The following is a 56,857-nucleotide window of genomic DNA, read 5'->3' as shown; positions in this document are numbered from 1 at the left end:
CGTGGTCAGCGACCAGGGCCCGGCCGTCGCCAAGTCCATCTCCAGCCTCACCACCGAGGGTCTGCTCGGCCTGCTCTTCGCGGTGATCGTGATCCTGGTCTTCCTGGCCTCGCTGCGCTCGACGCTGGTCACCGCGGTCTCCATCCCGCTGTCCGTCGTCCTCGCGCTCATCGTGCTGTGGACCCGCGACCTGTCGCTCAACATGCTGACCCTGGGCGCCCTCACCATCGCCATCGGCCGCGTGGTCGACGACTCGATCGTGGTCCTGGAGAACATCAAGCGCCACCTCGGCTACGGCGAGGAGCGCGAGACAGCCATCATCACCGCGGTCAAGGAGGTCTCCGGCGCGGTCACCGCCTCCACGCTCACCACCGTCGCCGTCTTCCTGCCGATCGGCCTCGTCGGCGGCATGATCGGCGAGCTCTTCGGCTCCTTCTCGCTCACCGTCACCGCGGCCCTGCTGGCCTCGCTGCTCGTCTCGCTGACGGTCGTACCGGTGCTCTCGTACTGGTTCCTGAGCGCGCCCAAGGGCGCCGCGGAGGATCCGGAGAAGGCACGCCGTGACGCCGAGGAGAAGGAGGCGGCATCCAGGCTCCAGCGGTTCTACGTACGCGTCCTCGGCTTCGCCACCCGGCGCCGGCTGACCAGTGTGGCCATCGCGGTGGTCGTGCTCGTCGGCACCTTCGGCATGACGCCGCTGCTGAAGACGAACTTCTTCGACCAGGGCGAGCAGGAGGTCCTGACGGTCAAGCAGGAGCTGGCGCCCGGCACCTCGCTGGCCGCATCCGACGAGGCGAGCCGCAAGATCGAGAAGGTGCTGGCCTCCGTAGAGGGGGTCAAGAGCTACCAGGTCACCGTCGGTTCCTCCGGCTTCCTCGCGGCCTTCGGCGGTGGTACCGGCTCCCATCAGGCCTCCTACCAGGTCTCCCTGAAGGACGCGGGCGACGGCGAGGCCGTGAAGAAGCGGATCGAGGAACAGCTGGCCGGGCTCGACGGCATCGGCGACACCCGGATCTCGGCGGGCGACGCCTTCGGCAGCCAGAACCTCAGCGTGGTCGTCAAGGCCGGCGACGCCGCGATCCTCGCCCGGGCCGCCGAGCAGGTCCGCGCCGAGGTGGCCGAGCTCGACAACGTCACCGACGTGCAGAGCGACCTCTCCCAGTCCGTACCCCGGATCTCGGTGACCGCCACCCCCAAGGCGGCGGAAGCCGGCCTGAACCAGGCCGCGCTCGGCGCGATCGTCGCGCAGGCCGTACGGGGCAACCCGGCGGGCAAGGCCGTACTGGACGACACCGAGCGGGACATCGTCATCAGGTCCGCGCGGCCGGCCACCACCCTGGCCGAACTGCAGGCGCTCCCGGTCGGCCCGCTGAAGCTCGGCGACATCGCCGAGGTCAAGGAGGTCCCCGGCCCGGTCGCGATGACCCGGATCGACGGCGCCCGCGCCGCGACCATCACCGCGAGGCCGCTGGGCGACAACACGGGCGCGGTCAGCGCCGAGCTCCAGACGAAGCTCAAGGGACTGGACCTGCCGGAGGGCGCCACCGCCTCCATCGGCGGTGTCTCCGAGGACCAGGACGAGGCGTTCGGCTCGCTCGCCCTGGCCATGCTCGCGGCCATCGCGATCGTGTTCATGCTGCTGGTCGCGACCTTCCGCTCGCTGATCCAGCCGCTGATCCTGCTGGTCTCCATCCCGTTCGCGGCCACCGGCGCACTCGGCCTGCTCCTGGTCACCGGCACCCCGATGGGCGTCCCGGCGATGATCGGCATGCTGATGCTCATCGGCATCGTCGTGACCAACGCGATCGTCCTGATCGACCTGATCAACCAGTACCGCGCCCAGGGCCTGGGCGTCGTCGAAGCGGTCCTCGAGGGCGGCCGGCACCGTCTGCGCCCGATCCTGATGACGGCCCTGGCGACGATCTTCGCGCTGCTCCCGATGGCGCTGGGCGTCACCGGCGAGGGCGGCTTCATCTCACAGCCGCTCGCGGTCGTGGTGATCGGCGGCCTGGTCAGCTCCACCCTGCTGACCCTGCTTCTGGTGCCGACCCTCTACACGATGGTGGAGCTCCGCAAGGAACGCCGCCGCGCGAAGAAGGTCGCCCGGCTGAGGGTCGTTCCGGCCCCGTCGCAGGACGAGTCCCCGGTGAACGTCTGACGAACGTCTGACCCGTTCAAGGCCACAGGGGGCGTCCGGAATCTCCGGGCGCCCCCTGCGCGTGTGCCCGGACGCCTGCGCCGGGACGCCTGCGCTCAGATGACCGACAGGTAGCGGAGTACGGCGGCTTCGACCGCGTGCAGCATCGCCCAGGACGTCGTGGTGGGCTCCCAGACCCCCGCCGTCCCGCTGGGGTGGAACCCGCCACGCGCCGCGTCGTAGCCGAACCCCGGCCACTCGTCCCGCACGCGCCGCAGCACGGCCTCCGGGTCGGGCTCGCCGCGGTTCCTCGCGAGCGCCAGCAGCGGTTCGGCCAGGGCCTTGCGCAGGGCCCCGGCCAAATCCGGCGCCGCCCCGTCGGCCATGGGGGCAAGGCCGTGACCGGTCTTCGCCAGGGCCGCGGCCCCTCCCGGCACCAGACCGTGGAGCAGCCCGGCCCGGCCGGCGTGCACGGCTCGCCGGGCCAGCGCCATGCGCCTGCGGACCTCGTCATCGGTCGTGCCGCCCACCGAGATCTCCCCGACCTTGGCCCTCAGCTCGGTGCCGGCGCCCCCGTCGGCGCCGCCGCCACCGATCAGGACCGTTCTCCTGCGTGTGGAGACCACCTGACGTGCCTGGCCGAAGTATTCCTTCTTGGGGTTCCGGATGCCCGGGAGGTCCCGGTAGAGGCCGCCGCCCGTGAAGACCGCGAGATCTCCCAGCAGGGCGGGGGACAGGGCGACGGCGATCGAAGCGAAGGTCTTCTGCTGGGCGTTGACCGCGAGGGTGGCCAGCGCCTCCCCCGCGACCGCCGGGGCCACGACGAGCAGCGGCCGGCCGATGGCCAGCTCCAGCGCGGGCAGCACGTCCTCCACCCGGGTCAGCGGCTCGGCGCAGAGCAGCACCTGGGCGTTGTGCAGAACCGCCTCTCCGTTCACCTCGTCCGTGGTGAACTGCGGCGACAGGTAGCCGGCCGCCATCGAGCAGCCGTAGGAGACCTCCAGGCCGATTCCGAAGCCTGCGGACTCCGTGACGATGACGGCTCCGGCCGGGCCGGTCCGGTACACCGCTCTGCCCACCGTCACGCCGATCTCCTCGTCGTCGCACGCGGCCGTGACGGCCTGGACGAGCCGCGTGACCGGGTCGAGCTCCATGGGCATGGTGAACCGCATGAGGATGCCTCGCGCCTGTTCGAAGACGAGGGGCACGGCGCGGGCCAGCACCACCGGGTGCGTCCCCGCGGCCAGGGACGGCTGGAGGCCCCGTACGACCGCCTCGAAGAGCACGGCGGCGGTCGCGGCGCCGTCCTTGCCCCGGCGGTACTGGTCGGCCACGAGGTCGCGCACCAGCCCGGTGCCCATCGCCGCGTAGCCCGGCTCGGTGGGCAGGGCGGCGACGATCTCCTTCGTGTCCGTGCTGACGTACGGCATCCCGTCCTCCCCGGTGAGCAGCACCGGCCGGGGGTGCGGCCCCAGCGTCCGGCGCAGCACCGAGGCGGCCGGAGCGATGCCGGCCAGCAGCTCGGTGGCCAGGCCGCCCAGGGCGGGGAGGCTGCGGGGCAGTGGGAGAGGCAGGAGGGGGAGCGGCGAGCCGGTGGCGGCCCGGCGGGCGATCTTCAGGGTGCCCTGGCCGCCCAGGATCCAGCGCAGCGGGTTCTGGCGGGCGTCGCGGGCCAGCATCTCCTCCCGCACGTGGGCGTACAGGTCCTCCACCGAGATCCAGCCGTCACCGTCGCGGTCCGCGCGGCCCGAGCGCAGCCCCTCCACCGCCGCCGAGGTGAAGACGGAGAGCTGGCCCTCGCCGGTCTCGGTGACCGTGCCGTCGCCCTCCCAGGCCTGCTGGAGCGCGTCCGTGGCGGTGATCACGGCCACGCCGGTGTCCTTGAACTCCTCCAGCAGGTGCACGGCCGTGTCCGCCGCCTTCGTGCCGCCCGGCCGGAACGCCCCGCTGTAGCAGCAGTCCAGCAGCACCAGGATCCTGCGCGAGGCACAGCGGGTCAGCTGATTGTTGACGAAGGCCGCCGGGACGGAGGTCGAATCCAGCAGGTCGCGGTCGGTGTCGGAGGCGGCGAAGTACAGCTGGAGCCTGGAGTCCTTGATGCCGTGGCAGGACAGGTACAGCAGGAGCTGGTCGTCCGGCTTGCGGCGCACGAAGAAGCGCTCGATCTCGCGCTGGACGACATGCGCGCTCTGGTCGATGACCGGCCGCACCGCGTAGCCGCCGATGCCCGGGTCGCTGAGCACCTCGGACAGCTCCATCGCGTCCAGCCCCGGCGAGCGGAGCCGGTTCAGCCGGGTGTCCTCGTACGTGGAAGTGCCGATGACCAGCGCCTCACGCAGCGCCATCGGACGGCTCCCGGGCGGGAGAGGTGTGCGCGATGAAGTGGTCGACCAGCCGCTGCCGCTCCTCCGCGCTCAGCCGCCCGGCCTCGAACTCGTTCTCCCCGAGGCGTACGCGCACCTGCCGCGAGGAGGCCCACTGCACCCAGGACTCGAAGGCCGCGACCACGGCCGCGAACAGCGGCGGTCCCACGGCCACCAGGATCTCGGCGGTGGTCAGGCCGCCGGACTTGGCGCCCGGCTCGGCCGGCAGCTCCCGTACGCGGACCTCGTCCACGCCCAGTTCCTCCAGCGCCGCGACCAGCTCGGCGCGGGCCTCCTCCTGCTGCTGCCCGTCGGTGTCCGCGCCCGTGTCGGTCAGCACCTCGATGTACCGCGTCATCGCGATCAACTCCCCTCCGTACCGGGGAGATTAAACGAAAGGGACACCCCGCAGGGTGTCCCTTTCGGCAAACGCGTCCCACCGGCCGCTACGGGAGCGCCAGCATCCGCTCCAGCGCGAGCTTCGCGAAGCTCTCCGTCTCCTTGTCGACCTGGATCTGGTTGACGAGGGTGCCCTCTGCCAGGGACTCCAGGGTCCACACCAGGTGCGGGAGGTCGATGCGGTTCATCGTCGAGCAGAAGCAGACCGTCTTGTCGAGGAAGACGACTTCCTTGTCCTCGGCGGCGAATCGATTCGCCAGGCGGCGGACCAGATTCAGCTCGGTGCCGATGGCCCACTTGGAACCGGCCGGGGCCGCCTCCAGCGTCTTGATGATGTACTCCGTCGAGCCGACGTAGTCCGCGGCCGCCACGACCTCGTGCTTGCACTCGGGGTGGACCAGGACGTTCACGCCGGGGATGCGGGCGCGCACGTCGTTCACGGAGTCGACCGAGAACCGGCCGTGGACCGAGCAGTGCCCGCGCCAGAGGATCATCTTGGCGTTGTGCAGCTGCTCGGCGGTCAGGCCGCCGTTCGGCTTGTGCGGGTTGTAGAGGACGCAGTCGTCCAGGGACATGCCCATGTCGCGGACGGCGGTGTTGCGGCCCAGGTGCTGGTCCGGGAGGAAGAGCACCTTCTCCCCCTGCTCGAACGCCCACTCCAGGGCCTTCTTCGCGTTGGACGAGGTGCAGATCGTGCCGCCGTGCTTGCCGGTGAAGGCCTTGATGTCAGCGGAGGAGTTCATGTACGAGACGGGCACCGTGTCGGCCGCCACACCGGCCTCGGTCAGTACGTCCCAGCACTCCGCGACCTGCTCGGCGGTGGCCATGTCGGCCATCGAGCAGCCGGCGGCCAGGTCCGGCAGGACCACCTTCTGGTCGTCCGAGGTCAGGATGTCCGCGGACTCCGCCATGAAGTGCACGCCGCAGAAGACGATGTACTCGGCCTCCGGCTTCGCGGCCGCGTCCTTGGCCAGCTTGAAGGAGTCACCGGTGACGTCCGCGAACTCGATGACCTCGTCACGCTGGTAGTGGTGGCCGAGGATGAAGACCTTGTCCCCGAGCTTCTCCTTGGCCGCCCGGGCGCGCTCCACGAGGTTGGGGTCCGACGGCGAGGGCAGGTCGCCGGGGCACTCCACCCCGCGCTCGCTCTTGGGGTCGGCCTCACGGCCGAGCAGCAGCAGGGCGAGGGGCGTCGGCTGGACGTCCAAAGGCTGGGCGGTGGTCACGACACGCACCCTTTCTGTTCTGCGACAAGGGACTTCTGAATCATCGCTTCGACTTCTCGTCTACTTGACGCTATCTATCATAACTGCTTCATGTCAGTTTGACGATGCCCGATAGTGTCAATGTGACGCATCAGCCTTCGATTCCTCGGATCCGCCCCCGCGCACGGTGTGCGAGCATGGAATATCTGAAACAAGCGTCGGGTCCCGGAATGAATCCGCGGTCCCGCTCGTTGCCACCGACGGCAAGAGTCCGACGTTTCCCCGCCCCCGGCGGGGAGCCGCCCACTTCGGGAGTGAATGCAGATGTCCGTACAGGACGACAAGACCACTGTGAGCGACGGCATCCTCCTGTCCGACGCCGCCGCCGAGAAGGTCAGGACCCTGCTGGAGCAGGAAGGCCGCGATGACCTGGCGCTCCGCGTCGCCGTCCAGCCCGGTGGCTGCTCCGGCCTGCGCTACCAGCTCTTCTTCGACGAGCGGTCCCTCGACGGCGACGTCGTGAAGGACTTCGACGGTGTGAAGGTCGTCACGGACCGGATGAGCTCCCCGTACCTCCACGGTGCCTCCATCGACTTCGTCGACACCATCGAGAAGCAGGGCTTCACGATCGACAACCCGAACGCCACGGGTTCCTGCGCCTGCGGCGACTCGTTCAGCTGAGCCTGGACCGCCCGCACGACGAGGGCCCGCCTCCGGTCGAATCCGACCGGAGGCGGGCCCTCGCCGTATGCCCTCGACCGCGTGCCGGCTACTGCCGGGGGAGCGGCTTGCCCGTGGTCGCGTCGATCACCTTCCGGTCGCCCAGCGGCTGCTGCAGCGTCACCGTCAGGGACATCTCCTGCGCGAGCATGATGCAGGCCTGGCCGGGCTGGTTCGGGGTGTCCGTGATCTTCACCATGACGGACTCCGCCTGCTCCCGCGCCTCCACGGCGTAGGTGCTGCACACGCTGCCCCAGAAGTTCACGGTCAGCTTCCGGTCGGACTCCGCGTACGAGAATCCGGGCACGGTCCGACCGTCCTTCGGGCCGGGGGTGCTCTCCTGGGCTGCCGCCGGCTGGGCCACCGTGTGGCCGGGCGCGCCGCCCCGGCCCGCCACCTCGAAGAGCCAGGCCGGGACCAGACCCCGTGACCCGTCCACCGACCCGGCGACCAGGCCGAGCGCGGCGCCCTTGACCGTCTCCGTGCGCGGAGGCTTCATGGGCCGCGGCTCCGGGTTGCACGGCGGCGTGTCCGTGGGACCCAACGGCTTGTCCGGATCCACCGGGACCGAGCTCGCACAGCCGCTGGGGCCGGGGCCGGTGCCGTCCGATCCGCTCGACTTCTCGTTCAGCCGGGCCAGCGCCTCCACGGCTCCGACCACCGGCTGCTCCGCCGCCCGTACGGGGGCCTTCAGCTCGCCGCTGCCCCCGATCACCGAGCCGTCGGAAGCCACGCTCACCTTGGTGGACCAGCCCTGCGTGGGCAGCCCGCCGACCACCGGGTCGGCGCTCACCACCCGTACCGAACCCTGGACGAGCCGGGCGTCCAGCTTCGCCCCGCCCTGCCCCGCGGCCGCCAGCACGGGAGCGGCGGCGGCTTTGGCGGCCTCCTCGGAGACCGGCTTGCCCGGGCCCGCGTCGGCGCCGGCGCCGCCCAGGTCCCGCGGGAGGGTGGCGGGGCCACACGTGTCCTTGCCGCGCACGCAGTCGTCCCCGGTGCCGTTGCCCCCCGACGCCTGGAAGCGGGAGAAGTTCCAGGTTCCCGGAGCCGTACGGGTCACCGTGAGCCGGGGACCGGAGCCGTCGGCGGCCTCCCCGGCCAGCCAGACGTCCCCGTTCAGCCGCGGGGCGCCCGGAATGCCGAGGGCCGCGGCGAGCCGGGCCACCTCCGCCGAGGTGACCTCTCCCGAGGCGATGAAGGCGGGCGCGGTGGCCGGGGCCTCGGGGAGCTTCACGTCGGCGCGGTAGACCACCCCGCCGCCGGACGGATCCGGCTCCCCGGGCGCGATGCCGGGCCCCGAGGGGTCGCCCGCGTCGCGGGGCGCCGAGGCCGCGCTCTCGCCCGTACGGTGGCCCGACGCGCCGTCGCCGTGGGCGGTGGACGCCCAGTAGGCGGTGCCGCCGCCCGTGAGCAGGACGGCGGCCGCGATCGAACCGACGGCCCAGGCCGGCCGCCGTCGTGTGCCGCGTGATGTGTCGGGTTGTTCGCTGGTCACCGCATCGCTCCTTCACCGGTCCCGCCGTAACTGATGCGGGTGTGACGGAACAGGCGCCCAACCGGTTCCCTGCCTACTACTGGTGCCTACTGGTGCCTACTGGTCCCCGTACGCGGCGGTGGAGGCGATCAGCCGCGCCGAGGCCGGCGGGACGCTGATCCCGTGGATCTGCGAGGGCGCCACGCGGGCCGGCCGGGGGTCCGCCGTGACCGTCCAGTGGGGAGCCATACGGGCACAGTCTCCCAGCAGCCGGGCGAAGCCGGGCTGCCGTGGACCTTCCACGCCGCGCATGTCGGGGGACTCCGAGTAGCCGAAACCGTCGGTATAGGTCATGGAGGCACCGTAGACATCGGAGCTCGCGCGAAGAAAGAGCTACTAAGGGGTAGTTTCTGGGGTTCGGCCTGGGGTCGCTCACCGGGTAGTTTTGACTGTCCCTCGCCGTCCTCAGCAGGAGCGTCCACGCCGTGCGCATCGCAGTCACCGGCTCCATCGCCACCGACCACCTCATGACCTTCCCCGGCCGTTTCGCCGACCAGCTGGTCGCCGACCAGCTGCACACGGTCTCCCTCTCCTTCCTGGTCGACAACCTCGACGTCCGGCGGGGCGGTGTCGGCCCGAACATCTGCTTCGGCATGGGGCAGCTGGGCAGCCGCCCGATCCTGGTCGGAGCCGCCGGCTACGACTTCGACGAGTACCGCGCCTGGCTGGACCGGCACGGCGTCGACACCGAGTCCGTCCGGATCTCCGAGGTGCTGCACACCGCGCGCTTCGTGTGCACCACGGACTCCGACCACAACCAGATCGGCTCCTTCTACACGGGCGCGATGAGCGAAGCCCGTCTGATCGAGCTGAAGGCGGTCGCGGACCGGGTGGGCGGGCTCGACCTCGTCCTCATCGGGGCCGACGACCCCGAGGCGATGCTGCGCCACACGGAGGAGTGCCGGACGCGGGGGATCCCCTTCGCCGCCGACTTCTCGCAGCAGATCGCCCGGATGGACGGCGACGACATCCGCACCCTGATGGAGGGTGCGACGTACCTCTTCTCGAACGAGTACGAGAAGGGCCTCATCGAGTCGAAGTCGGGCTGGACGGACTCGGAGATCCTGGCGAAGGTGGGCACCCGCGTGACCACGCTGGGCTCCAGCGGCGTCAGGATCGAGCGGGTCGGTGCGGAGTCGATCGTCGTCGGCTGCCCGGAGGAGACCGCGAAGATCGACCCGACGGGTGTCGGCGACGCGTTCCGCGCCGGGTTCCTGACCGGGCTGGGCTGGGGGGTCGGCCTGGAGCGCGCGGCGCAGGTGGGCTGCATGCTCGCGACGCTGGTCATCGAGACGCTCGGCACCCAGGAGTACACCCTGGCCCGGGCCCACTTCATGGAGCGCTTCACGAAGGCCTACGGCGACGAGGCGGCCTCCGAGGTCCAGGCGCACCTGGCCTAACCGCTGCCGCTGCCCCTGCCAGTGCCGCTGAGCCCGGCCGGGCCCGGGCCTGCCCCGGCCCCGCAGGGGCTGGCCCAGCCCCTCCGGCGTTTGAGGAGCGGGTCCGGGCGGAGCCCGGTGCCCGGCGGAGCCGGGTTTCCTGGGGCGCCGCCCTAGACCCCGCGCCTCAAACGCCGGCGAGGCTGGATGTGGACCCCGCGCCTCAAACGCCGGCGGGGCTGGGTTGTGCCCGGCGCCAGCCTGCAACGTTGCGGTGTTTGAGGGCTGGGGGCACCGCCCGGCGGTAGCTGGGAAGGGTCCGGGCGGAGCCCGGGGGTGGGCCCGTCAGACCAGGCGGCGGACCGTGTAGGCGGAGCCGACCTCGCGCGGGGCTTCGCCCACGTACTCGTGCCCCCGCATCGCGCACCACGCCGGGATGTCCAGCCGCGCCACCTCGTCGTCCGACAGGACGGTCACGGTGCCGCCCACCGACACCCGGCCGATGGCCCGGGCCAGTTCGATGACCGGCTGGGGGCACCGCAGCCCGAGCGCGTCCAGCTCCAGCGAGTCCGCCACCGGCGCCACCGCCGGGGCTTCCGAGACGCCGAGCCGTTCCCGTACGTCCGCCACCGCACCCGGCAGCACCTCCAGGAACGCGTTGACCTCCTCCGCCGTGGTCCCCGGCGGGAGGGACACCCGTACGTTTCCCTCCGACAGCACGCCCATCGCCCGCAGCACGTGACTGGGGGTCAGCGTGGAGCTCGTGCAGGACGAGCCCGAATTGACCGAGAAGCCCGCCCGGTCCAGTTCGTGCAGCAGGGCCTCCCCGTCGACGTACAGGCAGGAGAAGGTGACCAGGTGCGGCAGCCGCCGCTCCGGATCGCCGACCACCTCCACGTCGGGGACCAGCCGCACCACCCGCCGCCGGATCCGGTCCACCAGGATCCGCAGCCGGTCCGCCTCCGCGTCGGCCTCGGCCCGTACGGCCCGCAGGGACGCCGCCGCCGCCACGATCGCCGGGAGGTTCGCGAAACCGGGGGAGCGCCCCGACTCCCTCTCGTCCACCGGGCCTTGAGGCGAGAAGCGGACTCCCTTGCGGACCACCAGCAGGCCGACCCCGGGCGGGCCGCCCCACTTGTGCGCGCTGGCGGCCAGGACGGACCAGGCACCTTCGACCGGACCCCAGCCCAGCGACTGCGCCGCGTCCACCAGCAGCGGCACCCCGGCCGCCCGGCAGACCTCGGCCACTTCCGCCACCGGCTGGACGGTGCCCACCTCGTGATTGGCCGACTGGAGGCAGGCGAGGGCGGTCGTCGGGGCCAGCGCGTCCGCGTATCCGGCGGGGCTCACCGTGCCCGAGCGGTCCACCGGGACCTCGGTCACCGTCCCTCCGCGCGCCTCGTGCGCCGCCGCCGCATGGAAGACAGAACTGTGTTCGACCGCTGATACGACGAGATGCTCTCCGACGCGCCGGCGCCCCGCGAGGACCCCCGCGACCCCCGTGTGAACCGCGTGCGTCCCCGAAGGAGTGAACACGAGCTCGTCGGCGCGGCATCCCACCGCCTCCGCGGCGGCTTCCCGCGCCGCGTCCAGTAGCAGCCGGGCGCGCCTGCCCTCCCGGTACAGGCGGGCCGGATCGGCCCAGCCCTCGTCGAGGGAGGCCTGCAACGCCTGCCGGGCCACGGGGTGCAGGGGGGCGGCGGACGCGCTGTCGAAGTACGGCATCCGGTCACGGTAAAGCAGGTGCCGTGCGAAGCGCGTCCTTGAGGGGTGGTGGCCGGGCGACGGGTGGGACACGGCCCCCGCGTTCGAGGTCAGGGGGCGTCAGATGGGGGCCGGAACCCGCCATTCAGGGCCATTCGCACTGTCCCCCGTACGGCGGATCCATCCCTTCGGGGGCAGTAGCGGCGCGTTGGGCACCCTCCCCGCGCGACCCCAAATAGCGTCCAGTAGGGTTTGGTCCGCATAAACATCCAAACCCCTGCCTGCGTCAGGGCCGGCGACCGACCCGAACACGGCCGCGGCCGGCCGCGCGGGCCGAGACTCTCGGGAAGGCGCTACGTGAGTCCCTACGGCTCCGACCGCTCGCCGCGGCGCCCGATGCGGCGGAAGCTGCTGCAGGCGCTGACTGCGGGCGTGGTCCTGGCGACCGCCACTGGTTGCTCGTATACATGGAAAGACTTCCCCCGCCTCGGAATGCCGTCTCCGGTAACCGAGGAGGCGCCGCGCATCCTCTCCCTGTGGCAGGGATCCTGGGCGGCCGCGCTCATCACGGGCATCCTGGTGTGGGGCCTGATCATGTGGAGCGTCATCTTCCACCGGCGCAGCCGGACGAAGGTGGAGGTCCCCCCGCAGACCCGGTACAACATGCCCATCGAGGCGCTCTACACCGTGGTCCCGCTCATCATCGTCTCGGTGCTCTTCTACTTCACCGCGCGTGACGAGTCGAAGCTGCTCTCCCTCTCCGCCAAGCCGGCGCACACGATCAACGTGATCGGCTTCCAGTGGAGCTGGGGCTTCAACTACATCGAGAACGTCGACGGCGACGCGGCGACCCCGAAGGCGGGCGAGGTTCCGAAGGAGCTCGCCTCCATCCCGGACCGCTTCACCAAGGACTTCCCCGCGGGCGCCGAGGGCGTCTACCAGAAGGGTGTCCCCGGCGACCGGAACCCGGACACCAACGACCCCGGGCCGACCCTCTACCTCCCCAAGGGTGAGAAGGTCCGCTTCATCCTGTCGTCGAACGACGTCATCCACTCCTTCTGGGTGGTCCCCTTCCTGTTCAAGCAGGACGTCATCCCGGGCCACACCAACGTCTTCGAGGTCACCCCGACCGAGACGGGCACCTACAGGGGCAAGTGCGCCGAGCTCTGCGGCGTCGACCACTCCCGGATGCTGTTCAACGTCAAGGTGGTCTCGCCCGAGGAGTACCGGGCGCACCTGAAGGAGCTGGCGGAGAAGGGGCAGACCGGCTACCTCCCGGCCGGCATCAAGCAGACCGACCCGGCCCGGAATGCGGAGACGAACACACTGTGAGCATCCTCAACGAATCCCACGGTGCCGCCGCGGCCGACTCGTACGAGAACGAGCTGCCGGTGCGGCGCAAGCAGCCGGGCAACGTGGTCGTGAAGTGGCTCACCACCACCGACCACAAGACCATCGGCACGATGTATCTGGTCACGTCGTTCGTGTTCTTCATCATCGGCGGCCTCCTGGCGCTCTTCATGCGCGCCGAGCTGGCCCGTCCGGGCACGCAGATCATGTCGAACGAGCAGTTCAACCAGGCGTTCACGATGCACGGCACGATCATGCTGCTGATGTTCGCGACGCCGCTGTTCGCCGGATTCGCGAACTGGATCATGCCGCTGCAGATCGGCGCGCCCGACGTGGCGTTCCCGCGGCTAAACATGTTCGCGTACTGGCTGTACCTCTTCGGCTCGACCATCGCGGTGGCCGGCTTCGTCACCCCGCAGGGTGCCGCCGACTTCGGCTGGTTCGCCTACTCCCCGCTGTCCGACGCGGTCCGCTCGCCGGGCATCGGCGCCGACATGTGGATCATGGGCCTGGCCTTCTCCGGCTTCGGTACGATCCTCGGCTCGGTCAACTTCATCACCACGATCATCTGCATGCGCGCGCCCGGCATGACGATGTTCCGCATGCCGATCTTCACCTGGAACGTGCTGCTGACCGGTGTTCTGGTCCTGCTCGCCTTCCCGGTGCTGGCCGCCGCGCTCTTCGCGCTGGAGGCCGACCGCAAGTTCGGTTCGCACATCTTCGATGCCGCGAACGGCGGAGCGTTGCTCTGGCAGCACCTCTTCTGGTTCTTCGGACACCCAGAGGTCTACATCATCGCGCTGCCGTTCTTCGGCATCGTCTCCGAGGTCATCCCGGTCTTCTCCCGCAAGCCGATGTTCGGTTACATCGGCCTGATCGCGGCGACGATCGCGATCGCCGGCCTGTCGGTGACCGTGTGGGCCCACCACATGTACGTCACCGGTGGTGTGTTGCTGCCGTTCTTCTCCTTCATGACCTTCCTGATCGCGGTACCGACCGGTGTGAAGTTCTTCAACTGGATCGGCACCATGTGGAAGGGCTCGCTGTCCTTCGAGACTCCGATGCTGTGGACGATCGGCTTCCTGGTCACCTTCACCTTCGGTGGTCTGACCGGCGTCATCCTGGCCTCGCCCCCGATGGACTTCCACGTCTCCGACTCGTACTTCGTCGTCGCGCACTTCCACTACGTCGTCTTCGGCACCGTGGTCTTCGCGATGTTCGCGGGCTTCCACTTCTGGTGGCCGAAGTTCACGGGCAAGATGCTGGACGAGCGTCTCGGCAAGATCACCTTCTGGACGCTGTTCATCGGCTTCCACGGCACCTTCCTGGTGCAGCACTGGCTGGGCGCCGAGGGCATGCCGCGTCGTTACGCGGACTACCTCGCCGCCGACGGCTTCACCGCGCTGAACACGGTCTCGACGATCAGCTCGTTCCTGCTCGGCCTGTCGATCCTGCCGTTCATGTACAACGTCTGGAAGACGGCCAAGTACGGCGAGAAGATCGAGGTCGACGACCCGTGGGGCTACGGCCGTTCGCTGGAGTGGGCGACTTCCTGCCCGCCGCCGCGGCACAACTTCCTCACGCTGCCGCGGATCCGCTCCGAGTCCCCGGCCTTCGACCTGCACCACCCCGAGATCGCGGCCCTCGACCACCTCGAGGACCACATCGCCGGCGGCACCACGGCGCTCACCGGTGACAAGGAGGCCGGCAAGTGAAGATCCAGGGCAAGATGTTCCTCTGGCTCTCCTTCTTCATCCTGATCATGGCCGTCGTGTACGGCGTGTGGTCGAAGGAGCCCGTCGGTACCACCGCGCTCTTCCTGGCCTTCGGCCTGAGCGTCATGATCGGCTACTACCTGGCCTTCACGGCCAAGCGAGTCGACGAGATGGCCCAGGACAACCTGGAGGCCGACGTCGCCGACGAGGCGGGCGAGCTGGGGTTCTTCTCCCCGCACAGCTGGCAGCCGCTCTCCCTGGGCATCGGTGGCGCGCTCGCGTTCATGGGCGTCATCTTCGGCTGGTGGCTCATGTACTTCTCGGCCCCGATCATCCTGATCGGCCTGTGGGGCTGGGTGTACGAGTACTACCGCGGTGAGAACCAGAACCAGTAGCGGCACCCGCGCGGCCCTGCCGCGCTGCACTTGGGCCCGGGCACCTCTTTCGGAGGAGCCCGGGCCCCTCGTTTGCAGTCGCCCCGCGCGCCGTAATTGTCATATCTTCATAGCGTTGGATCCATGAAGCACTCACCGCGTCTTTGGACGGTACTCAGCTGCTCCCTGCTGGTCGCGTCCCTCGGGGCCGGCGCCACCGCATGCGGGTCCGGCGACAACCCGCTGTCCGCCCGCCCGTACGACGCGGGCGATCAGGTCGCCTTCAACCAGACCGCCGGCAGCCGTCCCGTGGACCCCAGCCGGCCCCTCGAGGTCACCGTCAAGAGCGGCGACAGCCGGATCACCGACGTGATGGCCGTGGACACCCACGGCCGCCGCCTGGCGGGCGAGCTGAGCGCCAAGGGCGACCGCTGGCACAGCACCGTCCCGCTGGCCGCGGGCGTCCGCTACACGGTCACCGTGAGCACCGAGGACGAGCGCGGCGCCCCGGGGCAGCGCACACTGACCTTCGACACCACCCCGGCCAAGAAGGGGGTCCTGGAGGTCAAATTCGGCCCGGAGGAGGGCAAGTACGGCGTGGGGCAGCCCCTCACCGCCGAACTCAACGAGCCCGTCAAGGACAAGGCCGCCCGCGCGATCGTGGAACGGGGCCTGATCGTCGACGCCGCGCCCGGCGTCGAGGGCGCCTGGCACTGGGTGGACGACAAGAGGCTGCACTTCCGCCCGAAGGAGTACTGGCCCGCCCACTCCTCCGTCTCCGTACGGAGCAACCTGGAGGGCATCAAGATCACCGACGAGCTCCACGGAGGGGCCGCGAAGCCGCTGAAGCTGGAGATCGGCGACCGCGTGGAGGTCACCACCGACGCCTCCTCGCACTGGTTGACGTTCCGGCGCAACGGAGAAGTGATCAATTCCATCCCGGTGACCACCGGGAAGCCCGGCTTCTCCACCCGCAACGGGGTCAAGGTGGTGCTCGGCAAGCAGTACTACGTCCAGATGCGCGGCGACACCGTCGGCATCGGCGGCAGCGAGTACTACAACCTGCCCGTCTACTACGCCACTCGCGTCACCTGGAGTGGTGAATACGTCCACGCCGCGCCGTGGTCGATCGGTTCGCACGGATATGCGAACGTCAGCCACGGCTGCACCGGCATGAGCACCGGCAACGCCGCCTGGTTCTACGAGAACATCACCGAGGGCGACATCGTCAAGGTGATCAACAGCATCGGCGACGACATGGACGTCTTCGGCAACGGCTTCGGCGACTGGAACATGGACTGGAAGGACTGGCGCCAGGGCAGCGCCCTCCTCAAGGGCACCCAGGAAGGCCGCAGCCCGATCGACCAGGCCCGCCTGCGACCCACTGTCTAGTCCTTCGCCTCCAGGGCGCCCGTTGCCGGCTCGGCTCACTCGCCCGTGCGGCCTTCGGCCGGGCCAAGGCCGAGGCTTCGCGCGGGCGGTGGGGTCAGGCGGCCGAGGAGGACAGGCGGGAGCGCAGGAGGCCCGCCAGGGCGTCCGGGAACTCCACCGGGTCCACCGGAAGGGTCACCGCGGCGTCCGCGCGGCTCCACGTGGCCAGCCAGGCATCCTGGGGGCGCCCCATCAGCAGCAGCACCGGCGGACACCGGAAGATCTCGTCCTTGATCTGCCGGCACACCCCCATGCCCCCGGCCGGAACCGCCTCGCCGTCCAGCACGCACACGTCGATGCCGCCCGCCTCCAGCTCCGACAGGACGGCCGGCAGCGTCGCGCACTCCACGAACTCCACCGGCGGCAGGTCCGCGGCCGGCCTGCGTCCCGCCGCCAGCCGCACCTGCTCCCGGGTACCGGCGTCGTCGCTGTAGACCAGAACCCGCGCAGTCGCCCGCATTTCGTTCCTCCACGTGTCCCGTGAATCACGTTGATGTTGCGCGGGATGCTACTCCTCCCCGTGCCCTGTCAACATCGGTTCGCACATGTCACATGCGGCATCGCACAGCGGTCATCTGATGGGCCGTTCGGGCCTTGCACACGCCCCTGACACTCCGAACGGCACCCCCCGGGGTGAGGGCGGGATAAGCGACCGACATAATGTCGGTCGTGGCGACAGCAACGACAGTAGATACCGGGCACGCGCACCCGACGGTCAACCGGCCGAACCTCGTCAGCGTCGGAACCATCATCTGGTTGAGTTCCGAGCTGATGTTCTTCGCGGCCCTCTTCGCGATGTACTTCACCCTGCGATCCGTGACAGGACCCGAGTTCTGGGCAGAGAAGGCTTCGACCTTGAATCTGCCCTTCTCGGCGACGAACACCACGATCCTGGTGCTCTCCTCGCTCACCTGCCAGCTCGGCGTATTCGCCGCCGAGCGCGGTGACGTGAAGAAGCTCCGGACGTGGTTCATCATCACGTTCGTCATGGGTGCGATCTTCATTGGCGGCCAGGTGTTCGAGTACACCGAGCTGGTCAAGCACGAGGGTCTGAGCCTCTCGTCCGACCCGTACGGCTCGGTGTTCTACCTGACCACCGGCTTCCACGGTCTGCACGTGACGGGCGGTCTCATCGCCTTCCTGCTGGTCCTCGGCCGGACGTACGCGGCCAAGAGGTTCACCCACGAACAGGCCACGTCGGCCATCGTCGTGTCCTACTACTGGCACTTCGTCGATGTCGTCTGGATCGGCCTCTTCGCCACGATCTACCTGATCAAGTAGCGAACACGTCACCGGGCCCGACCCGGCACTCCATCCAGACACACCGACGCAGAAGATCCTGACACCGGGGTAATCCGTGAAAAAGCTCTCCGCACGACGACGCCATCCGCTGGCGGCGGTCGTCGTTCTACTCCTCGCGCTGGCGGCCACTGGGGGGCTTTACGCCGCCTTTGCCCCCGCGGGCAAGGCGCAGGCCGATGTAACCGCCCAGTCCCTCGCCATCGAGGAGGGCAAGAAGCTCTACGCCGTGGGTTGCGCAAGCTGCCACGGAACCGGCGGTCAGGGTTCCTCTGACGGCCCGAGCCTGGTCGGCGTCGGCTCCGCGGCCGTCGACTTCCAGGTGAGCACGGGCCGCATGCCCGCCCAGCAGCCCGGCGCCCAGGTGCCGAAGAAGCCCGTCATCTACACCCAGGCGCAGATCGACCAGCTGGCCGCGTACATCGCGTCCCTCGGTGCCGGTCCGATCACGCCGACCGAGAAGCAGTACGACCCGGCAGGTGCCGACATCGCCAAGGGTGGTGAGCTGTTCCGCAACAACTGCGCGCAGTGCCACAACTTCACCGGTGAGGGCGGCGCGCTGACGAACGGCAAGTACGCCCCCAACCTTGAGGACGTCTCGCCGAAGCACATCTACGAGGCCATGCAGACCGGCCCGCAGAACATGCCCTCCTTCCCCGACAGCACCATGCCGGAGAAGCAGAAGAAGGACATCATCGCGTACCTCCAGAACGTGAACGGCGAGAAGTCGTCCAGCCCCGGCGGTCTGAAGCTCGGTGGCCTCGGCCCCGTCGCCGAGGGTCTGTTCGGCTGGATCTTCGCCCTGGGTGCGCTGATCGCTGTCGCCGTCTGGGTCGCGGCCCACACCGCTAAGGCCAAGAAGTCATGAGTAGCCAAGAGATTCCCGAAGACAAGCACCTGCCGAGCGAGCAGGGCGACGTCCACCACGGTGGCGTAGCGGTCGCGGACGACCCGTTCGCCGACCCGGGCCTGCCGGTCCACAAGCCGCGCATCCAGGACATCGACGAGCGTGCGGCGAAGCGCTCCGAGCGCACCGTCGCGATGCTGTTCACGCTGTCGATGCTGGCCACGGTGGCCTTCATCGCCTCCTACGTGGCCATCCCGGTCGAAAAGATCGTCTACATCTTCCCCCTCGGGAAGATCAGCGCGCTCAACTTCGCCCTGGGCATGACGCTGGGCACGGCCCTCTTCTGCATCGGCGCGGGCGCGGTCCACTGGGCCCGCACCCTGATGTCCGACGTCGAGGTCGCCGCCGAGCGGCACGAGATCGCCGCTCCGCCGGAGGTCAAGGCGCAGGTCCTGCAGGACTTCCGCGACGGTGCCGCGGAGTCGGGCATCGCCCGCCGCCCGCTGATCCGCAACACGCTGCTGGGCGCGCTGGCCATGCTGCCGCTCTCCGCCGTCGTGATCATGCGCGACCTGGGCCCGCTGCCCGAGGACAAGCTGCGCAAGACCCTGTGGGCCAAGGGCAAGCTGCTCATCAACCAGAACACGATGGAGCCGCTGCGTCCCGAGGACGTCCTCGTCGGTTCGCTGACCTTCGCCATGCCGGAAGGCCTGGACGAGCACCAGCACGACTTCCAGGTCCAGATCGCCAAGGCCGCCCTGATGATCGTCCGTATCCAGCCGGAGGACATCAAGGACAAGCAGGAGCTGGAGTGGTCCCACGACGGGATCGTGGCCTACTCCAAGATCTGCACCCACGTCGGCTGCCCGATCAGCCTGTACGAGCAGCAGACGCATCACGTGCTCTGCCCGTGCCACCAGTCCACCTTCGACCTCTCCGACGGCGCCCGTGTCATCTTCGGCCCGGCCGGTCACGCGCTTCCGCAGCTGCGGATCGGCGTGAATGACGAAGGCTTCCTCGAAGCGCTCGGCGACTTCGAAGAGCCCGTCGGTCCTGCATTCTGGGAGCGCGGATGAGCACTGCGACCACTGACACCACGGCGCGCAAAGCGCCGGCCGGCGAGCGCGTAGCCGACTGGGCGGACGGCCGCCTGGGCATCTACGCCCTGGCCAAGGCCAACATGCGCAAGATCTTCCCGGACCACTGGTCCTTCATGCTGGGTGAGATCGCGCTCTACAGCTTCATCATCATCATCCTCACGGGTGTGTACCTGACGCTGTTCTTCCACCCGAGCATGAACGAGGTCGTGTACCACGGCTCGTACGTGCCGATGCAGGGCGTCCTGATGTCCGAGGCCTTCGCCTCGACCCTGGACATCAGCTTCGACGTCCGCGGTGGCCTGCTGATCCGTCAGATCCACCACTGGGCGGCGCTGATCTTCGTCGCGGCCATGATGGTGCACATGATGCGCGTCTTCTTCACCGGCGCGTTCCGCAAGCCGCGTGAGGTCAACTGGATCTTCGGCTTCCTGCTGCTGGTCCTCGGCATGTTCACCGGCTTCACCGGTTACTCGCTGCCGGACGACCTGCTCTCGGGTACCGGTGTCCGCTTCATGCAGGGCGCCATCCTGTCCGTCCCGGTCGTCGGCACGTACCTGTCGATGTTCCTGTTCGGCGGGGAATTCCCGGGCGGCGACTTCGTCGCGCGGTTCTACTCGGTGCACATCCTGCTGCTGCCCGGCATCATGATGGGCCTGCTGGTGGCCCACCTGATCCTGGTCTTCTACCACAAGCACACCCAGTTCGCGGGCCCCGGCAAGACGAACAAGAACGTCGTCGGCATGCCGCTGCTGCCGGTCTACATGGCCAAGGCCGGAGGCTTCTTCTTCCTGGTCTTCGGTGTCATCGCGGCCATCTCGGCGATCGCCTCGATCAACCCGATCTGGGCGCTCGGCCCGTACCGCCCGGACCACGTGTCCACCGGTGCGCAGCCCGACTGGTACATGGGTATGCCGGAAGGCCTGATCCGGGCCATGCCCGGCTGGGAGATCAACCTGTGGGGCCACACGCTCGTCCTGGGCGTGTTCATCCCGCTGCTGATCTTCCCGCTGGTACTGGGTGCGATCGCCGTATGGCCCTTCATCGAGTCCTGGGTCACCGGGGACAAGCGCGAGCACCACATCCTGGACCGCCCGCGCAACGTCCCGACCCGTACGGCCTTCGGTGTCGCCTGGATCGCGGAGTACATCGTGCTCCTGATCGGCGGTGGAAACGACATGTTCGCGCAGTACTTCCACCTGTCGCTGAACGGGCTCACCTGGTTCGTCCGGATCGGCTTCTTCGTCGTCCCGGTCCTCGCCTTCATCGCCACCAAGCGGATCTGCCTCGGCCTCCAGCGCCGGGACCGGGACAAGGTGCTGCACGGTCGCGAGACCGGCATCATCAAGCGCCTGCCGCACGGTGAGTTCGTCGAGGTCCACGAGCCGCTCCCGCAGGGCCAGCTGCACACGCTCACCTCGCACGAGCAGTACCGGCCGATCGAGATCGGCCCGACGGTCGACGAGAACGGTGTCGAGCGCAAGGTGAAGGCCACGGAGAAGCTGCGCGCGAAGCTCAGCAAGGGCTTCTACGCGGAGAACCACCAGATTCCGAAGCCCACGGTGGAGGAGTACAAGGAGATCCAGTCGGGCCACGGCCACCACTGATCCCCCGCACGACCGCATGAGGGACTGATTTCGGTCAGTCCTGGTGTCGCCACGGCGAGAGCCCCGTCCAGGGTCTGGACGGGGCTCTTTGCCGTCGCCGGGGCTGGATAGGCTGAAGGCCTTCCCATACGGCGTGGGCGGCGAGCGTGGCAGCGGGCCCACTAGCACAGGAGCGGACCATGAACGTTGTGACCCCGGCAGGCGGCGACAGCGTGGCGGCCCGTGGCTGGCCGGGCGTTCTCGACGCTCTGCTGACCGGCCGGGACCTGCGCGCCGACGACACCGCCTGGGCCATGGACCGGATCATGCGGGGGGAGGCCACCGACGCCCAGATCGCCGGCTTCACCGTCGCGCTGCGGGCCAAGGGGGAGACGGTCGCGGAGATCAACGGCCTCGTACGGGCCATGTACGAGCACGCCAACCTGATCGAGGTGCCGGGCCGGACGGTGGACATCGTCGGCACGGGCGGCGACGGGGCCAAGACGGTGAACATCTCGACGATGTCGGCGGTCGTGGTGGCCGGTACCGGAGCCAAGGTGGTCAAGCACGGGAACCGGGCCGCGTCCTCCGCGAGCGGGTCCTCGGACGTCCTGGAGAAGCTCGGCGTCAACCTCGACCTCAGCACGGCGCGGGTGGTGGAGGTCGCCGAGGAGGCCGGCATCACCTTCTGCTTCGCGGTGAAGTTCCACCCGGCGCTGCGGCACGTGGCGGCGGCCCGCAAGGAGTTGGGGATCCGCACCACCTTCAACATCCTCGGCCCGCTGACCAACCCGGCTCGGGTACGGGCCCAGGCCACCGGTGTGGCCGACCCCCGGATGGCCCCGATCGTGGCGGGCGTGCTCGCCGAGCGGGGTTCCTCGGCCCTGGTCTTCCGCGGTGACGACGGCCTGGACGAGCTGACCACGACGGCGACCTCGCGCGTCTGGTGGGTCCGCGACGGCAAGGTCTCGGAGCAGCGCTTCGACCCGCGCGACGTCGGCATCGACCTGGTCGAGGTCTCCGCCCTGGCCGGCGGGGACCCCTCGTACAACGCGGACGTCGCCCGCCGCCTGCTGGCCGGCGAGACCGGCCCGGTCCGCGACGCCGTCCTGCTGAACTCGGCGGCGGCCCTCGTTGCCCTGGACCCGGGCGCGGGCACGCTGGAGGAGCAGCTCGCGGCCGGTATCGCCCGTGCGGCGGAGTCGATCGACTCGGGCGCGGCGCGGGCCGCGCTGGCACGGTGGGTGGCGGCCAGCAACGCCTGATTCCGGTGATCCTTTTGAGCCAAGACCCCGGTCCGCATAGCGGACCGGGGTCTTGCGGTCGTGGGATCTTGTGGCAGGATGCTGACCAGGTCACGAGTGACAGCGTTTAGGCCCCGGCTTGCTGTCCGGCAACCCTCCTTCCGTGGCGGGGTGCCCCGGGTGATGACCAGGTCGTAGGCAGCAAGGCCTACGGCAAGCGCGGATCCCTCGACACCAGGGGTCCTGGTCTCTCGAGGAGCGTTTTCCGTGAGCAAGCGAATGCGATAGGGCGACTCCGCCCCCACTTCACCCCTCGGACCAGGGTCATTTCCGTATGCCCCCGTTCAGTCCGGTCCGAGGACCCTCCGTACCCCGGACGGCCGCAGAGCCGTACCCGCGTACGGGCACACCGAAGCCATTCAGCCCTGCCTGCCGGGAGATACCGCCATGTCCGCATCCCTGAACGCCGCCGTCGCCACCGCCCCCGCCGTCGCCACCGCCGACCCCGCCTGTGCCGCGCCGCTCCCGGTCCTCGGCCGGGACGTCACCGTCCCGCTCGTCACCGGCGGCGAGGTCACCTACGCGGCCCTCGACTACGCGGCCAGCGCCCCCGCCCTGCAGCGGGTCTGGGACGACGTGGCCGCGTACGCCCCGTACTACGGCAGCGTGCACCGCGGCGCCGGGTACCTCTCGCAGCTCTCCACCGACCTTTTCGAGCAGAGCCGGGTCACGGTCGCCGAGTTCCTGGACTGCCGCCCCTCCGACCAGGTGATCTTCACCCGGTCCACGACCGACTCCCTGAACCTGCTCGCGGCCGTACTTCCCGCCGACTGCCAGGTGTTCGTCTTCGAGACCGAGCACCACGCCTCGCTGCTGCCGTGGGCGGACGCGCGGCTCACCTGCCTCAACGCCCCGCGCACCCCGGACGAGGCCGTCGCCACCCTGGAGCGGGCACTGGCCGACCGCGAGCCGTACGGCCCGGCGCTCGTGTGCGTGACCGGCGCCTCCAACGTCACCGGTGAGCTGTGGCCGGTGAAGGAACTCGCCGCCGCCGCGCACGCCCACGGCGCGCGGATCGTGCTGGACGCCGCCCAACTGGCCCCGCACCACCCGGTCTCCGTGCAGGACCTGGACGTCGACTGGGTCGCCTTCTCCGGGCACAAGCTCTACGCGCCCTTCGGCTCGGGCGTGCTCGCCGGCCGCGCGGACTGGCTGCAGGAGGCGGAGCCGTACCTGGCCGGCGGCGGCGCCTCCCGCACGGTCGCCCGGCGCGAGGACGGCGGCGTGGACGTCGAGTGGCACACCACGGCCGCCCGCCACGAGGCCGGCTCCCCGAACGTCATCGGCGTCTACTCCATCGCCTCGGCCTGCAAGGCCCTGACGGAGGCGGGCTTCGAGAACCTGGTCGCCCGGGAGCGCCACCTCATCGCCACGGTGCGCGGCGGCCTGGCCGAAGTCCCGGCGGTCCGCGTCCTCTCCCTCTTCGGGGACGACGCGCCGCGCGTCGGGGTCATCTCCTTCGTGGTGGACGGCTGGAACAGCTCCCACTTCGCGGCGGCCCTGTCCGCCGAGTACGGGATCGGCGTGCGCGACGGCCTTTTCTGCGCCCACCCGCTGGTCCGCACCCTGCTGGGCAGCGAGCCGCAGGCCCAGGGCGAATGCGGAGCCCCGGAGGCCGCCCCGGGCGAGCGCTCGCTCAACGCGATCCGCGTCAGCTTCGGCGCCGGCACCCCCGACGAGCACGTGGAGCGCTTCGTGCGCGCCGTGAAGGAACTCGTCGCGGACGGCGCCAAGTGGCAGTACCGCACGGAGGAGGGCCGTTGCGTTCCCGCCGTCTGACATTCTGTGGATCGTGACGTACTGGGACCCGATGCCGACGGTCCGCGCCGCGGCGGGGAAGACTACATCGCGTACATCGGCGACGGCCTGGCGGACTACCTGCGCGGCTACCTCTTCCGGCTGACCGAGGGCCGCCCGCCCGGGCCGGGGGAGAGCCTGCCGGGCCTCTGAGCCGGGCCCTTGCGGGGAGCTTGGCGGTGCTGGGTGTGGGGCCGGGCTCCCTGCGGGGGCTTGGCGGTGCGGGGTGTGGGGCGGGGCCCCGCACGAGGGTCTCCTCGGCTCGCGCGGGCTCCCTGCGGGGCTTGGCGGTGCGGGGTGTGGGGCGGGGCCCCGCACGAGGGTCTCCTCGGCTCGCGCACTTGGCAGTGGCTGCGCCCTGCGGCCCGGGTTGCGCGCTCGTCCTGCGGGGACCCTCCTGCGTGTCCCCGCCCCACGGCCGACTTCGACGGTGCGGGAGAAGCCCCTTCGCGGGTCCCGGGCGGAGGGGAGTGGGGACGTGGCGGGGTGTCCCCGCAGGACGAGCGCGCAACCGCCCTCGGCGGCCGGGACATGCCCGCAGGCGCGAGCCGAGGAGACACCCCGGCGCGGCCCCACGGACCGACCTGCGCCGACAAGCCCGCACACCTCAGCCTCGCCGGCGTTTGAGGCGCGGGGTCTGGGGCGGAGCCCCAGGGGCTCCGCCGAAGCCCCGAGCGAGCTGAAACCGCCGAAGCCCAGCGCTACGCGTCCAGGCCGATCGCGAAGGCCGCTTCCAAGTCGTGCTGGGAGTACGTACGGAACGCCACGTGCGTGTCCGTCGCCTCAACGCCCGGGATCTTGCTGATGCGGCCCGGGATGATGTCCGCCAGGTTCTCGTGGCGGGCCACGCGGACCAGCGCGATCAGGTCGTACGTCCCCGTGACGGAGTAGACCTCGCTGACGCTGTCCAGCGCGGCGATGGACTCGGCGATCTCGGGGATGCGGTCCACGCTGGTCTTGATGAGCACGATCGCGGTGATCACGGCTGGCTGTCTCCCTCGGTGGCCGTCGCTGGTCGCCTCACTCTAGTCGTACGCCGATACCGGGCCCACGCGTAGAGGAAGCCGAGCGAGAAGCCCACCAGGTGGGCCAGGTAGGCGACCCCGGGCCCGCTGCCCGCCCGGTGCGCCGCCACCCCTTGGAGGCTGAACCAGAACAGCAGCACGAGCCACGCCGGGAACCGCAGCGGCAGGAAGAACAGGAAGGGGAACAGGCTCGTCACGCGCGCCCGCGGGAGCAGGTAGAGAAAGGCGCCCAGGACGGCCGAGATGGCCCCGGACGCCCCCACCAGGGTCTGCGAGGACTGCGCGTTGACCGCCGCGTACGCCGCGAGCGCCACGTACCCCGTACAGATGTAGAAGACGAGGAACGCGGGGCGGCCCATACGCTCCTCCGCCATCGCGCCGAAGACGTGGAGGAAGAGCATGTTCCCGAGCAGGTGCAGCCAGCTGCCGTGGACGAACAGCGCGGTCAGCGGGGTCAGCCAGGCGCGGGGCGTGCCCGTGAAGAGCTCGTCCGGGACCACGCCCCAGCGCCGGAAGTACGCGGTCCCGGCGGACAGGAGCTCGTCGCCCGTCCCGTAGACCGGATTGAGTCCCGAGGCCGGGCCGAGCACGAACACCACGGCACAACCCGCGATCAGCGCATGGGTGAGCACCGGTCCCCGCGCCGCCTCGCGTACGGCCCGCCACCTTACGATCATGTGACAGAGCATGACGCAACGGGCCCCACCGGAAGCGGTGGCAGGCCGTAGGGTTACGAGCTGCCGACGCAGACGGCTCGGCGGACGGCTTTAATTGAATCAGCTACGAAGGAGAGAGCGGCCTGATGACGGTTCCCCTGCCGACCGACACCACCCGGTGGCGCTGCACCCTGTGCGGCAACCTCACGCGCTTCGACGTCACCCGTTCGTCGAAGGTAGTGGAGTACGTCCACCTGGACCTCGCCGGGGAGCCCAAGGTCGAGGAGCGCGAGGTGGTCAATGAGACCATCGAGTCGGTCCGCTGCCGCTGGTGCAACGCGGTGGACCAGATCGAGCTCGTGGACAGGCCGGGCGCGGACTCCTGACGGAGCCGGGCCCACAGGTAGATCACGGTAGGGGTGACGGATTGTGGAGCCAGCAAGCGGCGCTGAGCCGGCCGACGCGGCCGGCGACGCCGCCGAGGCGCTCGACCGCCCACTGCCGGAAGGCGTGCGGCGCCGGGTCGTCGCGCTCGTCTCGGACGCTTTCGGCGCACTGACGGTCGCGGACCTCCCGGCGCAGCTGCGCCAGTACGCCCGGTTCACCCCGACCCGGCGCGCCAAGTTCGCGGGCAACGCCATGGCCTCGGCGGTCGAGACCGACGCCGTGTTCCGGAGCAGGGTCGCCGAGAAGCTGCGCGAGGCGCAGGCGGACCTGGCCGGCGCGCTGGAGTCCGGCGCGCCGCCGGCCGCCGCGGATCCGCTGGACGTGGCGGCCGCCGCGTTCGTCCTGCGGCCGGCCGGCTGGGTCAAGCTGGTGGCCGCCGCGGGCGAGGAGGCGCAGCGCGCCGACGCCGAGCGGGTCGGCGAGGAGACCCGGCGCGAGCTGGAGCGCCTGCGCGAGGAGCTGGCCCACGTACGGGAACTGCAGCGCACGGGCGGTGAGCAGGTACGGGCCGAGCTGGAAGTGGTCCGCAAGGAAGCGGAATCGCTTCAGCGCAAGCTCCGCAGCGCCCTCAGCGACGTCAAGCGCGGCGAGGCGGCCCTGCGCAAGGTGAACGCCGAGATCGACGGGATCCGCGGCGACGCGGCCACCCGGGTGGCCGCCGCCGAGAGCGAGACCCGGCGGCTCAAGTCCCGCCTCGCGGAGGTGGAGACGGCGCTGGAGACCTCGCGCCGGGCCACCCGCGAGGGGCGCAGCATCGAGGACATGCGGCTGCGGCTGCTGCTGGACACCGTGCTGGACGCCGCCCAGGGGCTGCGCCGCGAGCTGGCCCTGCCGCCCGTCTCGACGCGGCCCGCCGACACCGTGGACGCGGTGGAGCCGGGCCGGATGACCCCGAAGGACATCGCGGCGCGCGCCCTGTCGGAGACCGATCCGGCGCTGCTGGACCAGCTGTTGGCGCTGCCCCAGGCCCATCTGGTGGTCGACGGCTACAACGTGACCAAGACCGGCTATCCGACGATGCCGCTGGAGAAGCAGCGGCTGCGGCTGCTGGGCGGGCTGTCGATGCTGGCCGCGCAGACGGGCGCGGAGATGACCTGTGTCTTCGACGGGGCGGAACTGGCGGCCCCGGTGCTGCTCGCGCCGCCGCGCGGGGTGCGGGTGCTGTTCTCCAAGGCCGGGGTGACGGCGGACGAGCTGATCCGCCAGCTGGTGCGTGCGGAGCCGCCCGGCCGGCCGGTGGTCGTGGTCTCCACGGACCGGGAGGTCGCCGACGGGGTGGCCAAGGCCGGGGCCCGGCCCGTGGCGTCCGCTTTGTTGCTGAAGCGGCTTTCGCGCGTTTCGTAACTCCTGGGCGTCATGCCGGAATTGGCACCCCGCCGAGGGAACGTACCGTCAAGTGCTCGGCACACAGCGTGCGCTGTAGGTAAAGAACCTGGTCGGAGACCGACTTTTTTCCCGGCAGGATTTGAACTGATCACAGATGGGTCACTAGGGTCTGCTCAAACCTTCGTGCGGTAGATCACCCATTCGGGGTGGCGGCGGAGGTGCTGCCGAATTGCGTTCCTCGGCGGCCAGAGGAAGAAGGAGCTCGCCTTCGTGGCGTCCCACCGTCGACCCAAGCAGCCGAACCGCGCTCGTGTGACCGTGCTCACCGCCACCGCGGCCGCGGCCGTCGCGCTCTCCTCCCAGGCCGCCTCCGCCGCTCCGGCGAAGCCGAGCAAGGACGAGGTCAAGACCCAGGTCGACGCGCTCTACGAAGAGGCGGAACAGGCCACCGAGAAGTTCAACGGGGCCAAGGAACGCCAGGAGAAGCTCGAAAAGGAGATCGGGCAGCTCCAGGACCAGGTCGCACGAGGCCAGGGCGACCTCAACGACCTGCGCAACACGCTCGGTTCGATGGCGAGCGCCCAGTACCGCAACGGCGGCATCGACCCCTCCCTCGCCCTCCTCCTCTCCGAGGACCCCGACAGCTACCTCGACAAGGCCTCCTCCCTGGAGCACCTGAGCGGCAAGCAGGTCGAGGCGGTCCAGCGGATCCAGGCCAAGCAGCGCACCCTCGCGCAGCAGCGCCAGGAGGCCGCCGGCAAGCTCGCCGACCTCGACGCCACCCGCAAGGAGCTCGGCGAGAAGAAGAAGGTCTCGCAGGACAAGCTCGCCGAGGCCCAGGCCCTGCTCAACACCCTGACCGCGCAGGAGCGCGCCGCGCTCAAGGACGAGGAGTCGCGCGCCAGCCGCGCCGACGGCCAGCGCGTCGACCTCGGCAACGTCAGCGCCTCGGGCCGCGCCGGCGCCGCCCTCAACGCCGCCAAGACCAAGGTCGGCAGCGCGTACATATCCGGCGCCGAGGGCCCCAGCGCCTTCGACTGCTCGGGCCTGACCCAGTGGGCGTACAAGCAGGCCGGCGTCAGCATCAGCCGCACCACCTACACCCAGGCGAACGACGGCACCCGCATCAGCCGGAGCCAGCTCCAGCCCGGTGACCTCGTCTTCTTCTACGGGGACCTGCACCACGTCGGCCTGTACGCGGGCAACAACATGACCCTGCACGCCTCCAACCCGCGCGGCGGCGTCAAGTACGAGTCGATGGACAACATGCCGTTCCAGTTCGGCGTCCGCGTCTCGTAGCTCCCGCAGCAGGACGCGCCGTACACCGCCCATCCGGGCGAATTCCGAGGCCGCGCTCTGACCACACGCCCCGCCGGTGACCTGCGTCTCCTGCGGGGCGTCACTGTGCGTGCCCCGCGACGGTCGTTGGCCGGTGCCCGATCGCGCGGCTACTGTCTGCCAGCGCGGAACCCGGCACACGGCCGTCCACGGGGGGCGGACCCGGGCCCCGCCCAGCGGAAGGGAGCGGTTTCACGTGGCGTCCCATCGCCGGCCCGGGCTCGGCAGCCTCGACCGGAACACGAAGGTCACCGTCCTCACCGCCGCCGCGGCCTCGGCCGCGGTCGCCATGACGGGCGCACCCGCGAGCGCGGCCCCCGGCCTCCCGTACGAGCCCGGCGGCAGCGCGAGATCAGGTGCCAGCGCCCAGGTCGACCGGCTCTTCGAGGAGGCCGAGCAGGCCACCGAGCGCTTCAACGAGGCGGGCGAGAAGGCCGACAGGCTCCGCGTCGAGGTCGACCGGGCCCAGGACGCGGTGGCCCGGGCCCAGGAGCGCATCAACACCATGCGGGGCGTCCTCGGCACCTTCGCCGGGGCCCAGTACCGCAGCGGCGGCATCGACCCCGCCGTCGGGCTGATGCTGGCCGAGGACCCCGACGCGTACCTGGAGCAGGCCGCCGCCCTGGACCGGCTCACCGGCCGCCAGGCCCGCCAGCTCGACGAACTCCGCGAGGAGCAGCGCCGACTCGGCCAGGAGCGCCAGGAGGCATCCCGCAAGCTCGCCGAACTCGACGCCCTGCGCTCCGACGTGGCCCGGCACAAGCGCTCCGTCACCGCGAAGCTCGCGGCCGCCCGGCGGCTGCTCAACGCCATGCCGTCCGAGGAGCGGGCCGACTTCGAGCGCTCCTCGCGCTCCGGCGGCCGCCCCGACGCGCTGCCCGACCTGTCCTCCCTCGGCCCGACCTCGGGGCGCGCCGCGACCGCCGTGATGGCGGCCCGGGCCGCGGTCGGCCGGCCCTACGTGTGGGGCTCCACCGGCCCCTCCGGCTTCGACTGCTCGGGCCTGATGGTCTGGTCGTACCGGCAGGCGGGCGTCGCCCTGCCGCGCACCTCGCAGGCCCAGCGGTACGCCGGCCGGCAGGTGCCGCTGTCCCAGGCGCGACCGGGCGACCTGGTGACGTACCGCTCGGACGCCAGCCACGTCGGCATGTACGTCGGCAACGGCCAGGTGGTGCACGCCCCGTACCCGGGGGCACGGGTGCGCTACGACCCCGTCGGGATGATGCCTGTCTCGTCGGTCACCCGCCCCTGACCCGGGTCCGGGCCGGCGGTCCCTGCGTACGATCGGCGGATGTTCCCCGCTCGCCGCGTCGTACGTGTCCTGCCGCTCCTGCTGTGCGTGCTGCTCGCCGGCTGCGGCGGCCGGCCGGCCGACACCGCCGAACGGGACATCCGCCGGGCCGTGGCCGACTGGTCGCGGGCGGCGCCCGAGCGGCTCTCCGGGATCCCCCTGGACAGCTGGGCGTACGAGGTCGCCTCGGTACGGCGGGACGGCGTACGGGCGCTCGTACGGGCCGAGCTGCGCTACCGGCTGGCCGGCTACGACACGGCCCCCGGCGGCTCGGGGCGCGAGCTCGCACTCGAACGGGCCGCGGACGGCCGGACCGGCGGGACCTGGCGGGTGCGCGCCGACCGGCCCGCACCGGGCGCGCTGCCCCAGCTGTGGGACCAGGGCCCGGTGGCGGTGGTCCGCGGTACGCACTCCCTGGTCCTGGGCGGCTCCGGGCAGTCCCCCGAGGCGCTGGCCGGGATCGCCGCGGAGGCCGACCGGGCGGTGCCGGCGGCGAGCGCGGCCTGGCCCGGGCCGTGGGCGGGGCGGGTGGTGGTGCTGGTCCCCGGATCCCTGGAGCGGATGGCGCAGCTGCTGGGCCGGCCGGCCGACGCGTACCGGGGCATGGGGGCCGTCACCACCGGCCGGGTGGGCGCCGGGCCGTCGCCCGCGGACCGGGTGGTGATCAACCCGGAGGGGTACGCCGAGCTGGGCGAGGCGGGCCGGCGCGTCATCCTCACCCATGAGGTCACCCACGTGGCCACCCGGGCGGCGACCTCCGCCACGACCCCGCTGTGGCTCTCCGAGGGCTTCGCGGACTGGGCGGCGTACCGCGGGGCCTCCACGACCCCGGTGCAGGGCGCCCCGGCGCTGGTCCGGGCCGTACGGCGGGGCGAGGTGCCCGGCGAGCTGCCCCGGGCGGAGGACTTCGCCTTCGGCGGCGACCCGGAGGCGCTGGCCCGGGCCTACGAGGGCGCGTGGCTGGTCTGCCGGCTGATCGCGGAGAAGTGGGGCGAGCGGGCCCTGGTGGACCTGTACGAACGGGCGGGCCGGGAGCCGCTGCGGACCGCGCTGGAGGAGGCGCTGCACGTGGACCCGGCCGGGCTGACGAAGGAGTGGCGGGAGGCACTGCGCGACGAGCTGCGCTGAGGGCGTCCGGTACGTTGGCAGCGATGCACAAGACGCTGATCGTGACCAACGACTTCCCGCCGCGACCGGGCGGCATCCAGGCCTTCCTGCACAACATGGCGCTACGGCTGGATCCCGACCGGATCGTGGTCTACGCCTCCACGTGGAAGCACGGCGCGGAGGGCCGCGAGGCCACCGCGGCCTTCGACGCGGAGCAGCCGTTCCAGGTGGTCCGGGACCGTACGACGATGCTGCTGCCGACGCCGCGGGTGACGCGGCGGGCGGTGGGTCTGCTGCGCGAACACGGGTGTGAGTCCGTGTGGTTCGGGGCGGCGGCCCCCCTCGGACTGATGGGCCCGGCGCTGCGGCGGGCGGGTGCGCGGCGGATCGTGGCCACCACCCACGGGCACGAGGCGGGCTGGGCCCAGCTGCCGGCCGCGCGGCAGCTGCTGCGGCGGATCGGCGAGGGCACGGACACGCTGACCTACCTGGGGGAGTACACGCGCTCGCGGATCGCCTCGGCGGTGACGGAGCGGGCGTCGGCCCGGATGGTCCAGCTCCCGCCGGGGGTGGACGAGAAGACCTTCCACCCGGAGTCGGGCGGGGCGGAGGTCCGGGCGCGGCTCGGACTGACCGACCGGCCGGTGGTCGTCTGCGTCTCCCGGCTGGTGCCGCGGAAGGGGCAGGACACGCTCATCGAGGCGATGCCGCGGATCCTGGCGGCGGCGCCGGACGCGGTGCTGCTGATCGTGGGCGGCGGGCCGTACGAGGCGGACCTGCGGGCGCTGGCCGTCTCGACGGGCGTCGCGGACTCCGTCGTCTTCACCGGAGCCGTCCCGTGGGCGGAACTCCCCGCCCACTACGGGGCCGGGGACGTCTTCGCGATGCCGTGCCGGACCCGGCGCGGGGGGCTGGACGTGGAGGGGCTCGGGATCGTCTACCTGGAGGCTTCGGCCACGGGTCTGCCGGTGATCGCGGGCGACTCGGGCGGGGCGCCGGACGCGGTGCTGGACGGCGAGACGGGCTGGGTCGTCCGGGGCGGGGCCCCCGACGACACGGCGGACCGCGTCGTCGCCCTCCTCCAGGACCCGGCCCTGCGGGCGCGCATGGGCGAACGCGGGCGCGCGTGGGTCGAGGAGAAGTGGCGCTGGGACCTCCTGGCGGACCGCCTGCGCGAACTGCTCTAGCCGCCGCTCCCGGGGACTCCGCCCCCGAACCCCCGCGCCTCAAACGCCGGCGGCTGGATTTCCCGCCCCGCCGTCTGCGCACATTCAGCCCCTCCGGCGTTTGAGGAGCGGGGTCTGGGGCGGCGCCCCAGCGGCGGAGCCGACGTCGCGGGACCGCGCAGCCACGGCTGACTGTCTCTCGGATACCTGTCAAGACGGCGTCTGGCCGGACGGCTGGGTTCCGCCCATCATGCGGCCATGACACCAAAACTGACGCGCCGTCACTTCCTGGGGCTGGCCGCTCTCCAGACCGCCGCCGCCCTCGGCTTCACAAGGATCGGCCCCGCCTCCGCCTCCGCGGCCGAGCCGGGCGCAGCCCACTACGCTCGCGCCGTCGTCGTCGGCTCCGGCTACGGGGCCGCCGTCGCCGCCCTGCGGCTCGGGCGGGCGGGGGTGCGTACCGTCGTCCTGGAGATGGGCCGGCTCTGGGACACCCCCGGCCCCGACGGCAAGGTCTTCCCCTCCACCTCCGCGCCCGACCACCGCTCCATGTGGTTCCGCACCCGCACCGAGGCCCCGCTCGCCCAGTTCCTCTGGCTCGACGTGGTCAACCGCGACATCAGCCCGTACCCCGGTGTCCTCGACCGCGTGCACCACGGCGACATGTCCGTGTACGTCGGGCGGGGCGTCGGGGGAGGATCGCTCGTCAACGGGGGCATGGCCCCGACGCCCCGGCGCTCGTACTTCTCCGAGGTGCTGCCCCAGGTCGACGCCGACGAGATGTACGGCACCTACTACCCCCGCGCCCGCGCCCTGCTCGGGGTCAACGACATCGACCCGGCCTGGTTCGAGTCCACGGAGTGGTACCGCTTCGCCCGGATCTCCCGCAAGCACGCCCACCACACCGGCCTGAAGACCGTCTTCGTCCCCAACGTCTACGACTTCGCGTACATGAAGCGCGAGGCGGCCGGCACCGCCACCAGGTCGGCGCTGGCCGGCGAGGTCATCTACGGCAACAACCAGGGGAAGAAGAGCCTCGACAAGACCTACCTCGCCGCCGCCCTCGGCACCGGCAACGTCACCATCGAGACCATGCAGCGCGTGGTCGGCGTACGGTCCGATCCGGCCGGCGGCTACGTTCTGACGGTGCGGACCAGCGACCTCACCGGGCGGGTCACCCAGGTCCGCGAACTCGGCTGCGAGAAGCTCTTCCTCGGGGCCGGGAGCCTGGGGACCACCGAGATCCTGCTACGGGCGCGCGAGACCGGGGCGCTGCCCGCGCTCAGTGACGAGGTCGGGCTCGGCTGGGGCCCCAACGGCAACGTCATGACCGCCCGCGCCAACCACCTCTGGGACACGGTCGGCGCCCACCAGTCCACCATGCCGGCCCTGGGCATCGACGACTGGGACAACGCCTCGAACCCGGTCTTCGCGGAGATCGCCCCGCTGCCCATGGGCCTCGAACACTGGATCTCGATGTACCTGGCCATCACCAGGAATCCGGAGCGCGGGCACTTCACCTACGACGCCGCCACCGACTCGGCCCGCCTCAACTGGCGGCGGGACCAGAACACGCCGTCGGTCAACGCGGCGAAGAACCTCTTCGACCGCATCAACCGGAAGAACGTCACGATGTACCGGTACGACCTCTTCGGCGACAACAAGGCCTTCGCCGACGACTTCACCTACCACCCGCTCGGCGGCTGCGTCCTCGGGGACGCCACCGACGCGTACGGGCGGGCGAAGGGGTACCAGGGGCTGTACGTGGTGGACGGCTCCCTGATCCCCGGGTCGCTCGGCGTGAACCCGTTCGTGACCATCACCGCTCTCGCCGAGCGGAACATGGACCGGATCCTCGCCGAGGACCTGAGCTAGGCGGCGGCCCGGGGCCTCCAGGGGGTCGTCTCCAGGGGGTGTCTAGCCCCGGTAGAGCGCCTCGATCTCGTCCGCGAAGTCCTTCGCCACCACGTTGCGCTTGAGCTTCAGCGACGGCGTGATGTGACCCGACTCCTCCGTGAACTGGGAGGGCAGAATGCGGAATTTCCGCACCGATTCCGCCTTGGAAACCGCCGCGTTGCCGTCGTCCACGGCCTTCTGGACGGCGGCGATCAGATCCGCGTCCTCGCGCAGCTGCGCCGCCGTCACACCGGCCGGCTTGCCGTTCTCCGCGGCCCACCGGCCGAGGAACTCCTCGTCGATGGTGACCAGCGCGGCCACGAAGGGCCGTGCGTCGCCCACCACCATGCACTCCGCGACCAGCGCGTGCGCCCGGATCCGGTCCTCGATCACGGCCGGCGCGACGTTCTTGCCGCCCGCCGTGACGATGAGTTCCTTCTTGCGTCCGGTGATCGCGAGGTAGCCGTCCTCGTCGAGGGTGCCGACGTCACCGGTGTGGAACCAGCCGTCGGTCAGCGCCTCGGCGGTCGCCGTCTCGTTCTTCCAGTACTCCTTGAAGATGTGCTCGCCGTGCAGCAGGACCTCGCCGTCGTCCGCGATGCGCACCACGGAGCCCGGCAGCGGCTGGCCGACCGTACCGATCTTCTGCTTGTCCCACGGGCTGAAGGCCGTGGCCGCGCAGGACTCCGTCAGGCCGTAGCCCTCCAGCACGGTGAAGCCGATGCCGCGGAAGAAGTGGCCCAGCCGCTCGCCCAGCGGGGCGCCGCCGGAGATCGCGTACTCGCCGCGCCCGCCGAGGACCGTGTGCAGCTTGCTGTAGACCAGCTTGGAGAACAGCTTGTGCTTGAGCCTCAGTCCGAGGGACGGGCCGCCCGGAGCGTCCAGCGCGCGGCTGTAGGCGATCGCGGTCTCGGCCGCGGCGTCGAAGATCCTGCCCTTGCCGTCGGCCTGGGCCTTGGCGCGCGCCGAGTTGTAGACCTTCTCGAAGACGCGCGGCACACCGAGGATCAGCGTGGGCCGGAAGGACTGCAGCTCGTCGGTGAGGTTCTTGATGTCCGGTACGCAGCCCAGCCGGATCGGCGCCAGTACGGCCGCCACCTCCACCAGGCGTCCGAAGACGTGCGCGGCCGGGAGGAAGAGCAGCACCGAGCACTCGCCGGTGCGGAAGAGCGGGCTGAGCCGCTCCACCACGTTGCCGCACTCGGCGAAGAAGTTGCGGTGGGTCAGCACGCAGCCCTTGGGGCGGCCGGTGGTGCCCGAGGTGTAGACGATGGTGGCCGGGTCGTCGGCGTTGGCGAGGCTGCTGCGCTCCTCGACCTCGGCGTCGGTGATCTCCGCGCCGGCGGCCTTCAGCGCGTCCAGCGCCCCCCGCTCGATCTCCCAGACCTCGCGCAGCTCCGGCAGGCTGTCGCGCAGCGAGGTCACGGCCGTGCTGTGACCGGCGTTCTCCACGACGACGGCGACGGCGCCGGAGTCGCCGAGGATCCACTGGATCTGCTCGGGCGAGCTGGTCTCGTACACGGGGACCGTGACGCCGCCCGCGCTCCAGATCGCGAAGTCGATCAGCACCCACTCGTAGCGGGTGCGGGAGATGAGGGCGACCCGGTCGCCGGGTCGGATGCCGGCCGCGATCAGACCCTTGGCCGCGGCCTCGACCTCGGCCAGGAACTCGGTCGCGGTCACGTCCTGCCACCGGCCGTCGACCTTGCGGCTCATGACGGCGGTGTCTGGATGCTGAGCGGCGTTGCGGCGGATGAGATCCGTCAGGTTCCCGTCCGACGGGACCTCGTACAGGGCCGGAAGGCTGAACTCGCGCAAGACTGCTGCTCCTCTGGGCGCCATCGCCACCATGTGGACCGACCGGACGTTACCCACCAGTAGTGGGTTCCCGATAGAGGGAACCGGCCAGATGTTCCGTGCGTCACATTCTGTACTTGCACCTGCCGGCCTTGACGTGCCGACAGTAGTCGACCGCACCGGCGACTCGGAAGTAACCGCAGGTCCGGCCACCTCTCCCACCCCCTCTATCCGCCGCCACCAGGCCCCCCTAGGGTTGGCCGCATGGGTGGCAGCATGCGGGACGGCAAGAGCGGTGCGAGCGGATCGAGCCGCACGCGGGTCCATGTCGTGAGCGACGTGCACGGCAACACCGAGGCCCTCGCCCGGGCGGGCGACGGCGCCGACGCCCTGATCTGCCTCGGCGACCTCGTCCTCTTCCTCGACTACGCCGACCACTCGCGCGGGATCTTCCCCGACCTGTTCGGCGTCGAGAGCGCCGACCGGATCGTCGCGCTGCGCACCGCGCGCCGCTACGAGGAGGCGCACGCCTTCGGACGGCAGCTGTGGGCCGGGCTGGACCGGGAGCGGCTGATCGAGGGCGCGGTGCGCCGCCAGTACGCGGAGATGTTCGCCGCCTTCCCGAGCCCCACCTACGCCACCTACGGCAATGTCGACATCCCGGGACTGTGGCCGGAGTACGCAGACCGCGACGGCCTCACCGTGCTCGACGGGCAGCGGGTGGAGATCGGCGGCCGCGTCTTCGGCTTCGTGGGCGGCGGGCTGCCCTCGCCGATGCGGACCCCCTACGAGGTGGACGTCGAGGAGTACGCCGCCAAGGTGGAGGCGCTCGGCGAGGTGGACGTCCTGTGCTCGCACATCCCGCCGGAGGTCCCCGAACTCTGCTACGACACGGTCGCGCGCCGGTTCGAACGCGGCAGCGAGGCCCTGCTGGCCGCCATCCGCCGGACCCGGCCCCGGTACGCCCTCTTCGGGCACGTGCACCAGCCGCTGGCGCGGCGCATGCGGATCGGGAGCACGGAGTGCGTGAACGTCGGGCACTTCGCGGCCACCGGCCGGCCGTGGGTCCTGGAATGGTGAGAGCCGGCCGGTCCGTGGCGGGCCCCACCGTGGTGCGGGAGGCGCTGGAGTGGCGGAGTCCGCACGCGCGGTAGCCTTCACGCGGCGGCCGGAGGCCCCACACACATCCTCGAACTCCACCGGAGGAGCGACCGCGATGGCGGAACACACCAGCTCAAGCATCACGATCGAGGCTTCGCCCAGCGACGTGATGGCCGTGATCGCCGACTTCGCCCGTTACCCCGAGTGGACCGGCGAGGTGAAGGAGGCCGAGGTGCTGGCCACCGACGCCGAGGGGCGCGCCGAGAAGGTCCGGCTGCTGCTCGACGCGGGCGCGATCAAGGACGACCACACGCTCTCGTACACCTGGAAGGGTACGGACGAGGTCAGCTGGACCCTGGACAAGTCGCAGATGCTGCGCCAGCTGGACGGCTCGTACCGGCTGACCCCGGTGGAGGGCGGCACGCGTACCGAGGTCACCTACCAGCTGACCGTGGACGTCAAGATCCCGATGCTCGGCATGATCAAGCGCAAGGCGGAGAAGGTCATCATCGACCGTGCGCTGGCGGGCCTGAAGAAGCGCGTCGAGTCCCCCTGACGGGCCCCCTGCGGGGGGCCTTTCAGCCTCGCCGGCGTTTGAGGCGCGGGGTCTGGGGCGGAGCCCCGGCAACGGCGCCGCACCCACCATCGATCCGGAGCACCGCACCATGCCGCACACCTTGCTGATCACCGGCCCCGGCGGCGCCGGGCGGACCACCGTGGCGGCGGCCACCGCCCTCGCCGCGGCCCGCCACGGACGGCAGGTGCTGCTGCTGTCCGGCGACATCGGCGACCCGCTGGCCGCGCTGCTCGGCGAGGCGCCCGGCGAGGCGCCCGGCGAGGCGCCCGGCGAGGCGCACGGCGACCCGCTCCCGCCCGGGCTGCGCGTGGCCCGCGTGGACTCCGGCGAGGAGTTCCGGAACGAGCTCGTCGCCCTGCAGGAGCGCGCGTCCGCGCTGCTCGGCACGGTCGGGGCCCGGCCGCTCGGCGCCGAGGAGCTCACCGAACTGCCCGGCGCCGAGCAGTTCGCCCTGCTGCGCGCCCTGCGACGGGCCGCCGCCGCACCCGGCATCAACCTCGTCGTCGTCGACATGCCCCCGCTCCACCAGGCCCTGGCCACCCTCGCCCTCCCCGCCCAGCTGCGCCGCTACCTCGCCCGCCTGCTCCCCGCCGAGAAGCAGGCCGCCCGCGCCCTGCGGCCCGTACTGGCCCAGCTGGCCGGCGTGCCCATGCCCGCGCAGTGGCTCTACGAGGCCGCCGCCCGCTGGGACGAGGAGCTCGCCGCCGTCCAGGCCGTCGTCGAGGCCGACACCACCGATCTGCGCCTGGTCGCCGAACCGGGCCCGGCCGCCGCCGACGCGCTCCGGCTGGGACGCCTCGGGCTCGCCCTCCAGCAGCTGCCCCTCTCCGCCGTCGTCGCCAACCGGATGCTCCCGCAGGGCTCCGCCGACCCCTGGCTCGCCGGGCTCGCCGGCCAGCAGGAGAAGTACGCCGCCGAATGGGCCGCGCAGACCCCGGTGGTCGCGCTCGCCCACCTCGGCCGCGACCCCCGCGGCCCGCAGGACCTGGAGCGGCTCGCCGCCTCGGACGGGCTCGTCCCGGCGGTGCCCGCACCCCGCCCGGCCTGGGCCGTCGAGGACCGGCTCGCCGAGGACGGGGTACTCGTCTGGGTGGTACCGCTGCCCGGCGCCCACAAGCGCGACCTCGACCTCGTACGCCGCGGGGACGAGCTGCTGCTCACGGCCGGCCCGTACCGCAGGATCGTTCCGCTCCCGCCGGCCCTGCGCCGCTGCACCGTCTCCGGCGCGGCCCTGGCCGAGGGGGAGCTGCGCATCCGCTTCACCCCGGACCCGGGACTGTGGCCCCGTACGCGCTGAACGGGCCCGTACGCGCTGAACGGGCCCGCACGCGCTGAACTCCGTACCGCCGTTCGGGTACCGTCGAAGGTAGCCCGTACCGCACGCCCAGCACCCGCCGCAGGAGAGTCCGCCATGAGCGAGGCCACCGACCGCCCCACCGACGACGACGCCTGGGCCAAGGCCTGTGCCGAGGACCTCGCCGCCGAGAAGGAGCGCCTGCGCGGACAGGGCCGGGCGGGCGCCGGGACCACCGGCACCCCCGCCGAGGAGCTGTTCAAGCTCTTCGAGGCGGTCGCCGACAAGGTCTCCGGGCTGAACAACCCGCTGTTCGGCGTCGCCGCCCAGGGAGCGGTGCGCCAGATCGTCGACCAGGCCAAAACCGCCGCCAAGCCCGTCATCGAGCGCAACCCCGAGGTCTTCGACCATCTCGCGGCCGCCGGCTCGGAGCTGCTCGCCGCCTACCGTTCGGCCGTCGAGGGCCACGAGCGCCGCTGGACGCGGGGCGAGCCCGCGGCCCCCGGGCCGACGTCCCGGGACCGCGACCCCCGTGACGACGGCCCCGACGCCGGCCCCACCGAGCGGATCGATCTCGACTGAACCTCCGGCGCCCTCGGGTACCGTTGGCCGTGGCGGGGTTTGACCGGAAACCGAGGGACTAATGGGACTCACCATCGGCGTCGACATCGGCGGCACGAAGATCGCGGCCGGCGTGGTCGACGAAGAGGGCACGATCCTTGAGACGTACAAGGTGCCCACCCCGCCGACCGCGGACGGAGTGACGGAGGCCATCTGCGCCGCCGTTTCCGAGGTCAGCAGCAACCACACCATCGAGGCCGTCGGCATCGGCGCCGCCGGTTACGTGGACGACAAGCGGGCGACGGTGCTCTTCGCGCCGAACATCAACTGGCGGCACGAGCCGCTCAAGGACAAGGTCGAGCAGCGCATCGGCCTGCCCGTCGTCGTCGAGAACGACGCGAACTGCGCGGCCTGGGGCGAGTACCGCTTCGGCGCCGGCCAGGGCCACGAGGACGTCATCTGCATCACGCTCGGCACCGGCCTGGGCGGCGGCATCATCATCGGCAACAAGCTGCGGCGCGGACGCTTCGGCGTCGCCGCCGAGTTCGGGCACATCCGGGTCGTCCCGGACGGCCTGCTCTGCGGCTGCGGCAGCCAGGGCTGCTGGGAGCAGTACGCCTCCGGCCGCGCGCTCGTCCGGTACGCGAAGCAGCGCGCCAACGCCACCCCCGAGAACGCGACGATCCTCCTCGCGCTCGGCGACGGCACCCCCGAGGGCATCGAGGGCAAGCACATCAGCCAGGCCGCCCGGCAGGGCTGCCCCGTGGCCATCGACTCCTTCCGCGAGCTGGCCCGCTGGGCCGGCGCGGGTCTGGCCGACCTGGCGTCCCTCTTCGACCCGTCGGCCTTCATCGTCGGCGGCGGGGTCTCCGACGAGGGCGACCTCGTCCTCGACCCCATCCGCAAGTCCTTCAAGCGCTGGCTCGTCGGCGGCTCCTGGCGTCCGCACGCACAGGTGCTCGCCGCGCAGCTCGGCGGCAAGGCCGGGCTCGTCGGCGCGGCGGACCTGGCCCGCCAGGGCTGAGCCCCCCTTTCCACCCGGACCGCCCGCCGCGCCCCTTGGGGGAGCGGCGGGCGGCTGCGTATGTTGCGGGCATGGACGAGTTGCTGCCTTCGCTGCCGAAGTCTCGTACGGAGCCGGACGGTTCCGCCGTGATCCGGGTACTCAGCTACAACATCCGCTCGCTGCGCGACGACGAGGAGGCGCTGGCCCGGGTCATCCGGGCGTGCGAGCCGGACCTGGTCTTCGTACAGGAGGCGCCGCGGTTCTTCCGGTGGCGCAAGCACGCGGCGAGGCTGGCCGCGAAATGCGACCTGGTGGTGCTGGGCGGGGGCGCGACGGCGGCCGGGCCGCTGCTGCTGTGCTCGCTACGGGTCTTCGTGGAGCGGACCGAGGACGTGCTGCTGCCGCGCACGCCCGGGCTGCACCGGCGGGGCTTCGCCACGGCGGTGGTCCGGATCGGGGCCGCGCGGGTCGGGGTCGTCAGCGCCCACCTGTCGCTCCAGCGGGAGGAACGCCAGGCCCAGGCGGGGCTGCTGCTGGACCGGGTCGCTTCGCTGGACGTCCCGCACGGGATCGCCGCGGGCGACGTCAACGAGGGCCCGGACGGCACGGCCTTCGGCCGGCTGGCCGAGGTCCTGCAGGACTGCTGGACGCGGGCCCCGTGGGGCGGCGAGCACACCTTCCCGGCGTCGGCGCCGGTACGCCGCGTCGACGCGGTCTTCGCGACGGCGGGGGTGGAGGTCCTGGCCTGCGGTGTCCCGGTGGGGCTGGCGGGGGTCTCGTCCACGGACCTGCGGTCGGCGACGGATCACCTGCCGGTGGTGGCGGCCCTCCGCCTGCCGGCTGCGCCGTAGCCCGACACTCCAGGCGCGGCCCCCCGGGGCTCCGCCCCGCACCCCGCGCCTCAAACGCCGGCGAGGCTAAAAGCACCGGGGCTCCGCCCCAGACCCCGCGCCTCAAACGCCGGCGAGGCTTGATCTTTCAGCCCCGCCGGCGTTTGAGGCGCGGGGTCCGGGGGCGGAGCCCCGGGGCTGGGCGCAGCCCGTTGGGTCCGGCTCAGACCACCGCGCCGCGGCCCGGGTCGTCGTCCTCGTCGTCGTCCTGCTGCATGCGTGCGACCAGCGTCGCGAAGCCGCCCAGGAAGCCGCCGATGCCCAGCGTCGTCAGCCACCACGTCATGTCCCACTGCAGGAGCACCGCGAGCAGCAGCAGCACCGGTCCGCCCACCACCGCCAGCCACGCGAACTTCGACGTCGTGTCCGCCGGCGGAAGCTCCGGCTCCGGCGGGACGAAGTGGCCCTCCTCCGCCGGAGTCAGGTCGTCGTCCTTAGGCTCCGCCAGCGAGTGGTCCCGGGGGCCCGCCATGCCCACGCCCGGGGCGAAGATCACCGAGCTGCCCAGTGCCGGTGCCGCCGGCGGCTCCGGCTCAGGCTCCGGCTCCGTCCCCCGTTCCGCCTCAGGAGGCAGCGGTTTGACGTCCTCCTCCGGCAGGAGAAGGTTCTCGATCGGCTTGAACGGCCGCGCCCCCGGCGGGTCCGGCGGCTCCTGCCCGTACCCGGCGACGATCGCCGCCCACGCCGCTTCCTCGTCCAGCGGCGGGACTCCGCCCGACTGCTCCTCGTGCTCAGCCACCGGCCTGCGCCCCCTCCCTGCCCACGCTCTCCGCCAGTCGGCCGACGAACGCATAACTGTCCGCGAAGATCCGCTCCGCGTCGTGGTCCAACGTCGCGACGTGGTAGCTGTGTTCCAGCAGGGTCTCGGTGACGTCCGTGGACGAGACCCGGGCCAGCACCCGCGCCGAGTCGACGGGCGGTACGACATGGTCCTGCGGGCTGTGCAGCAGCAGCAGCGGCTGCGTCACCTGCGGCAGGTCGGTGTCGACCAGCCGCAGGAACTTCCGCAGCGAGTGCGCGGCCCTGGTCGGGACCCGGTCGTAGCCGACCTCCTCCGAGCCCGGCTTCGCGATGTCGCTGGCGATGCCCGGCGTCGACCGGATGAAGTGCCGGGCCACGGGAAGGGCGAAGGCCAGCGGGTCGTGCACCTTGTTGGCCGGGTTCACGAGGACGATGCCGCTGATGGCGTCCCCGTGTTTGGCCGCCAGCCGCAGGGTCAGCGCGGCGCCCATCGACAACCCGAAGACGAACACCTGCTCGCACCGGTCCAGGAGTTCCCGCAGGGCGCGGTCCACCTCGGCGTACCAGTCCTGCCAGCCCGTGAGCTGCATGTCCTGCCAGCGCGTCCCGTGCCCGGGCAGCAGCGGCAGTGACACCGTCAGGCCCCGCCCGGCGAGGTACTCGGCCCACGGGCGCAGCGACTGAGGGGAACCGGTGAAGCCGTGGCAGAGGAGGACGCCGACCTCTCCGCCCTCGTGGCGGAACGGCTCGGCTCCAGGGAGGACGGGCACCAGGGTCTCCTTGATCATGATGGACGTCGGGTGGGTGCGTTGCTCTGTGTGACTTCACCGTACGCGACGGGGGTGGCACCGGCCAGGGTCGTCGGGCCGCTGCCGGGGGAGGCAGGGGATATGGTCTGATCGACAGACACAGGAAGGCTTTCGAGTTGATCTACGGCGCAATGAAGTTCTCCATCGGCGGTTCACTGAAGCTTGCGTTCAGGCCGTGGGTGGAGGGCCTCGAGAACATTCCCGCGGAGGGGCCGGCGATCCTCGCGAGCAACCACCTGTCCTTCTCCGACTCGCTGTTCCTCCCGGCCGTGCTGGACCGGAAGGTCACCTTCATCGCCAAGTCGGAGTACTTCACCTCCCCGGGCGTCAAGGGCAAGCTGACCGCGGCGTTCTTCAAGGGCGTCGGCCAGCTCCCGGTGGACCGCTCCGGCGCCCGCGGGGCCGGCGAGGCCGCCATCAGGAGCGGCATCGAGGTCATCGAGCGCGGGGAGCTGTTCGGTATTTACCCCGAGGGCACGCGTTCACCCGACGGGCGCCTCTACCGCGGCAAGCCCGGCGGCCTGGCCCGGGTGGCGCTGGCCACCGGCGCGCCCGTGATCCCCGTGGCGATGATCGACACGGAGAAGATCCAGCCGCCCGGCAAGGTGATTCCCAAGCTGATGCGCCCGGGCATCCGGATCGGCAAGCCGCTGGACTTCAGCCGCTACCACGGCATGGACAACGACCGCTTCATCCTGCGCTCGGTGACCGACGAGGTCATGTACGAGATCATGAAGCTCTCCGGCCAGGAGTACGTCGACATCTACGCGACGGCGGCCAAGCGCCAGATCGCCGATGCCGAGAAGGCGGCCAAGGCCGCCAAGGCCGAGAAGGGCGACGGAAAGCCGGAGTAGCGGCGGGCGGTACCGCCCGCAGGGGGTGGGGGAGATGGCGAAACGCGAACGCGTCGTACGCATGTCGGTCGAGCAGCCGCTCTGGCGTGCCCTGACGGTGTACCGGCTGCTGACCATGGTTTACGCGGTGCTGCTGTTCGCCGCCGCGTACAAGAAGTTCCCGCACCCCGGGGTCGCGGCCGGCTACCTCGCCTGCCTCGCCGTCTGGACCCTCGCCACCTCCCGGAAGGTGGCGAACGCCGCCAGCTGTACCAGGGGCTTCCTCGTCGCCGACCTCACCGTCGCGATCGTCGGCATCGCGCTCACGCCGATCGCCGACACCCAGGAGCGGATCGCCGCGGGCGGTCCCACCCTCCCCACCATCTGGACCGCGGGCGCGGTCCTCGGCTTCGCCATCAAGGGCGGCTGGCGCTGGGCCTGCTTCGCCTCCACCTTCGTGGCCGCGGCCAACATCCTGATCCACGGCGGCCAGCCCACCCGGGACACCCTGCACAACGTCCTGCTCGTCTGGGTCGCCTCGGTGGCCATCGGCTACGTCGTCGAGGTCGCCCGGGCCAGCGAGGCCACCCTCGCCCGCGCCCTGGAGATCGAGGCCGCCACCCGCGAGCGCGAGCGCCTCGCCCGCGACATCCACGACGGGGTCCTCCAGGTCCTCGCCATGGTCCAGCGGCGCGGCACCGAACTGGGCGGCGAGGCCGAGGAGCTCGGCCGGATGGCGGGGGAGCAGGAGGTGGCGCTGCGCACGCTGGTCTCCAGCGGGCTGGTGCAGCCCTCCCGGGTCTCCCGCGACGAGTGGCGCGGCGCGCTCGTGGACACGTACGAGGTGGAGGAACCGGGCGCCGACGAGGGCGAGCTGGATCTGCGGACGCTCCTCGCCCCGCACGCCGGGTCCCGGGTGAGCTTCGCCGAGCCGGGCACCCCGGTGCCGCTGCCGGTACCCGCCGCGAAGGAGCTGGCAGCGGCGGTCGGCGCCGCCCTCGACAACGTGCGCAAGCACGCCGGGGAAGGGGCCAGGGCGTGGATCCTGGTGGAGGACTGGGGCGACGAGGTGATCGTGACCGTCCGCGACGACGGTCCCGGCATCCCGGCGGGCCGGCTCGACCAGGCGGAGGGCGAGGGCCGGATGGGGGTGGCCCTGTCCATCCGCGGCCGGCTGCGTGACCTCGGCGGGAGCGCCGATCTGGTGTCCGTCCCCGGGCAGGGCACCGAAGTGGAATTGAAGGTACCCAGGGACAGGGCGGACAAGAGATGAGCGAGCGCACCGAAGTGAACCAGCCGCACCAGCTGTACGAGATCAAGGTGATGGTCGTCGACGACCACCCGATGTGGCGGGACGCGGTCGCCCGCGACCTGGCCGCCGCGGGCTTCGACGTGGTGGCCACCGCCGGCGACGGCCCCGAGGCGGTGCGCCGGGCCCGCGCCGTCACCCCCGACGTCCTGGTCCTCGACCTGAACCTGCCCGGCATGCCGGGGGTGCAGGTCTGCAAGGAGCTGGTCGGCGCCAACCCGGCGCTGCGGGTCCTGGTCCTGTCGGCCAGCGGCGAGCACGCGGACGTCCTGGAGGCGGTGAAGTCCGGCGCGACCGGCTACCTGCTGAAGTCCGCCGGCGCCCAGGAGCTGATCGACGCGGTCCGCCGCACCTCGGTCGGCGACCCGGTCTTCACCCCGGGCCTGGCCGGGCTGGTGCTCGGCGAGTACCGGCGCCTGGCCACCGACCCGGTGCCGACCGCCTCCGACGAGCCGAAGGCGCCGCAGCTGACCGACCGGGAGACCGAGGTACTGCGGCTGGTGGCCAAGGGACTCTCGTACAAGCAGATCGCGGAACGGCTGGTCATCTCCCACCGCACCGTGCAGAACCACGTCCAGAACACCCTCGGCAAGCTGCAGTTGCACAACCGCGTGGAGCTCGTCCGGTACGCGATAGAGCGCGGCCTGGACGACGCCTAGGCCCTGTCCGGGCCGCCGCGCCCGCCGGGCGTCGATCGTACTTACGACTTCGTCCGAGTGAACGGGCGTACGCAACGCCCCGCGATTCCACCGGAATTGCCTTCTCCAGGAGCCTTGCTGTGACCTGGGTCACCACTAGCGTGACCGTCATGGCGAAGGAGGATTCCATGAAGGTCGGAGTGCTGACCGGCGGCGGCGACTGCCCCGGGCTCAACGCGGTGATCAGGGCCGTCGTCCGCAAGGGCGAGCAGGAGTACGGCTGCGGGTTCATCGGATTCAAGGACGGCTGGCGGGGCGCGGTCGAGGGGAGGACGGTCCCGCTCGACATCCCCGCGGTCCGCGGCATCCTGCCCCGGGGCGGCACCATCCTCGGCTCCTCGCGCACCAACCCGTTCAAGACGGAGAACGGGGTGCGGGACATCAAGGAGAACCTCGCCAAGTACGAGGTGGACGCGCTCATCGCGATCGGCGGCGAGGACACCCTCGGGGTCGCCGCCAGACTGTACGAGGAGTACGGCATCCCCTGCGTCGGCGTGCCGAAGACCATCGACAACGACCTGTCCGCCACGGACTACACCTTCGGCTTCGACACCGCCGTCGGCATCGCGACCGAGGCCATCGACCGGCTGCACACCACGGCCGAGTCCCACATGCGGGTCTTGGTCGTCGAGGTCATGGGCCGGCACGCCGGCTGGATCGCCCTGCACTCGGGGCTCGCCGGCGGCGCCAACGTCATCCTCATCCCGGAACAGCGCTTCGACGTGGACCAGGTGTGCGCCTGGGTGACCTCCCGGTTCAAGGCGAGCTACGCGCCGATCGTCGTGGTCGCCGAGGGTGCCATGCCCAAGGACGGGGACATGGTGCTGAAGGACGCCACCAAGGACTCCTTCGGTCACGTCCGGCTGTCCGGCGTGGGCGAGTGGCTGGCGAAGGAGATCGAGGCGCGGACCGGCAAGGAGGCCCGCACGACGGTGCTCGGGCACATCCAGCGGGGCGGCACGCCGAGCGCCTTCGACCGCTGGCTGGCGACCCGGTTCGGGCTGCACGCGATCGACGCGGTGCACGACGGGGACTTCGGCACGATGGTCGCGCTCAAGGGGACGGACATCGTCCGGGTGCCGATCGCGGAGGCGACGTCGAAGCTGAAGACGGTGGATCCCGCGCTCTACAAGGAGGTCGGGGTCTTCTTCGGCTGAGCGGCGACGCGTCACCATGGGTCGTATCGTGACGAACGACCCATGGTGACGAGTGGTCCGAGTGGTCCGAGTGGTCCGAGTGGTTCGAGGTACGGGAGCACGCGTGGAGATCCTGGCATTCGGTGTGACCGCCGACGAGAGGCCGCTCCTGGAGCAGGCCTTCGCCGGGCAGCAGCACGAAGTCCGCTGCCTCGACGTCTTCCTGAGCGAGGACACCGCGCCCATCGCGGCCGGATACGAGATCGTCTCCTCCAGCGTGAACGCCGACCTGAACGGCCGGGTGCTACGGGCCCTCGCGGAGGGCGGGACGAAGCTGATCGCCCAGCGCTCCACCGGCTTCAACAACATCGACCTGGACGTGGCCGGGCGGCTGGGCATGACCGTCAGCCGGGTCTCGTACTACTCGCCCTACTCGGTGGCCGAATTCGCGTGGACCCTCGCGATGGCGGTGAACCGGCGGATCGTCCGGGCCTCGAACCGGACCCGGGACTTCGACTTCCGGCTGAACGGGCTGATGGGCCGGGACCTGCGCGGCCGCACGGTGGGCGTGCTCGGCACCGGCAAGATCGGGGAGGCGTTCACCCGCATCGCGCACGGCTTCGGGATGAACCTGCTTGGCTGGGACGTGGCGCGGAACCCGGCGTGCGCGGAGCTCGGCATGAAGTACGTGGACAAGGACGAGCTGCTCGCGTCCTCGGACCTGATCAGCCTGCACGTGCCGCTGCTGGAGTCCACCCACCACGTCATCGACGCGGCCGCGCTGCGGCTGATGCGGGACGACGCGATCCTGGTGAACTCCAGCCGCGGCGGGCTGATCGACACGGACGCGCTGGTGGCGGAGCTCCGGGCGGGCCGCTTCACGGGCGTCGGCCTCGACGTGTACGAGGCGGAGGCCGGTGTCTTCTTCCTGGACAAGTCCCTGGAGGCGGTGGAGGACGACACCCTGGCCCGGCTGGTGACCTTCCCGAACGTGGTGGTGACCTCGCACCAGGCGTATTACACGAGTGACGCGGTGGGTCAGATCATCGACACGACGGTCCAGAACGTGGCCGACTTCTTGGCGGGCCGCCGCTCCGAAAACACGCTTGTCCCTTCCTGACGCCGGACCCGGTCCTCAAACGCCGGACGGGCTGAAGGATTCAGCCTCGCCGGCGTTTGAGGCGCGGGGTCTGGGGCGGAGCCCCAGTTTTCGGGGGGCCCGCGCAGCGGATCAGGCCGGGGCCATGACCCCCGTCAGGAGCTCGCGCAGCAGCTCCGCGCCGCGGAGGGTCAGGACCGACTCCGGGTGGAACTGGACCCCCGCGAAGCCGCCCGCGGCCGAGCGGATGGCATGGACCTCGCCCGTGGCCGGGTCACGCGAGACCTCCACCCCCGCAGGCTCGGCGCCGGCCTCGCACCGCGCGGTGTACGTGTTGTAGAAGCCGACCACCTCCTCCACCCCGAACAGGTCGATCCGGGTCTGCGCCCCCTGCGCCGGTTCCGCCTTGCGGACCAGCGGGAGCCCCAGCTCGGCCGCCAGCAGCTCGTGGCCCAGGCAGACCCCGAGCAGCCCGCCCCGGTGAGAGGCCAGCAGATCCGCGGCCAGCCCGCGCAGCGTCCGCATCTTGGGGCCGGCCGCGTCCGCCGGGTTCCCCGGGCCGGGGCCCAGCACGATCGGGCCCTCCCACGCCAGGGCCGCCGCCCGCAGCCCCGGATCGTCGTAGCGGCGTACGGTCACCTCCAGCCCGGCCACCCGCAACACGTGGGCCAGCATCGCGGTGAAGGTGTCCTCGCCGTCCACCACCAGCGCGTGGCCGGCCGGTGCGGCCGGCTGCTCCTGCATGCGCAGCCAGAAGGGGGCCAGGTCCGCCCGCCGGGCCGCCAGGGCCGCCCGAACCCGGGGATCGTCCGCCAGCCGCGCCCCCTCGAAGGCCGGGCGGGGCGCCGCCGCCCGCACACCCAGCGCCGCCAGCACCCCGGCGGCCTTGGCGTGGGTCTCCGCCACCTCGCCCGCCGGGTCGGAGTGCCGTACGAGGGTGGCGCCGACGGGCACCCGCAGCACCCCGTCCCCGTCGATGTCGGCGGTGCGGATCAGGATGGGCGAGTCGAGGGTCTGAGCGCCCGCGGAGTCCAGGCCCAGCAGGGCCAGCGCCCCCGCGTAATAGCCGCGGCCGCCGGCCTCGTACCGCTCGATCACCCGGCAGGCGTTCTGTACCGGCGAGCCGGTGACCGTCGCCGCGAACATGGTTTCCCGCAGCACCTCCCGCACGTCCAGCGAGGAGCGCCCGCGCAGCTCGTACTCGGTGTGCGCGAGGTGGGACATCTCCTTCAGCCGCGGTCCGACGACCACCCCGCCCATGTCGCCGACGGTGCACATCATCTTGAGCTCCTCGTCGACCACCATCGACAGCTCCTCCGTCTCCTTGCGGTCGCCGAGGAAGGAGAGCAGGGAGTCCACGGTGGGACCGCCCGCGGGATAGCGGTACGTCCCGCTGATCGGGTTCATCACGACCGTTCCCCCGGACATCCGCACGTGGACCTCGGGGCTGGCCCCGACCAGGGTGCGGTCCCCGGTGTGGACGACGTACGTCCAGTACGCGCCCCGCTCGCCCGCCAGCAGCCGCCGGAACAGGGCCAGGGCGTCCGCCCGGCGGAAACCGTCGATCCGGCCCTCGTAGGTGCGCCGGATGACGAAGTTGGCGCCCTCGCCGCGGCCGATCTCGTCCTCGATCACCCGCTCGACCGTGGCCGCGTACTCCTCGTCGGGCACATCGAAGCCGCCTCCGTCGACCCGTACGGCGTGCGCGGGCAGCGCGGCCAGCGCCTCGGAGAGGGGGATCTCGTACGCCTCCTCGGCGACCAGCACGCTCAGTGGCGTGCCGTCGTCGCGTACGTCGAATCCGCGCTCCCGGATCTGCCGGAAGGGGACCAGGGCGAGGGTGGGCAGCTCCCGGACGGGCAGGTCGGCGAGGCGCCCGGCCTCGTGGACCGGGCCGAGCAGCACCTCGACGGTGTCGTGGTCGCGGCCGGGGGTCCGCCGGCGCAGCAGGGCGAACGGCGGGCAGGAGTCGTCGAGCAGTCGGCTGAGATTCATTCGGAGCGGCGTCCTTCCGGTGGGAGGAGCGGCCCGCGTCCGCGGTGTCGTGGTCACCGCATGCGGAAGGCCGCCCCTCGGGGCGGCCTTCGCGTCGTGCGTGTCGTCAGGTACGCGCGAGAAGTGGGCCGCCGGGAGCGGGCCACCACCAGTTCTGGTTCGAGTGCGCGTACATGTGCGGCACCCTAACCCAGACCGGCCTCCTGTCGCTGTATCCGTCTCACGGCGTGGGCTGAACCATGGATTCCGTTCTCTGCGGGCGCCCCGGCCTTCGAGGCGGCCCGTCTCACGTAGTGGGCGTCGGACTGGACGGGACGTGTGACGCCGTAATGTGTACGAGGTGACCGTGAACGCTGAAACCCACGCCCTCGCCGCAAAGGCGACCTGGCGAGACCTTCCCGCGGCGCAGCAGCCTTCGTACCCCGATGCCGAGGCTCTGCGCGCTGTCGTCGCGGACCTCGAGTCGTATCCTCCGCTCGTTTTCGCGGGTGAGTGCGACCAGCTGCGTGCCCGTCTGGGAGCCGTCGCCAAGGGCGAGGCGTTCCTGCTCCAGGGCGGCGACTGCGCCGAGGCCTTCGACGGTGTGTCCGCCGACCACATCCGAGCCAAGCTGAAGACGCTGCTCCAGATGAGCGCCGTCCTGACGTACGCGGCCTCCGTGCCCGTCGTCAAGGTCGGCCGCATCGCGGGCCAGTACTCCAAGCCGCGCTCCAAGGACACCGAGACCCGCGACGGCGTCACCCTGCCGACCTACCGCGGCGACTCCGTCAACGGCTTCGCCTTCACCGAAGAGGCCCGGATCCCGGACCCCGAGCGGCTGAAGCGCATGTACAACGCGTCCGCCTCCACGCTCAACCTGGTGCGCGCCTTCACCACCGGCGGCTACGCCGACCTGCGCCAGGTCCACGCCTGGAACCAGGACTTCGTGAAGTCCTCCCCGTCCGGACAGCGGTACGAGCAGCTGGCCCGGGAGATCGACAACGCGCTGAACTTCATGAAGGCGTGCGGCACCGACCCGGCCGAGTTCAAGGCCGTCGAGTTCTACGCCTCCCACGAGGCGCTGCTGCTCGACTACGAGGGCGCGCTGACGCGCACCGACTCGCGCACCGGCAAGCTGTACGACACCTCCGGCCACATGGTCTGGATCGGTGAGCGCACCCGCCAGCTGGACCACGCGCACATCGAGTTCTGCTCGCAGATCGCCAACCCGATCGGCATCAAGCTCGGCCCCACCACCACGGTGGACGAGGCGCTGACGTACATCGACCGACTGGACCCCGAGCGCGAGCCGGGCCGGCTGACCTTCGTCGTCCGCATGGGCGCCGACAAGGTCCGCGACAAGCTCCCCGAGCTGGTCGACAAGGTCACCGCCTCCGGCGCGATCGTCGGCTGGGTCACCGACCCGATGCACGGCAACACCTTCGAGGCGGCCTCCGGCCACAAGACGCGCCGTTTCGACGACGTGCTCGACGAGGTCAAGGGCTTCTTCGAGGTCCACAAGGAGCTCGGCACCCACCCGGGCGGCATCCACGTCGAGCTCACCGGTGACGACGTCACCGAGTGCGTGGGCGGCGGCGACGAGATCTTCGTCGACGACCTGCACCAGCGCTACGAGACGGCCTGCGACCCGCGGCTCAACCGCAGCCAGTCCCTGGACCTGGCGTTCCTGGTCGCCGAGATGTACCGCGACCAGTAGGGATCAGTCAGTACCTTCGTACAGCGATGGGGCGCGGATCGATGTGATCCGCGCCCCATCGTCGTATCCAGGTCTTTTAGGTGACCCTAACTTTGGGTACGGTTAGGTAAGCCTCACCGAATCGGGGATGGCTCGCCGAACCACTCCGCCCAGGGAGGTGAACCGCGTGTACGTCTGCTCTTGCTTCGGCATCACCGACAAGCAGGTCAAGGAGCACGCGGCAGCCGGGGCCTGCACCCCGCGCCAGATCGCCTCGGCCACCAAGGCCGGCACCGACTGCGGCTCCTGCGTGCGCACCATCCAGGGCATCCTCGGCCGTGGGGCGTGCCCGCGCCGGGAGCTGCTGGAGAAGGGTGACGCGGTGGCCGTGCTCGCCGCCGATCCGCAGCCGGCGCGCTCGCCCGAGTTGGCGGAAGTGGCCTAGACCCAGCCACCCAGCCAGCCAGGGCATGGTACGCCCGGGCCGGGTCGGGTCGAGCCGGTCGGGCTAGCTCGGCTGCTCGATCAGCTGCGCGATGTAGAGCGCCTCACCCAGGGACTCGATGAGCTCCAGCTGGGTGTCGAGGTAGTCGATGTGGTGCTCCTCGTCCTCCAGGATCTCCTCGAAGAGGCGGGCCGAGGTGATGTCGCCCTTGCCGCGCATGACCTCGATGCCGCGCTTGAGCCGGTCGATGGCCTCGACCTCGACCTGGCGGTCCGCCTGGAACATCTCCGTGATCGTCTGCCCGACGCGTACGTGGAAGAGGCGCTGGTAGTTCGGCAGACCGTCGAGCATCAGGATGCGCTCGGTGATCTTGTCCGCGTGCTTCATCTCATCGATGGACTCTTCACGCGTGTACTTGGCGAGCTTGGTCCAGCCCTTGTTGTCCTGGATGCGGTAGTGCAGCCAGTACTGGTTGATGGCCGTCAGCTCACCGGTCAGCTGCTCGTTCAGAAACTCAAGGACCTCGGGGTCGCCCTGCATCGCAGAGGCTCCTTCCAGGCAATGTCAGCTATGTGACGGGGCAGTTGCGCGCATCCTTGCACCGCCGCCGGAGGCCGTCCAGTAAGTGCCTCCTTAGTGTGAGTTGCCGTGACTTGCCCGAATCGGTTCAGAGCTGGTCATGACCACCCCGCCCAGTCTGTCACCATGGAGTCATGGGTCAGCCGGAAAGCCGGGAATCTCCGGAAGCAGAGCAGCTGGAGCTTCCACCGGGGCAGCGGCTGCAGAGGGGCTGGCCGGTCACCCATTACGGGCCCGTACCCAAGTTCAAGCCGGACCGCTGGGAGTTCCGCGTCTTCGGCGCGACGGCCGACGGTGAGAAGCACTGCTGGAACCACGAGGAGTTCACGGCCCTGCCGTTCGAGTCCGTCGTGGCGGACCTGCACTGCGTCACGAAGTTCAGCATGCAGGGCGCCGAATGGGGCGGTGTGCTCGCCCGTGAGGTGCTGGCCCTGGCACCGCCCGCGCCGCAGGTCACGCACGTGATGGTGTGGGCCGAGTACGGCTTCAGCTCCAATCTGCGACTGGCCGACTTCGCCTCCGAGCGGACCGTCTTCGCCACCCACCAGGGCGGTGAGCTGCTCACCGCGGAGCACGGTTTCCCGGTGCGGCTCGTGGTTCCGCACCTGTACGCCTGGAAGGGCCCCAAGTGGGTCCGCGGCGTCGAGTACATGACCGCCGACCGCCGGGGCTTCTGGGAGGAGCGCGGCTACCACAACATCGGCGATCCCTGGCGCGAGCAGCGCTACTCCTACCAGGAGGAGCCCGGCGAGGGCCCCGAGCTGTAAGGGGCGCGGCCGGGCGTCACCCGGACGGGCGTCGTCACCCGGACGGGCGTCGTCACCGGGACGGGCGTCGTCACCGCGGGCCGCGCAGCTCCTTCAGCAGCGCCACGTCCGCCGCATGCCCTTCCTTGCCGCCCGGCGTCTCGATGATCAGCGGTACGCCTTCCATCGCGGGGTGCGTGAACAGCTCGGCGAAGGCCTCCCGGCCGATGTGGCCCTGGCCGATGTTGGCGTGCCGGTCCTTGTGGGCGCCGGCGCCCTCCTTGGAATCGTTCGCGTGGACCAGCTTCAGCCGGCCCTCGCCCACGGTCTCCACCAGCAGGTCCAGCGTCAGCTTCGTCCCGCCCGGCTCCGCCAGATCGTGACCGGCCGCGAAGACGTGGCAGGTGTCCAGGCAGATCCCCAGCTTCGGGTGGTGGTCGAGCGCCTCGAAGTACGGGCCGAAGTCCCACGTGCGCGAGCACAGCGAGGAGCCCTGCCCGGCCGTCGACTCCAGCAGCAGGAAGGGGTCGTCCTCGTGAGTCAGCTCGTCCAGCAGCGGCAGCACGTGCTCCCTGACCTGCGCGTACGCCGCCTCGCGCGGGCGGCCTCCGGTCGCCGATCCGGTGTGGACGACCACCCCGAGCGCGCCGATCTGCCGGGCGCGGCGCAGCGAGTGGCGCAGGGACTCCACCGACTTCTCCACGGTGGCCTCGGTGTGCGAGCCGAAGTTGATCAGATACGGCGCGTGCACGTAGGCCGGGATGGACGCGGCCGCGCACTGCGCCCGGAAGAGTTCGTCCTGCGCCGGATTGCCGAGCGGGGTGGCCCAGCCGCGCGGATTGGCGGCGAAGACCTGCACGGCCTCGGCGCCCATCTCGCGGGCGTAGGTCAGGCCGACCGAAGCGAGACCGCCGGCGACGGGGACGTGCCCGCCCACTGGATTGCGTATCACTGCGGCCTACAGTCCCTTGGTCCTGATGGTGATCGTGCTGCCCTCGGGGGCGTTCTGCCCGGCCGGTACCGACTGGGCGTCGACGGTGTTGCTGAAGGAGATCAGGGGCCGGTCCACCTTCACCTTGAAGCCAGCGGCTTCCAGGGCCTTGCGGGCCGCGTCCACTTCCTGGCCCGTCACGTTCGGGACCGGGAGCTGGCGGGGGCCCTTGGACACGGTCAGCGTGATCGTGTCGCCGGCCGCGGCCTGGGTGCCGGCGCCGATCGACTGGTTGGCGACGGTCCCGGCCGGAGCGGGCGAGTTGACCTGCTCGGGGGCCGTGTCGACCTTGAGGCCCAGGGCCTCCAGGCTGGCCTTCGCCTGGTCGACGGGGATCCCGGCCACGCTCGGGACGGGCACCGGGCGGCCCTTGCTGACGACGAGCGAGACCGCCGTGTCGGGCGCCCGCTTCTCGCCGCCCACCGGGTCGGTGCTGATCACCGAGCCCTGCGCGATGTCCTGGCTGAAGGCCTGGGTGACGATCCCCGGGGCCAGCCCGGCCTTCGTCAGCTCGGCCTTGGCCTCCTCCAGCGGCCTGCCCTTCAGGTTGGGCACGGCCACGACCTCGGGGCCGCGGGAGATCGTGAGGGTCACCGCGCCGTTGCCGCGGATCCGCCGCCCGCCCGGGGGATCGGTGTTCATCACCGTCCCGCGCTCGAAGGCGTCGCTGAACTTCCGCTCGACCCCCTTCACGCCGAGCCCGGCCGCGGAGAGCTGGGACTTGGCCTGCTCCTCGGTCTTGCCGAGCAGGTTGGGGACCTTGGTGAACTGGCCGGAGTTGATGTACCAGACCCCGGCGCCGAGCCCCAGGGCGAGCAGCACGCCGGCGATGACGAGCAGCATGCCGCGGCGGGGCCGCCCGGCGGCGGCCGGCCGGTGCGCGGTCGGAGCGGGCGGCGGGGGCGGCATTTCCAGGCGGGAGGTGTGCTCCACGGGGTGCTGCGCGGGCTGCGGGACGGCCACCGGGCGCGGGATCACGCCGGTGCGGTCCTCGGCGGACGAGCGCTCCTCGGCGCGCGCCTGCGGCGGTACGGCGTCCAGCTCGGCGTCGCTGAGCAGGGCGCGGGCCTCGCGGGTGAGGCCGAGCAGGGCGGCGGCGTCGTAGGGGCGCAGCTCGGGGTTGCGGGCGGTGGCGTGCAGGGCCAGCTCGTCGAGCCCGGCGGGCAGCCCGGGGACCGCGGCGGAGGGGGGCGGGACGTCCTCGTGGAGGTGCTGGTAGAGCACCTGAGCGGGGGTGCCGCCGAGGTGGGGCTTGGAGCCGGTGAGCATCTCGTAGAGGACGACACCGCAGGCGTAGACGTCCACACGGGTGTCGGCGACGCCGTTCTCGATCTGCTCGGGGGCCAGGTAGGAGACCGTGCCGAGGACGGAGCCGGTGGTGTTGGTGACCGAGTCGACGGACCGGACCAGCCCGAAGTCCGCGACCTTGACCCGGCCGTCGTCGCCGATCAGGACGTTCTCGGGCTTCATGTCGCGGTGGACGAAACCGGCCCGGTGGGCGGCCCCGAGGGCGGCGAGGACCGGTTCGAGGATGTCGAGGGCGGCCCGGGGCTGGAGCGCGCCGCGTTCGCGGAGCACGTCGCGCAGGGTGCAGCCGGAGACGTACTCCATGGCGAGGTAGACGTACGGCCCGTCCGTGCCCTGGTCGAAGACGGCGACGACGTTGGGGTGGGCGAGCCGGGCCACGGACTTCGCCTCGCGGATGAACCGGTCGACGAAGGCGGCGTCCCCGGCGAGGGCCGGGTGCATCACCTTGAGCGCGAGGACGCGGTCGAGGCGGGTGTCGACGGCCCGGTAGACCGTGGCCATGCCGCCGGCCGCGATACGGGCGTCGATGCGGTAGCGGCCGTCGAGCACGCGCCCGACGAGGGGGTCATCCAGGGTCGTATCCACCCGGCGATTCTATTGGCGCGGCGCGGCACCCCGGCCCCGGTGGGTCGGCCTTGCAGCCCAGCTGTGACGTGGGTGGGGCGGTACGGGGTCCCGGGCGTGCGGGACTTTTACCCCCTCGACCCCCCGCTCCTGGCCGGTGGTTGCCCACCCGCCCCCTCGGGGGCGGGGTGGGGCGGGCCCGTCCCGCGG

The 56,857-nt window shown here is 71.3% G+C and carries 51 protein-coding genes and 1 riboswitch (1 of these 52 cut by a window edge); of the genes, 35 read left to right on the top strand and 16 right to left on the bottom strand.

Translation table 11 applies throughout. The features are described 5' to 3' along the window. On the top strand, positions 1-2,158 hold the 3' portion of the coding sequence (locus ACZ4TV_RS28530; protein ID WP_468137913.1) for an efflux RND transporter permease subunit. It extends 953 nt beyond the left edge of the window; only the last 2,158 of its 3,111 coding nucleotides appear in the window; the start codon falls outside the window, past its left edge; the stop codon is at positions 2,156-2,158. A gap of 95 nt (positions 2,159-2,253) precedes the next feature. On the opposite strand, the gene ACZ4TV_RS28525 is transcribed toward ACZ4TV_RS28530, so the two are convergent. The 3 genes from ACZ4TV_RS28525 to nadA all read right to left on the bottom strand — a co-directional run bounded on the left by ACZ4TV_RS28525 (position 2,254) and on the right by nadA (position 6,134). Then, positions 2,254-4,482, bottom strand: a complete 2,229-nt coding sequence (locus ACZ4TV_RS28525) for a caspase, EACC1-associated type (protein WP_468137912.1) — start codon at positions 4,480-4,482, stop codon at positions 2,254-2,256. After that, entirely contained in the window at positions 4,469-4,858 is a 390-nt protein-coding gene (locus ACZ4TV_RS28520; protein ID WP_468137911.1) for a hypothetical protein, read from the bottom strand. The genes ACZ4TV_RS28525 and ACZ4TV_RS28520 overlap by 14 nt, the downstream gene beginning before the upstream one ends. Positions 4,859-4,946: 88 nt before the next feature. Continuing rightward, positions 4,947-6,134 carry a quinolinate synthase NadA gene (gene nadA, locus ACZ4TV_RS28515; protein WP_468137910.1) on the bottom strand — a complete coding sequence of 396 codons (1,188 nt, stop codon included), beginning with the start codon at positions 6,132-6,134 and terminating at the stop codon, positions 4,947-4,949. 294 nt (positions 6,135-6,428) lie between these two features. On the opposite strand from nadA, the gene erpA reads away from it, so the two are divergent. Beyond that, complete coding sequence (gene erpA / locus ACZ4TV_RS28510; protein ID WP_030010511.1) at positions 6,429-6,785, top strand: iron-sulfur cluster insertion protein ErpA; 357 nt, start codon at positions 6,429-6,431, stop codon at positions 6,783-6,785. 88 nt (positions 6,786-6,873) lie between these two features. Here erpA and ACZ4TV_RS28505 read toward each other — a convergent pair whose 3' ends face one another. After that, on the bottom strand, positions 6,874-8,319 hold the full coding sequence (locus ACZ4TV_RS28505; RefSeq protein ID WP_468137909.1) for a hypothetical protein: 1,446 nt from the start codon (positions 8,317-8,319) through the stop codon (positions 6,874-6,876). A gap of 96 nt (positions 8,320-8,415) precedes the next feature. After that, positions 8,416-8,610 carry a hypothetical protein gene (locus ACZ4TV_RS28500; RefSeq protein ID WP_468137955.1) on the bottom strand — a complete coding sequence of 65 codons (195 nt, stop codon included), beginning with the start codon at positions 8,608-8,610 and terminating at the stop codon, positions 8,416-8,418. A 173-nt stretch (positions 8,611-8,783) separates the two neighbouring features. On the opposite strand from ACZ4TV_RS28500, the gene ACZ4TV_RS28495 reads away from it, so the two are divergent. Continuing rightward, complete coding sequence (locus tag ACZ4TV_RS28495; protein ID WP_468137908.1) at positions 8,784-9,758, top strand: carbohydrate kinase family protein; 975 nt, start codon at positions 8,784-8,786, stop codon at positions 9,756-9,758. 324 nt (positions 9,759-10,082) lie between these two features. On the opposite strand, the gene ACZ4TV_RS28490 is transcribed toward ACZ4TV_RS28495, so the two are convergent. Continuing rightward, entirely contained in the window at positions 10,083-11,462 is a 1,380-nt protein-coding gene (locus ACZ4TV_RS28490; RefSeq protein ID WP_468137907.1) for an aminotransferase class V-fold PLP-dependent enzyme, read from the bottom strand. Positions 11,463-11,798: 336 nt separating this feature from the next. Here ACZ4TV_RS28490 and ctaC point away from each other — a divergent pair, with 336 nt between their 5' ends. From ctaC to ACZ4TV_RS28470, 4 genes are all read left to right on the top strand, one after another. Continuing rightward, a complete protein-coding gene (gene ctaC, locus ACZ4TV_RS28485) occupies positions 11,799-12,773 on the top strand; it encodes an aa3-type cytochrome oxidase subunit II (protein ID WP_468137906.1) in 975 nt (324 codons plus the stop codon). Beyond that, complete coding sequence (ctaD, locus tag ACZ4TV_RS28480) at positions 12,770-14,506, top strand: aa3-type cytochrome oxidase subunit I (RefSeq protein ID WP_468137905.1); 1,737 nt, start codon at positions 12,770-12,772, stop codon at positions 14,504-14,506. The genes ctaC and ctaD overlap by 4 nt, the downstream gene beginning before the upstream one ends. Continuing rightward, positions 14,503-14,901 (top strand): cytochrome c oxidase subunit 4, encoded by a 399-nt coding sequence (locus tag ACZ4TV_RS28475; RefSeq protein WP_030156117.1) that lies wholly within the window; start codon positions 14,503-14,505, stop codon positions 14,899-14,901. The genes ctaD and ACZ4TV_RS28475 overlap by 4 nt, the downstream gene beginning before the upstream one ends. Before the next feature lie 123 nt (positions 14,902-15,024). Then, positions 15,025-16,272 (top strand): L,D-transpeptidase, encoded by a 1,248-nt coding sequence (locus ACZ4TV_RS28470; protein WP_468137903.1) that lies wholly within the window; start codon positions 15,025-15,027, stop codon positions 16,270-16,272. Positions 16,273-16,366: 94 nt separating this feature from the next. Here the strand turns inward: ACZ4TV_RS28470 and ACZ4TV_RS28465 are convergent, their stop codons facing one another. Then, positions 16,367-16,771 carry a hypothetical protein gene (locus ACZ4TV_RS28465; protein ID WP_468137902.1) on the bottom strand — a complete coding sequence of 135 codons (405 nt, stop codon included), beginning with the start codon at positions 16,769-16,771 and terminating at the stop codon, positions 16,367-16,369. A 200-nt stretch (positions 16,772-16,971) separates the two neighbouring features. Here ACZ4TV_RS28465 and ctaE point away from each other — a divergent pair, with 200 nt between their 5' ends. From ctaE to ACZ4TV_RS28430, 7 genes are all read left to right on the top strand, one after another. Next, a complete protein-coding gene (gene ctaE / locus ACZ4TV_RS28460) occupies positions 16,972-17,592 on the top strand; it encodes an aa3-type cytochrome oxidase subunit III (protein WP_468137901.1) in 621 nt (206 codons plus the stop codon). A 76-nt stretch (positions 17,593-17,668) separates the two neighbouring features. After that, entirely contained in the window at positions 17,669-18,478 is an 810-nt protein-coding gene (gene qcrC / locus ACZ4TV_RS28455) for a cytochrome bc1 complex diheme cytochrome c subunit (RefSeq protein WP_468137900.1), read from the top strand. After that, positions 18,475-19,533 carry a cytochrome bc1 complex Rieske iron-sulfur subunit gene (gene qcrA, locus ACZ4TV_RS28450; protein WP_468137899.1) on the top strand — a complete coding sequence of 353 codons (1,059 nt, stop codon included), beginning with the start codon at positions 18,475-18,477 and terminating at the stop codon, positions 19,531-19,533. The genes qcrC and qcrA overlap by 4 nt, the downstream gene beginning before the upstream one ends. Next, positions 19,530-21,161, top strand: coding sequence for a cytochrome bc1 complex cytochrome b subunit (gene qcrB / locus ACZ4TV_RS28445; protein ID WP_468137897.1), 1,632 nt, complete (start codon positions 19,530-19,532; stop codon positions 21,159-21,161). Before qcrA ends, qcrB begins: the two co-directional genes overlap by 4 nt. A gap of 179 nt (positions 21,162-21,340) precedes the next feature. Beyond that, positions 21,341-22,405: an anthranilate phosphoribosyltransferase gene (trpD, locus tag ACZ4TV_RS28440; RefSeq protein ID WP_468137896.1), complete on the top strand. Its 1,065-nt coding sequence runs from the start codon at positions 21,341-21,343 to the stop codon at positions 22,403-22,405. 88 nt (positions 22,406-22,493) lie between these two features. After that, positions 22,494-22,610: riboswitch (SAM riboswitch) on the top strand. Positions 22,611-22,831: 221 nt separating this feature from the next. Continuing rightward, entirely contained in the window at positions 22,832-24,223 is a 1,392-nt protein-coding gene (locus tag ACZ4TV_RS28435) for an aminotransferase class V-fold PLP-dependent enzyme (RefSeq protein ID WP_468137895.1), read from the top strand. Positions 24,224-24,229: 6 nt separating this feature from the next. After that, positions 24,230-24,394 carry a hypothetical protein gene (locus ACZ4TV_RS28430; RefSeq protein ID WP_468137894.1) on the top strand — a complete coding sequence of 55 codons (165 nt, stop codon included), beginning with the start codon at positions 24,230-24,232 and terminating at the stop codon, positions 24,392-24,394. 548 nt (positions 24,395-24,942) lie between these two features. Here ACZ4TV_RS28430 and ACZ4TV_RS28425 read toward each other — a convergent pair. Together ACZ4TV_RS28425 and ACZ4TV_RS28420 are read right to left on the bottom strand one after the other, a co-directional pair. Continuing rightward, positions 24,943-25,224 carry an Lrp/AsnC family transcriptional regulator gene (locus ACZ4TV_RS28425; RefSeq protein ID WP_008738815.1) on the bottom strand — a complete coding sequence of 94 codons (282 nt, stop codon included), beginning with the start codon at positions 25,222-25,224 and terminating at the stop codon, positions 24,943-24,945. Continuing rightward, entirely contained in the window at positions 25,221-25,943 is a 723-nt protein-coding gene (locus tag ACZ4TV_RS28420; protein WP_468137891.1) for a rhomboid family intramembrane serine protease, read from the bottom strand. The genes ACZ4TV_RS28425 and ACZ4TV_RS28420 overlap by 4 nt, the downstream gene beginning before the upstream one ends. A 125-nt stretch (positions 25,944-26,068) precedes the next feature. On the opposite strand from ACZ4TV_RS28420, the gene ACZ4TV_RS28415 reads away from it, so the two are divergent. The 7 genes from ACZ4TV_RS28415 to ACZ4TV_RS28385 all read left to right on the top strand — a co-directional run bounded on the left by ACZ4TV_RS28415 (position 26,069) and on the right by ACZ4TV_RS28385 (position 34,472). Further along, positions 26,069-26,308, top strand: coding sequence for a hypothetical protein (locus ACZ4TV_RS28415; RefSeq protein WP_008738811.1), 240 nt, complete (start codon positions 26,069-26,071; stop codon positions 26,306-26,308). Positions 26,309-26,348: 40 nt separating this feature from the next. Beyond that, the gene (locus ACZ4TV_RS28410; protein WP_468137953.1) at positions 26,349-27,713 is read left to right on the top strand and encodes an NYN domain-containing protein; all 1,365 of its coding nucleotides are present in this window, start codon (positions 26,349-26,351) and stop codon (positions 27,711-27,713) included. A gap of 252 nt (positions 27,714-27,965) precedes the next feature. Further along, positions 27,966-28,994 carry a C40 family peptidase gene (locus ACZ4TV_RS28405; protein ID WP_468137890.1) on the top strand — a complete coding sequence of 343 codons (1,029 nt, stop codon included), beginning with the start codon at positions 27,966-27,968 and terminating at the stop codon, positions 28,992-28,994. A 235-nt stretch (positions 28,995-29,229) separates the two neighbouring features. Further along, positions 29,230-30,285 carry a C40 family peptidase gene (locus ACZ4TV_RS28400; protein WP_468137888.1) on the top strand — a complete coding sequence of 352 codons (1,056 nt, stop codon included), beginning with the start codon at positions 29,230-29,232 and terminating at the stop codon, positions 30,283-30,285. Positions 30,286-30,324: 39 nt separating this feature from the next. Continuing rightward, positions 30,325-31,452 (top strand): hypothetical protein, encoded by a 1,128-nt coding sequence (locus tag ACZ4TV_RS28395; protein WP_468137886.1) that lies wholly within the window; start codon positions 30,325-30,327, stop codon positions 31,450-31,452. A 23-nt stretch (positions 31,453-31,475) separates the two neighbouring features. After that, positions 31,476-32,618 carry a glycosyltransferase family 4 protein gene (locus ACZ4TV_RS28390; protein ID WP_468137885.1) on the top strand — a complete coding sequence of 381 codons (1,143 nt, stop codon included), beginning with the start codon at positions 31,476-31,478 and terminating at the stop codon, positions 32,616-32,618. Between the two features lie 237 nt (positions 32,619-32,855). Then, positions 32,856-34,472 (top strand): GMC oxidoreductase, encoded by a 1,617-nt coding sequence (locus ACZ4TV_RS28385; RefSeq protein WP_468137884.1) that lies wholly within the window; start codon positions 32,856-32,858, stop codon positions 34,470-34,472. 42 nt (positions 34,473-34,514) lie between these two features. On the opposite strand, the gene ACZ4TV_RS28380 is transcribed toward ACZ4TV_RS28385, so the two are convergent. Further along, on the bottom strand, positions 34,515-36,311 hold the full coding sequence (locus ACZ4TV_RS28380; protein ID WP_468137883.1) for an AMP-dependent synthetase/ligase: 1,797 nt from the start codon (positions 36,309-36,311) through the stop codon (positions 34,515-34,517). 243 nt (positions 36,312-36,554) lie between these two features. Between ACZ4TV_RS28380 and ACZ4TV_RS28375 the strand changes: the two genes are divergently transcribed. The 6 genes from ACZ4TV_RS28375 (at position 36,555) to ACZ4TV_RS28350 (ending at position 41,680) form a co-directional block, all read left to right on the top strand. After that, positions 36,555-37,370, top strand: a complete 816-nt coding sequence (locus ACZ4TV_RS28375; protein ID WP_468137882.1) for a metallophosphoesterase family protein — start codon at positions 36,555-36,557, stop codon at positions 37,368-37,370. A gap of 136 nt (positions 37,371-37,506) precedes the next feature. Then, positions 37,507-37,947: an SRPBCC family protein gene (locus ACZ4TV_RS28370; protein WP_468137881.1), complete on the top strand. Its 441-nt coding sequence runs from the start codon at positions 37,507-37,509 to the stop codon at positions 37,945-37,947. A 109-nt stretch (positions 37,948-38,056) separates the two neighbouring features. Then, complete coding sequence (locus ACZ4TV_RS28365; protein ID WP_468137879.1) at positions 38,057-39,265, top strand: ArsA family ATPase; 1,209 nt, start codon at positions 38,057-38,059, stop codon at positions 39,263-39,265. Positions 39,266-39,379: 114 nt separating this feature from the next. Next, entirely contained in the window at positions 39,380-39,844 is a 465-nt protein-coding gene (locus tag ACZ4TV_RS28360; protein ID WP_468137877.1) for a DUF5304 domain-containing protein, read from the top strand. A 61-nt stretch (positions 39,845-39,905) separates the two neighbouring features. Continuing rightward, positions 39,906-40,847, top strand: a complete 942-nt coding sequence (locus ACZ4TV_RS28355) for an ROK family glucokinase (protein ID WP_468137876.1) — start codon at positions 39,906-39,908, stop codon at positions 40,845-40,847. 71 nt (positions 40,848-40,918) lie between these two features. Next, the gene (locus ACZ4TV_RS28350; protein ID WP_468137875.1) at positions 40,919-41,680 is read left to right on the top strand and encodes an endonuclease/exonuclease/phosphatase family protein; all 762 of its coding nucleotides are present in this window, start codon (positions 40,919-40,921) and stop codon (positions 41,678-41,680) included. 202 nt (positions 41,681-41,882) lie between these two features. Here ACZ4TV_RS28350 and ACZ4TV_RS28345 read toward each other — a convergent pair whose 3' ends face one another. Both ACZ4TV_RS28345 and ACZ4TV_RS28340 read right to left on the bottom strand, forming a co-directional pair. Then, positions 41,883-42,458, bottom strand: coding sequence for a hypothetical protein (locus tag ACZ4TV_RS28345; RefSeq protein WP_468137874.1), 576 nt, complete (start codon positions 42,456-42,458; stop codon positions 41,883-41,885). Continuing rightward, a complete protein-coding gene (locus tag ACZ4TV_RS28340) occupies positions 42,451-43,230 on the bottom strand; it encodes an alpha/beta hydrolase (protein ID WP_468137873.1) in 780 nt (259 codons plus the stop codon). The genes ACZ4TV_RS28345 and ACZ4TV_RS28340 overlap by 8 nt, the downstream gene beginning before the upstream one ends. Positions 43,231-43,385: 155 nt before the next feature. Here ACZ4TV_RS28340 and ACZ4TV_RS28335 point away from each other — a divergent pair, with 155 nt between their 5' ends. The 5 genes from ACZ4TV_RS28335 to ACZ4TV_RS28315 all read left to right on the top strand — a co-directional run bounded on the left by ACZ4TV_RS28335 (position 43,386) and on the right by ACZ4TV_RS28315 (position 48,365). Then, positions 43,386-44,123: a lysophospholipid acyltransferase family protein gene (locus tag ACZ4TV_RS28335; RefSeq protein WP_468137872.1), complete on the top strand. Its 738-nt coding sequence runs from the start codon at positions 43,386-43,388 to the stop codon at positions 44,121-44,123. Between the two features lie 34 nt (positions 44,124-44,157). After that, positions 44,158-45,375: a MacS family sensor histidine kinase gene (gene macS / locus ACZ4TV_RS28330; RefSeq protein WP_468137871.1), complete on the top strand. Its 1,218-nt coding sequence runs from the start codon at positions 44,158-44,160 to the stop codon at positions 45,373-45,375. Then, entirely contained in the window at positions 45,372-46,070 is a 699-nt protein-coding gene (locus ACZ4TV_RS28325; protein WP_468137870.1) for a response regulator, read from the top strand. Before macS ends, ACZ4TV_RS28325 begins: the two co-directional genes overlap by 4 nt. A gap of 167 nt (positions 46,071-46,237) precedes the next feature. Beyond that, positions 46,238-47,266, top strand: coding sequence for a 6-phosphofructokinase (locus ACZ4TV_RS28320; RefSeq protein WP_468137951.1), 1,029 nt, complete (start codon positions 46,238-46,240; stop codon positions 47,264-47,266). Positions 47,267-47,369: 103 nt separating this feature from the next. Beyond that, complete coding sequence (locus ACZ4TV_RS28315) at positions 47,370-48,365, top strand: 2-hydroxyacid dehydrogenase (protein WP_468137869.1); 996 nt, start codon at positions 47,370-47,372, stop codon at positions 48,363-48,365. 111 nt (positions 48,366-48,476) lie between these two features. Here the strand turns inward: ACZ4TV_RS28315 and ACZ4TV_RS28310 are convergent, their stop codons facing one another. Beyond that, a complete protein-coding gene (locus ACZ4TV_RS28310; protein ID WP_468137867.1) occupies positions 48,477-50,339 on the bottom strand; it encodes an anthranilate synthase family protein in 1,863 nt (620 codons plus the stop codon). A gap of 340 nt (positions 50,340-50,679) precedes the next feature. Between ACZ4TV_RS28310 and ACZ4TV_RS28305 the strand changes: the two genes are divergently transcribed. Next, positions 50,680-52,035, top strand: coding sequence for a class II 3-deoxy-7-phosphoheptulonate synthase (locus tag ACZ4TV_RS28305; RefSeq protein ID WP_468137866.1), 1,356 nt, complete (start codon positions 50,680-50,682; stop codon positions 52,033-52,035). A gap of 157 nt (positions 52,036-52,192) precedes the next feature. After that, entirely contained in the window at positions 52,193-52,459 is a 267-nt protein-coding gene (locus ACZ4TV_RS28300) for a (2Fe-2S)-binding protein (protein WP_468137950.1), read from the top strand. A gap of 63 nt (positions 52,460-52,522) precedes the next feature. Here the strand turns inward: ACZ4TV_RS28300 and bfr are convergent, their stop codons facing one another. Then, positions 52,523-52,999 (bottom strand): bacterioferritin, encoded by a 477-nt coding sequence (bfr, locus tag ACZ4TV_RS28295; RefSeq protein WP_030037303.1) that lies wholly within the window; start codon positions 52,997-52,999, stop codon positions 52,523-52,525. Positions 53,000-53,172: 173 nt separating this feature from the next. On the opposite strand from bfr, the gene ACZ4TV_RS28290 reads away from it, so the two are divergent. Further along, a complete protein-coding gene (locus tag ACZ4TV_RS28290; RefSeq protein WP_468137865.1) occupies positions 53,173-53,805 on the top strand; it encodes a sulfite oxidase-like oxidoreductase in 633 nt (210 codons plus the stop codon). A 70-nt stretch (positions 53,806-53,875) separates the two neighbouring features. On the opposite strand, the gene ACZ4TV_RS28285 is transcribed toward ACZ4TV_RS28290, so the two are convergent. Both ACZ4TV_RS28285 and pknB read right to left on the bottom strand, forming a co-directional pair. Further along, positions 53,876-54,733, bottom strand: a complete 858-nt coding sequence (locus tag ACZ4TV_RS28285) for a deoxyribonuclease IV (protein WP_468137948.1) — start codon at positions 54,731-54,733, stop codon at positions 53,876-53,878. Positions 54,734-54,742: 9 nt separating this feature from the next. Further along, complete coding sequence (pknB, locus tag ACZ4TV_RS28280) at positions 54,743-56,668, bottom strand: Stk1 family PASTA domain-containing Ser/Thr kinase (RefSeq protein WP_468137864.1); 1,926 nt, start codon at positions 56,666-56,668, stop codon at positions 54,743-54,745. Positions 56,669-56,857 lie beyond the last annotated feature (189 nt).

Source organism: Streptomyces sp. NPDC028910, assembly GCF_055564955.1.
This window is presented reverse-complemented; position numbering and strand designations above follow the sequence as displayed.

Bases quoted from the DNA above. Each gene is read 5' to 3' on its own strand.
- ACZ4TV_RS28525 (WP_468137912.1), bottom strand. From the start codon at position 4,482: ATGGCGCTGCGTGAGGCGCTGGTCATCGGCACTTCCACGTACGAGGAC.
- ACZ4TV_RS28520 (WP_468137911.1), bottom strand. From the start codon at position 4,858: ATGACGCGGTACATCGAGGTGCTGACCGACACGGGCGCGGACACCGAC.
- erpA (WP_030010511.1), top strand. From the start codon at position 6,429: ATGTCCGTACAGGACGACAAGACCACTGTGAGCGACGGCATCCTCCTG.
- ACZ4TV_RS28500 (WP_468137955.1), bottom strand. From the start codon at position 8,610: ATGCGCGGCGTGGAAGGTCCACGGCAGCCCGGCTTCGCCCGGCTGCTG.
- ACZ4TV_RS28490 (WP_468137907.1), bottom strand. From the start codon at position 11,462: ATGCCGTACTTCGACAGCGCGTCCGCCGCCCCCCTGCACCCCGTGGCC.
- ACZ4TV_RS28470 (WP_468137903.1), top strand. From the start codon at position 15,025: ATGAAGCACTCACCGCGTCTTTGGACGGTACTCAGCTGCTCCCTGCTG.
- ACZ4TV_RS28465 (WP_468137902.1), bottom strand. From the start codon at position 16,771: ATGCGGGCGACTGCGCGGGTTCTGGTCTACAGCGACGACGCCGGTACC.
- ctaE (WP_468137901.1), top strand. From the start codon at position 16,972: ATGTCGGTCGTGGCGACAGCAACGACAGTAGATACCGGGCACGCGCAC.
- qcrA (WP_468137899.1), top strand. From the start codon at position 18,475: ATGAGTAGCCAAGAGATTCCCGAAGACAAGCACCTGCCGAGCGAGCAG.
- qcrB (WP_468137897.1), top strand. From the start codon at position 19,530: ATGAGCACTGCGACCACTGACACCACGGCGCGCAAAGCGCCGGCCGGC.
- trpD (WP_468137896.1), top strand. From the start codon at position 21,341: ATGAACGTTGTGACCCCGGCAGGCGGCGACAGCGTGGCGGCCCGTGGC.
- ACZ4TV_RS28435 (WP_468137895.1), top strand. From the start codon at position 22,832: ATGTCCGCATCCCTGAACGCCGCCGTCGCCACCGCCCCCGCCGTCGCC.
- ACZ4TV_RS28420 (WP_468137891.1), bottom strand. From the start codon at position 25,943: ATGATCGTAAGGTGGCGGGCCGTACGCGAGGCGGCGCGGGGACCGGTG.
- ACZ4TV_RS28415 (WP_008738811.1), top strand. From the start codon at position 26,069: ATGACGGTTCCCCTGCCGACCGACACCACCCGGTGGCGCTGCACCCTG.
- ACZ4TV_RS28395 (WP_468137886.1), top strand. From the start codon at position 30,325: ATGTTCCCCGCTCGCCGCGTCGTACGTGTCCTGCCGCTCCTGCTGTGC.
- ACZ4TV_RS28390 (WP_468137885.1), top strand. From the start codon at position 31,476: ATGCACAAGACGCTGATCGTGACCAACGACTTCCCGCCGCGACCGGGC.
- ACZ4TV_RS28385 (WP_468137884.1), top strand. From the start codon at position 32,856: ATGACACCAAAACTGACGCGCCGTCACTTCCTGGGGCTGGCCGCTCTC.
- ACZ4TV_RS28375 (WP_468137882.1), top strand. From the start codon at position 36,555: ATGGGTGGCAGCATGCGGGACGGCAAGAGCGGTGCGAGCGGATCGAGC.
- ACZ4TV_RS28370 (WP_468137881.1), top strand. From the start codon at position 37,507: ATGGCGGAACACACCAGCTCAAGCATCACGATCGAGGCTTCGCCCAGC.
- ACZ4TV_RS28365 (WP_468137879.1), top strand. From the start codon at position 38,057: ATGCCGCACACCTTGCTGATCACCGGCCCCGGCGGCGCCGGGCGGACC.
- ACZ4TV_RS28360 (WP_468137877.1), top strand. From the start codon at position 39,380: ATGAGCGAGGCCACCGACCGCCCCACCGACGACGACGCCTGGGCCAAG.
- ACZ4TV_RS28355 (WP_468137876.1), top strand. From the start codon at position 39,906: ATGGGACTCACCATCGGCGTCGACATCGGCGGCACGAAGATCGCGGCC.
- ACZ4TV_RS28350 (WP_468137875.1), top strand. From the start codon at position 40,919: ATGGACGAGTTGCTGCCTTCGCTGCCGAAGTCTCGTACGGAGCCGGAC.
- macS (WP_468137871.1), top strand. From the start codon at position 44,158: ATGGCGAAACGCGAACGCGTCGTACGCATGTCGGTCGAGCAGCCGCTC.
- ACZ4TV_RS28325 (WP_468137870.1), top strand. From the start codon at position 45,372: ATGAGCGAGCGCACCGAAGTGAACCAGCCGCACCAGCTGTACGAGATC.
- ACZ4TV_RS28320 (WP_468137951.1), top strand. From the start codon at position 46,238: ATGAAGGTCGGAGTGCTGACCGGCGGCGGCGACTGCCCCGGGCTCAAC.
- ACZ4TV_RS28310 (WP_468137867.1), bottom strand. From the start codon at position 50,339: ATGAATCTCAGCCGACTGCTCGACGACTCCTGCCCGCCGTTCGCCCTG.
- bfr (WP_030037303.1), bottom strand. From the start codon at position 52,999: ATGCAGGGCGACCCCGAGGTCCTTGAGTTTCTGAACGAGCAGCTGACC.
- ACZ4TV_RS28290 (WP_468137865.1), top strand. From the start codon at position 53,173: ATGGGTCAGCCGGAAAGCCGGGAATCTCCGGAAGCAGAGCAGCTGGAG.